Below are 44,558 nucleotides of genomic sequence, written 5' to 3'. Positions count from 1 at the left end.
CCATTTTTTGTTTAAAACAAGCTTTCTAAATCAATTTTTTTAAATTTTAAAGAAAAACTGAACAATATTGTGTAATTATACATGTAGCTACGCTATTTTTTCATATTTACTTTACACAATCATTAAACTTACTAATATATTAACTTAAAAAAGGCATTTTACCAAAAAAACCTTTTTTAGATTTTTTCTGAAGAGATTTCATTTGCTTCATTTGTTTTCTCATCATGTCAAAACCTTTAATAAGTTTGTTAACATCCTGTAATGTTGTACCAGATCCCTTTGCTATTCTCTTTTTCCTTGAAGAAGATCCAGCTATGAGCTTTGGATTTCTTCTCTCTTTAGGTGTCATAGAATAAATAATAGCTCTTATCTTTGCTAATTGTTTTTCACTAGCATCAAAATCTATATTTTTTATTTCCTTAGGAATCCCCGGTATCATGTCAATTATTTTACTCAAAGAACCAAGTTTTTTCATTTGATCCATTGCCACTAAATAATCATCATAAGTAAAATCATTTTCTAGCATTTTGACACTTAGTTCTCTTGCTTCTTTTTCATCAATAGCTTCTTGAGCTTTTTCTATTAATGAAAGAACATCTCCCATTCCTAGAATTCTTGAAGCCATTCTATCTGGATAGAAGACTTCAATATCGCTCATCTTTTCGCCAACACCTATAAATTTTATTGGCTTTTCTATAATATGTCTAATTGATAAAGCTGCTCCACCTCTTGTATCTCCATCAAGTTTTGTAAGTATAACTCCTGAAATATCTAATGCTTCATTGAAACTTTCTGCAACATTTACTGCATCTTGACCTGTCATTGAATCAACTACAAGTAATATTTCATTAGGTTTTACTTCAGCTTTAATATTTTTAAGCTCTTCCATTAGATTATCATCTATATGAAGTCTACCAGCTGTATCAATTATTATTACATTGTTGCCATTTTGTCTTCCATGAGCTATACCTGCTTTGGCTATATCTACAGGGTTTACCTTATCACCCATTTGGAAAACTGGAATATCAATTTGTTTACCAACAACTTCTAATTGCTTAATAGCTGCTGGTCTATAAACGTCACAAGCTACCAATAAAGGTTTCTTATTTTGTTTTCTTAGTTTTAGCGCAAGTTTACCACTCATTGTAGTTTTACCTGCCCCTTGAAGCCCAACCATCATAATTACTGTTGGACCTACTGAGTTAAAATTAATTCCGCTTTCGCTGCTTCCCATAAGAGCTGTAAGTTCGTCGTTAACAATTTTAATAACTTGTTGAGCTGGTGTCAAGCTTTCAAGAACTTCACTACCAACACACTTTTCACTGATATTTGAAATTAACTTTTTAACAACTTTAAAGTTTACATCAGCTTCAAGCAACGCAAGCTTTACTTCTCTCATGACTTCTTTTATATCTTTTTCAGTAAGCTTTCCTTTACCTCTAAGCTTTTTGAAAGCTTCCTGAAGTTTTTCTGATAAACCCTCAAAAGCCATTTATTAACCTCCTATGATTTACAAATCTTTTAGAATTGATCGAAATATTTCATAATCTTCAGAACTAATGAAATATTTTTCTTGTAATCTTTCTAAAAGATTATTAATTATTTTTTCTTTCTTTATACTTTTTTCAAGTAAATTAAGTTTACTTTCATAGGATAGTAGTTGTTTATAACATCTTTTTATTAAATCATGGATAGCTTGACGGCTTGTGTTATTTAATTCAGCAATTTCAGCCAAGGAAAAATCCTCATTATAATAAAGCTCCATAATTTTAAGTTGCTTTTCTGTTAGTAATGAACCATATAGATCTATTAGTAATGAAATTTCAACTCTATCTTCCATTGTTCTCACCTTACCACAGAAAAGATTTTAACAAAACTATCCTGAGGTGTCAAGTATTTTTACTTAACACCATAATATTTTTTATTTATCTTTTTAAAATAATGCTTCAACAAATTCTTCTGCATTAAATTCCTGAAGATCATCAATACCTTCTCCTACTCCAATATATCTTACTGGAATATTTAAAGTATTTTTAATTGAAATAACAACTCCGCCTTTTGCTGTTCCATCAAGTTTTGTTAATATTATCCCATCGATTAGGCAAGCTTCCATAAATTGTTTTGCTTGATTTACAGCATTTTGGCCAGTAGTTCCGTCTAAAACTAATAAAGTTTCCTTTTTAGCTTCTTTATATTCTCTGTCTAAAATTCTGCCTATCTTTGCAAGTTCATCCATTAAATTTTTCTTATTATGAAGCCTTCCAGCTGTATCACAAATTAATAAATCAATATTTCTTGCCTTTGAAGCAGAAATAGCATCAAAAACTACGGCTGCAGGATCTGATCCTTCAGAATGTTTTACAATATCTACTCCCGCTCTTTTGCTCCATACTTCTAGTTGATCAATAGCAGCAGCTCTAAAGGTATCGGCTGCAGCAAGTAGGACCCTCTTGCCATCCTTTTTATTTTTTGCAGCCAATTTACCAATAGAAGTTGTTTTACCAGCACCATTTACTCCTATAATCAACATAACTTTTTTATCGTAATCTTCATTATTTATATTTTCTGTTCCCTCTAGAAGCATTTCTTTAATCACTTCTTTTAAGGCATCATAAACTTTATTAGGATCATTTATTTTTTCTTTTCTTATTTTATTTTTTAATCTCTCAATTATATCAATAGTTGTATCCATACCTATATCTGCCATAACTAAAATTTCTTCTAGTTCTTCATATAAATCATCATCTATTGTAATTGCAAGCTTAAGAGTTTCATTTATCTTATCTGTTAAAGCATTCTTAGTCTTTGTTAATCCAGTTTTTAAATTTTCAAAAAATTTTCCAAACATATTTATCCTCCTAATTTCTACTATTTAAGTCTACCGATACAACTTTAGATACTCCTTTTTCCTCCATGGTAACACCATATAAAATATCACTTGCTTCCATGGTTCCCTTTCTATGAGTTATCACAATAAATTGAATCTTTTCTGAGAATTTCTTTAGAAATTCGGCATATCTTATAACATTGGCATCATCAAGGGCTGCCTCAATTTCATCTAATATACAAAAAGGCGTTGGCTTCATTTTAAGAATAGAAAATAAAAGTGCTATAGCTGATAGAACCTTTTCTCCTCCTGACATCAAGTTAATATTTTGAAGTTTTTTGCCTGGAGGCTGAACATTTATGTCTATACTAGCAGAAAGCTCGTCCCCTTCCCCTAATATAAGCTCAGCATTTCCTCCTTTAAATAATTCCCTAAAGGTTTCATTAAAGTTTTTATTTATAATTTTAAAGTTTTCAACAAATAGTTCCTTCATTTTTTCTGTCATTTCATTAATTACTGTAATTAACTCTTCTTTGGATTTATTTAAATCCTCTTCTTGTTTTGACATAAATTCATATTTTTCACAAACTTCTTCATATTCTGATATAGCTTTTAAGTTAACTACACCTATACTTGCTATTTTATTTTTAAGACTTCTAATACTATCCTTAACTTCTCCTATATTATTAATTTCAACTGCAATTTCACTAGCTTCTGCTAATGTCAGATTTTGTTCTTCATTAAGTTTTTTATAGCAATTTTCCCTTTCATTTTCAAACTTTGCAGATATAATTTCCCTTTTATTTAATTCACTTTCTTTATGTTGAATTTCTTCTACTAACTTATTAATAATTTCACTTTTTATTTTTGACTTATCCTTTAAACTTATTCTATTAATTTCATCCCTTTTAAATACTTCCTCTAATTCCTTTAATCTATTATTAATAATTTCTATTAATTTTAATTTTTCTTCTATCTCTTTATGAAGTTTTTCTATAACTTCTTTTTGTTCCTTTATCTCTCTATTTAATTTATTTATTTTTTCTTTTCTTTCTATTATTTCTTTTTCTTTACGTTTTATTTCACTTTGTGTACCATAAATACTTTCATCTAAAGATGCCTTATTAATTTTTATTTTTACAAGATCTTCTTTCTTTTCTTCATAAATCTTTCTTTTCTCACTAATTGTTTTTTCTAAATCTAAAGCCCTGTTCTTGCTTTCAAGACTATTCTTTTCAAGCTCAATCAATATTCCTTTATTTTTCTCAAGTTCTATTCTTAACTTTTCTAAATTATCTTTATTAATATTAATTTCATTTTCAGCAACTTCTAATGAACTCTTAAGCTTATGCTTTTCTTTATCTAAAACTAATTCTTCACTTTCAAATTTAGCAATATCAATATTTTTAATGTGAAGTTCATCATTATAATTTAGAATTTTTTCATCTAATTCCTTTATTTCTAACTTTAATTTATCTAAGTTTTCTAATTCATTAGCATATTCCCTTTTATTAATCTCAATACTTTCTTCTAGTTCTTGAAGTTCTCTTTTTCTTCCTAAAATACTCGCTTTATTTTTATTATAAATACTTCCACCAGTTAAAGCTCCCCCTGGATTAATTACCTCTCCATCTAGAGTAACAACTTTTACTTTATGACTATAAATTTTTGATATTTTAAAAGCAGCATCCATATCTGATGCGACTATAGTTTTTCCTAAGGCATATTCAATAATTTCTTTATATATTGGATTATAAATTAAAAGATCAGAGGCTAATCCTAAAAAACCTTCTGTCCTTTCGATTTCCTTCGAAATATTCAGCTTATTGCCTCTAATAATATTTAAAGGCAGAAAGGTTGCTCTTCCTAAAGAATTCATCTTTAAATAATTAATTAATTTTTTTGCTACTTCTTCATCTTTTGTAATGATATTAGAAATAGTTCCTCCTAAAGCAATTTCAATTGCAGTTTCATATTTTTTATCAACCTGAAAGATCTCTCCTAAAACCTTTGTATCTTTAGCATCCTTTATTTTTCCTTCTTGTATTCTTTCCATAAGCCTCTTTACAGAAAGATTGTAGCCTTCATAATTTTTTTCTAAATCCTTTAAGGTTCCGAGTTTTCCCTCAAACATATTTATATTTTTTGATATTTCTCTAATCTTACTTTCAATTTTTGTTCTATCTTTAATCAAAGAACTTAACTTCTTTTTATCTATTGATATTTTTTCTTCAAGGATTCGCTTTTCTTCTTTACATTCAGTAATTTTTCTTTTTAATCCTTCAATAGTAGCTAAATTAATCTTTATATTATCTTTTATTATTTGAATAGAGTTTTCAGAATTTAAAGATATTTGTTCTTTATTTGAAATTTCTTTACTTAATAAGGCAATTTTATTCTTAGTTTCAGAAATTTTGCTTAAAAAATCAAATTCTTCATCTTTAATAGCAGATATTTCTTTTTCAAAATCTTCAATAAGTTTTGATATTGATTTAATATTATTTTCCATAATATTAATCTCATTATCTTTTTTTAATTGCTCTTTTATCTTTTCTTGAAGATTTTCAAGTAAAATATTCCTTTCAGTTTCTAAAGAAGCTAAATAATTATTTATCTCATTGATTTCCAATAAACTTTTATTAATTACTCCTTCTAGATTAGATATTCTTTCCTTAAATATTTCAATATTTCTATGATTTTCATTTAGCTTATCTTTCTTGGCATAATATTCTTCTTTTTCACTTTGATTTTTATTTTCTAAAGTTTCTATTTCTTTTTCAAAATTTATATAATCTTTTTTCTCAATTTCTAATTCTTCTCTTTTTTCATTAATTTCTGTAATTCTTTTATCTATATCTCTTTTGACTTCTTCTAAATCCTTTTCTACCCTTTTAATATTTTCTACCAAAAGAGATACTTCTTTCATCTTTAACTCATCAGCTAAAGCTTTATACCTTAAAGCCTTCTCCCTTTCTTCCCTTAAAGGCTCTATTCTTTCTTCATATGTATGTATTATATCTCTTATTCTAATCAAATTATTTTCTGTATTCTCTAATCTACGTTCAGCTTCTTCCTTTCTTGTTTTATATTTAACAATTCCAGCAGCTTCTTCTAAAAGAGCTCTTCTATCTTCAGCCTTTCCACTTAATATAGCTTCAATTTTACCTTGTCCAATAAGAGAGTAACCTTCCTTACCAATACCGGTATCCATAAATAGATTCTGAATATCTTTTAATCTGCACTTTTGATTATTTAATAAATATTCTGTTTCTCCTGATCTAAAAATTCTTCTTGTAACAGTAATCTCAGAATATTCTGTATCTAAAGAGTTGTCAGAATTATCTAAGGTTAATGAAACTTGAGCTAATCCAACAGGCTTTCTATATTGGGTCCCTGCAAAAATAATATCTTCCATCTTTCCGCCTCTTAGAGTTTTAGCACTTTGTTCTCCAAGAACCCATCTTACAGCATCAGAAATATTACTTTTCCCACTTCCATTTGGTCCAACTACAGCAGTTACCCCTTCTTTAAAATTTAATATAGTTTTATCTGCAAAGGATTTAAAACCCCTTATTTCTATGGATTTTAAAAACATAGATACACTCCCCGCCTATATCAATGATACCAGCAAACTAGCGGTAACCATTATTATTAAAATTATAGTTATAATATTAATCATTTTTTGTCTTGTTTTCTTCTTCATAAACATCACTCCTACTCTTATTTAGTTTATATTAAAGAAAAAAAAATATCAATTAGCAAAAAAGAAGATTGATAGCAATCTTCTTTTTTGCAAATCACAGCTCACAATTGAGAATAAAAGGACTGGGCTTAAAAGACTTTTAATCAATCTTCTTATATAAAACAACAATTTTATTTGCACTAAAAAATAATACTAAATTGTTATCTTTTCTAATCTTTTTAGGACAATTATATTTATATTATCTCTTGCTATCTTATCATTAGTTCTAACACTGATTTTTCCTTTATGATTTTCTTTAAGCTTATTAAAATAAAACTTTTTATTAGCATAAAGTTTACTTAAATCTCTAGAATTTAACTCAATAATAATATCTTCTTCAGATTTAATAGAATTTTTTATTTTATCACACATTAAACTGCCTTCTACTAATTCTCTAAAGGAAGGATGAAAAGGGCCGCTTATTACATCTTTACCAAGGGTTATAGTATCCGTTGCTTGAAGGCCAATTCTTATAATATTTACCTTTGCCTCTTTATAAAGTTGATAGATTTTTTTAGAAATTTCAACCGCTTCCTCTAATGTATATGGTTTATAAATTCCTCTATAATACATTTCTTCCATAGGCGTATCCTTTATTACAAGAGAAGGATATATTCTACAAATATCAGGCTTCATTTCAATTGATTTTTTTGCCGTTTCTATATCTCTTTCAAAATTATCTCCTGGCAAACCTGGCATAATTTGATGCCCTAAGATAAAACCATATTCCTTAATTAATTTTGATGATTTTTCTACATCTTCAGCACTATGTCCCCTTCCAGAAAGCCTTAGAATTTCATTATCCAAAGATTGTACACCTAACTCTATTATATCAACCTTATATTCCTTTAAGTAATTTAAAATATAGCTATTAATAGCATCTGGTCTAGTAGACATTCTAATCTTATCAATTAAGCCCTTTTCTTTATAAACCTTTGCTACCCTCAAGAGTTCTTTTTGCTTATTTACAGGTATTGCAGTAAAGGTTCCTCCAAAAAATGAAACTTCCACTATTGCATTATTTTTATCAATAGTATCTAAATACTCTCTTATTGTTTCTTCAACTTCCTCTGCCGTAACTTCCTTTTGCAAAGTTCTTGCAATTTTATCTTGATTGCAAAAAACACATTGATGAGGGCAGCCAACATGAGAAATAAATATTGGAATAATATAATGTTTTTTACTCATTTCTTCCCTCCAAAATTCTTAAGGCTTCCTTTGCTGCATTCTGCTCTGCTTCTTTTTTGCTATATCCTTCTCCTCTTCCTAGTTCTTTATTTTCAATAATAACTGAAGTATAAAATTTTCTCCTATGAGGAGGCCCTTCATATTTTAATAATTCATATACTATTGAAACTTCTCCCGATTTTTGAAGTTCTTCTTGAAGCTTTGTTTTATAATCTAATATAATATCATTTTTTATCGCCTTCTCAATTATTTCTTTAAAATGTCCAATAATATAATCCTTAGTATATTCTATCCCTTTATCTAAATATATTGCTGCAATCAATGCTTCAACAGCATCTGCAGTAATTGAAGCTCTTTCCCTGCCGCCAGTAAGTTCTTCTCCTCTGCTTATTCTTATAAAATATCCTAAATCCAGCTTTTTGCCAATTTCATAAAGAGAATTTTCACAAACTATAAGACTTCTTATTTTAGTTAATTCTCCTTCACTTTTATCTTTATAATTTAAAAATAAATATTCTGTAATACATAATTGTAAAACTGCATCTCCCAAAAATTCTAATCTCTCATTATATTCTTGATCCTTATGCTGATTAGCATAAGAACTATGTGTTAAGGCTGCTTTTAGTAAATTCTTTTCATTAAAAGTAACCCCTACAACCTCCTCAACTTCTTTAATATTAAATTTTCCCATCAGTTACACTCCTTGAAGTTTATTCTTCAACTTGCTTTAATAATCTGAACAAATTCAAGAATAAACTAGTTTTGATATTCTTAATAAAAATCCCGCATATTTGCGGGATTTCACTATTCTTCAACATGATTTCTTAAATATTCTACTACATCTCCAACTGTTTTAAAGCCTTCAGCATCTTCGTCAGGGATTTCAGTATTTAATTCGTCTTCTAAAGCCATCATAAGCTCAACAAGATCTAATGAATCAGCGTTTAAATCATCAACAAAAGAAGATTCCATAGTTATATCATCTTCATTAATACTTAATTTATCTGCTATTATTTCTCTAACCTTCTCAAACATATTATTCACCTCCTAGACACTTCATTTAGATAATATTATATAATATTTATCTAGTCAATATGAATATTTGTATTTATTACATATTATTTTGAAGCTCTATTTTAATCTTTTCTAACACATTGTTATCGTAAAATTTCTTTGTTTGATTAATAGCATTTTTAAATGCTTTTCCATCAGAGCTTCCATGAGCTTTAATACATATTCCATCAACACCTAGGAAAGGCGCCCCGCCTACTTCAGTATAATCAAATTTCTTTTTTATACTAGTAAAAACAGGCTTTAATAATATAGCTCCAAGTTTACCACTTAATCCTGAAGACATAATTTCTTCTTTAATGATTTTTAGCAGATTCATAGCAACACCTTCGTACATTTTTAATAAAGTATTGCCTACAAAACCATCACAAACTAAAACGTCAACATCACCTTTAGAAGTTTCTCTAGGTTCTATGTTTCCCACAAAATTAAGATTTTTTTCTTCCTTGAGTAATTTATATACGTTTTTTGTTAATTCATTTCCCTTTTCTTCTTCTTCTCCAATGTTTACAAGACCAATAGATGGGTTATCTTTTTTCATTACTTCTTTAAAGTAAACCTTTCCCATCTTAGCAAATTGAAGCAGATAGTTTGGTTTGCAATCAACATTAGCTCCAGCATCTATTATCATAAAATGCCCATTTTTTCCAGGCATAATAGGTGCTAAAGCAGGTCGCTCAATACCTTTAATTCTTCCTACAACCAATGTGCAGCCTGCTAAAAATGCTCCTGTACTTCCAGCAGAAATTATAGCATCACATTCCTTATCTTTTACTAATTTCAATGCTTTGTATATGCTCGAATCTTTCTTTTTCTTTAATGCCATTACAGGATGCTCATTAGTAGAAACTACTTCTCTTGCGTCTATAATTTTTACTAAATTTTTATCGTATTCATATTTATTTAGTTCTTCTTCTATTTTTTCTTTAGGACCTGTTATATAGTATTCTATTCCTTTGTATTCTTTTAAAGCGCTTATAACACCCTCTACCACAGCTTGAGGTGCATTATCTCCGCCCATGCCGTCAATAGCTATTTTCATATAAATTCGCCCCTTTGCTTATATATAAAGAAAAGAAAGTCTAATGACTTTCTTTATTCTTCTGATGAAGCAACTACTTCTTTACCATTATAGAAGCCACAATTTTTGCAAACTCTGTGAGCTAATTTCATTTCATGACATTGTGGGCATTCAACTATACCAGGTAAGCTCGCTTTGAAAGTTTGAGCTCTTCTTGAATTTCTCTTTGCTCTATATGTTTTTCTAGCAGGATTTCCCATTACTACACCTCCTTATTAGCAAACAACTCTTGTAACTTTGCCATTCTTAAGTCTACATCATTTGACTCACATTGACAAGAATCTTCGTTAAGATTTTTACCACATTTTTGGCAAAGTCCTTTACAATTGTCTGTACAAAGTCTCTTAATAGGTAAGGTTGAAACAATTATATTTTCAACTACTTCTGCAATATCTAATGTATTGCTGTCTACAAAAATAATTTCGTCTTCTTTTTGAAGTTCCTCATTATTTGTAAACCTTTCTTCTATATCAATATCTATTGGATAGATAAAGGCCTCTAGGCATCTTGAACAATTTAATTGTAATTTTGTTTTTATGGAAGCTTTAAGAGTTAAAACATCACTAACAGAAGTAATTTCTCCAACTACATTTACAGGATCAACAAACTTAATTTCTTCTCCATCAAAAACAAATGATGATAATTCATATGCTAGGTTAATTTCTTTTTTTCTGCTTTTAGCTGAGACTAAATCTGAAAATTCTATAATCATATGTATTAGCTCTAAATTTTGTTTATTATGATTTAACTTTATAAAAAATTAAAACATAATTTAAAGCAGAGCTTTTTTCACTCCTTAGATAAAAATTTGCTGAATAAACACAATTTATTATATAAAGCGCATGATTAAAAGTCAAGCAATTTGTTATAAATTGCTTAAACTAATAAAAATGCACTTTATAATTACTTCTACTTGCTTATTAATTCAACAGTATCTCTTGCTATAACTAATTCTTCATTAGTTGGAATAACAAAAGCTTTTACCTTTGAACCTTCTTTTGATATTTCCCTAACTTTTCCTCTTACCTTATTTTTTTCTGTATCTATTTCAACACCTAAAAATTCTAATCCCTTTAAAATTCCTTCTCTTGTTTCTGGACCATTTTCACCTACACCAGCAGTAAATACAATTGCATCAACACCGCCCATAATAGCTGCATATGCACCAATAGTTTGTTTTACTTTATATTCAAATATATCTAAAGCAAGTTGTGCTCTATGAACTCCTTCTTTAAAGGCAGCATCTTCTATATCCCTAAAGTCTGAGCTGATTCCTGATATACCTAAAACTCCTGACTTCTTATTTAATAAGTTATCAATTTCTTCAATTGATAATCCTTCTTCTTTCATTAAAAATGGTATTATAGCTGGATCTATATTACCAGATCTTGTTCCCATAGCTAACCCTTCAAGAGGTGTGAAGCCCATTGATGTCTCTACAGAAACTCCACCCTTTACAGCTGTTATGCTTGAACCATTTCCTAAATGACAAGTAATTATTTTTAAATCTTTAATGTCTTTTCCCATTAATTCAGCTGCTTTTTGAGAAACATATTTATGAGAAGTTCCATGGAAACCATATTTTCTTATTCCATGCTTAGTATATAATTCATATGGCAATGCATATAAATATGCTTTTTCTGGCATTGTTGAATGAAATGCATTATCGAATACTGCTACCATTGGAGTATTTGGCATTAGCTCTTCACAAGCTTCAATACCAATCATATTTGCTGGATTGTGTAATGGTGCTAATCTAAAGCATTCTCTTATATAGTTTTTAACTTCTTCGTTTATTACAACAGATGATTTGAATTTTTCTCCACCATGAACTACTCTATGTCCAACTGCTGATATTTCGTCCATTGATGATATTACACCATTTTCTTTATCTATTAAAGCTCCTAATACTAATTGAATAGCTGCTTTATGATCCTTCATAGGTTGTTTTATTATGTATTTTTCTCTGCCTTCAACCTTTTGAGTTAATACTGAACCTTCAATTCCAATTCTTTCTACTAATCCTTGAGCAATTGCTTCTTCAGTATTCATATCGATTAATTGATACTTAAGTGATGAACTTCCACAATTAATAACTAATACCTTCATTTATAATCCTCCAAAGCTTATTATTTTATTGATTGTGCTTGAACAGCTGTCAATGCAACTACATTAACTATATCGTCAACACTGCATCCTCTTGATAAATCATTTATCGGCTTAGCAAAACCTTGACACATAGGTCCAATAGCTTCTGCATTTGCAAATCTTTGAACTAATTTATATCCTATATTTCCACTTTGTAAATCAGGGAAAATTAAAACATTAGCTTTACCAGCAACTTTACTGTTTGGTGCTTTTTGTGCCGCTACACTTTCAACAATAGCTGCATCTAATTGTAATTCACCATCAATTAGTAAGTCTGGTCTTAATTCCTTAGCAATTTCTGTTGCCTTTCTTACTTTTTCTACTAATTCTCCATTAGCACTTCCCATTGTTGAGTAAGACAACATTGCTACTCTTGGTTCTATTCCGCATAGATTTTTTGCTGTATCTGCTGTTGCTATTGCAATAGCAGCTAATTGTTCTGCTGTTGGATTTGGATTTACAGCACAGTCTGAGAATAATAACATACCTTCTTCTCCATATTTTGCATTAGGCACCATCATAATGAAGAAACTTGAAACTACTGAAACTCCTGGTGCTGTTTTAACTATTTGTAAGCCTGGTCTTAATAAATCACCAGTAGTATGAACCGCTCCTGAAACCATTCCATCTGCATCATCTAATTTAACCATCATTGTTCCAAAATATAATGGGTCTCTTACTATTTGATTTGCTTTTTCTAGAGTCATTCCCTTATTTTTTCTTAACTCATAGAACTTATTAACATATTCTTCTAGTTTTTCTGAAGTATTAGGATCAATAATTTCAATTCCTTCTATATTCACTCCTAAATTTTCAGCTTTTCTCTTTATCTCATCAATATTTCCAACTAAAACTGGATAAGCTAAACTCAGATTGTTAATTTTTTCCGCTGCTTTTAATGTTCTTTCCTCATCGCCTTCTGGAAGAACTATTCTTTTTTTGTCAGCTTTTGCTGACTCCCATAATTTATTCATAAGTTCCATAATAAAAACTCCTTTCAAAAAGATACGAACTTTACTCCATATACTAATATACTCCTATCTTGCTATACTTTTCAACCTAAAGTTCTCTATTTCTATATTTCTTTATATTTCTAATTTTCAGACAACGTTAAAATTTATACTATTCTTTTGTATATTTTTTCATATTAAATAGATTTTATGCTATAATATTAATAATTCCCTAAAGGAGGTAATTTATGAATATTACTGGAATTATTACTGAATATAATCCTTTTCATAAAGGTCATTTATATCACTTAAAAAGTGCAATAAAAACTACAAATTCAGATGCTATCGTTTGTGTTATGAGCGGCAACTTCGTTCAAAGGGGTGGTCCAGCAATTATAGATAAATATAAGAGGGCTGAAATTGCAATCTTAAACGGAGTTGATTTAGTCCTCGAATTGCCATGTTATTATTCCGTATCTTCCGCAGAATTTTTTGCAAAGGGTTCAGTATCAATACTTCACTCTATTGGCGTAGTTAATAATATTTTCTTTGGTAGTGAATGTGGAGATATAGAAAAGTTGAAATTAATTGCTAATTTTTTAACAAATGAAAGTGAAGAATTTAAGCTTGAAATAAAGAATAACTTAGATTCAGGTCTAACTTATGCAAAAGCAAGAGAACTATCTATCAATAAATTTTTAAAAGAGGATAATTTGAAAGATATATTAAAAAGCTCTAATAATATTTTAGGAATAGAATATATTAAGGCATTGATTAGATTAAATAGTAATATTACTCCTTTAACCTTAAAAAGACAAGGTTCTAACTACAATGACAAAGAGTTAAGTTCTAATTTTTCTTCTGCAACAAGCATCAGAGAATTTCTTAAAAATAATAAAAATCTGGATGAGTTAAATAATTATCTTCCTGCTGCAACTATAAATTATTTGAAAGATTTAAAAAATAGTAATTATAACTTTGTATTTGAAAAAGACATGTATAAATACATAAAATATAGGATATTAAGTAATAATATAAACTTTAATAATCTACAAGAAATAAAAGAAGGATTAGATAATAAAATATTAAAAGAAATATATTCAAGTATTTCTTTTGAGGATTTTATATTAAAAATAAAAAGCAAAAGATATACTTATACTAAAATTTCAAGGTTGTTAACTCAAATTTTTCTTTCTTTTGATTCTTACAATTATAAAGAACTATTAGACGAAAAAAATCTTTATGCCCGAGTTCTTGCCTTTAATGGAAAAGGGAAAAAAATTCTTAAAGAAATGAAAAAGAATTCTCAAATACCAATTATAACAAAGATTTCTAAAAAAAATATCAATCCTCTTTTAAATTTAGATATTAATGCAACAAAGGCATACTCTATTTTAAACAACTCTTTAAATCCGTTGAGTGATTTTTTAAATTCTCCGATTATAAAAGATTAATATAAAAAAGACATGTGCATATAAATACTATATAGGAGGTTGTTTTATGTTTAGTATTTATATTCTCTGTCTTTTTATTTTTTGTCTCATTTTTTTATTACTAAAATTATTAAATGTAAAGAAGAATTATATAATATCTATTTTTATTACTTTTTTTATAATATTATTTGTTATGAATTTAGCTTCAAATATAAAATCAGCAGTTGATGGAGTAAAACTAGTTATAACTGCAATAGTTCCAACAATATTCCCTTTCTCTGTAATATGCAATTTATTAATATATTATGATGGAATAGAACTTTACTCAAAACTGCTAGGTCCACTAATATGCAGACCACTAAAACTTTCAAATAATTGCTCCTTCCCCTTAGCTGCAAGCTTTATTTGTGGATATCCTTTAGGCGCAAAGTATGCCTCTGAAATTTATGAACTTAACTACATAGATAAAAAAGAATATGAAAGATTATTAAATATAGCCTCCAATGCCGGACCTATTTTCATCTTAGGCTCTATCTCAATTGCTATTTTAAATAATATTAAATTTGGATACCTATTACTAATTGCAAACTATTTGTCTGTAATATTAATCGGTTTACTGACAAGAAGAAAATCAACCCATATAAAAAATCGTAAAATCAAAAATATTTTTGCGAATAATAGCTTTGGAACAAATTTAAAAAATGCAGTTGAAAACTCAGTAGCTACTACTATAAACGTAGGTGCCTTTGTAATTATTTTTTCTGTGATTATTAATATTATAAAAAGCAATACCATAGTAAGTATTGCTTTTAGTAGGATTGAAAATTTATTTAATTTACCATCACAGTTTCTCTATAATTTATTTTTAGGAACCATGGAGTTTACTAACGGAGCTAAATTAATTGCTGATTCTGAAATTTCCATTATATTAAAGCTAAGCATGATAAGTGCCATATTATCTTTTTCAGGTTTATCAGTAATTGGACAAGTGTCTTCACTAACAAGTCATTGCAAGCCTAATATTAAAAAATATGTATTCTATAAATTTTTACAAGGAATATTAAGCTTTTTTATTACTTTTATCTTTGCCTCAATTTTTTTAAACTCTATTAATACTTCTTCAATATATTATTCAAGAGGGCAAATACTAGTGAAAATTTATAAACTAAATGGCATTTTATTAGCTTTACTTATTTTTAGTTTAATATATCAAATACTATATAAAAAACATAAAAGATTACATTTCTCTTAACTCGGCTATATTTTCTTTAATTCTTGAACCAGTAGCACTTAAATTTTTATCAATTTCTTTTGCTGCAATTTCAAAAGCTTCCTGCATATTTTTAATTAAAATAGCCCTTTGTTCTTCTATTTCTCTATCTATTTGTGATAGTATTTCTGTTGAATATTCTCTAGAACCTAATCTGATTGCCTTAGCATCTCTTTGAGCTAAGGCAATTATTTCATTTGCTCTAGCTTTGGCTTCTTTAACAATATCATGATTTTCAACATTCCTCTTCATCATTTCTAATGTTTCTCTTCTTATATTGTCATATTCTTTCTGAGCATCTTGCAATATTCTATCTTTTTCATTCATTACCCATTCTGCTTTTTTTAATTGATCCGGTAAAGTATTAATTATTTGATCAATTACTTCTAAAAATTCTTTTTTATCTACTATAGCTTTACCTGTAATAGGTACCTTTGGTGAACTTTCTATTAATTCTCCCAAATATTCTAATAATTCTATTATATTATCCTCTACTTTCTCCATATTTTCCCCCTCGATTTATTCTCCTTTTAAAATTTATTTTTAATTTCATCAATTAATTCTTCAGGAACAAGTCCTTCAATACTTCCACCAAATTTAGCTACCTGCTTTACTGCTGATGAACTAACATAAGAATATGCAGACGAAGTCATCATAAAAACAGTTTCTATATCTGGGTTAAGTTTAGAATTCATAAGGGACATTTGGAATTCATACTCAAAATCTGCTACTGTTCGTAACCCCTTTAGTATCACCTTTGAATTATGCATCTTTGCAAAATCTACTAAAAGACCATCAAATCCTAAGACTTCTACATTTTTTAAATCCTTAGTAACTTTTTTTATTAAATTAACTCTTTCTTCAATAGTAAATAAACATTTCTTATCTACATTTACTAAAACTGCTACTATAAGTTTATCATAAATTTTAGCTGCTCTAGTTATTATATCTAAATGTCCATTTGTTATTGGATCAAAACTTCCCGGATAAACTGCTATGTTCATTTCTTTCTCCTTGATTACCCTTCATATTTATACAAACACACTGTTGTATTTCCATATTTTCTACTTTTTAATAGTCTTATTTTATTGTATCCTTCGAATATTTCTTCTATAGAATCTATTTTAGTAACTATTATTCCATTTTCATCTAACATATTGTTTTCTTCTATTATTTTCATTGCCTCAGGAATCATATCTTTACAATAAGGAGGATCAATAAATATGATATTAAATACCTTACCTAACTTATTTAATTTCCTAAGGGCTTCATAGGCATCCATATTTAAGGCTGTACAAAAGTCTTGAAACTTTAAGCTTTCTATATTTTTTTTAAGGATAGGAAAAGTTGTGCTGCTCTTATCAACCAAATACACTTCCTTAGCCCCTCTGCTTGCAGCTTCTAATCCAAGGCTGCCAGTTCCTGCAAAAACATCAACTACTAATGCATCCGGTATATAGCCTTGAATCATGCTAAACATAGCTTCCTTAACCCTATCTAAAGTTGGTCTAGTTTCTAAAGTTTCAGGAGAAAGTAATTTTTTTCCTCTTGCTTTACCTGCTATTATTCTCATTTGCTTTCCTCCTAGTATTGCATTTTGATTTTACCACAATAAACAATTATATACAATTTTTTAATTAAAACAAATATATCGACTATATCTTTCAATTGATTTCGATATATTCTTGCATAAGTTTACATCTTCTCTTTCTTCTGATTTTATTAAATTATTCGCCTCAAATCTAGCACATTTTAAGATATCTATATCCTCATAGATATCTGCAAGAATCAATCCTAAATCACCGCTTTGCCTTAAACCAAACATTTCCCCAGCACCTCTTATTTTTAAGTCCTGCTCAGAAATATAAAAACCGTCAGTTGATTCAGTCATGATCTTCATTCTTTTCTTAGTCTTATCATTTTTAGCTTTTCCAATTAATATGCAATAGGAATCATAACTTCCCCTTCCAACTCTTCCTCTTAATTGGTGCAATTGAGCTAAACCAAATCTTTCTGAATTTTCTATTATCATAAGAGAAGCATTTGGCACATTTACACCTACTTCAATTACCGTTGTTGATATTAATACCTTAGTTTCATTTAACTTAAAAGAATTTATTATTTCATCCTTTTCCTTTGCTCTCATTTTGCCATGTAAAATTTGAATAGGAATATCTTTAAATATACCACTTTTTAATTCCTCAAAAAGTTTTTCGACAGAATTTAAAGTTAATTTTTCATCTTCTTCAATCAAAGGACAAACTATGTAAACCTGTCTTCCCTTTTTTATTTCTTCCCTTGCAAAACTATAGGCTAACATTCTATCTTCTTCACTATAGAATTTTGTTTTTATCGCCTTTCTTCCTGGTGGTAACTCATCAATTATTGATACGTCCAAATCTGAATACATGCATAAGGCCAAGGTTCTAGGAATAGGTGTAGCACTCATAACTAAAACATCAGGCCTTTTTCCTTTAGTTATAAGCTTATTTCTTTGTTCAACTCCAAACCTATGCTGCTCATCTGTTATAGCTAATCCTAAATTTTTAAATTCTACATCTTCTTGAATTAAGGCATGAGTTCCTATTACTATAATATTATCCCCATTTTGCAGTCTTTCTTTTATCCTTCTCTTCTCTTTTTTACTCGTACTTCCTGTTAAAAGTTCAATATCAATATTAAAAGGCCTTAATAATTTTAAAGCTTCTTCATAATGCTGATTAGCCAATATTTCTGTAGGTACCATTAAAGTAGCTTGATAGCCGTTTTTAACTACATTAAACATTGCTATTAATGCAACAATTGTTTTTCCGCTTCCCACATCTCCCTGTAGCAGTCTATTCATAGGATATGGACTTTTTTGGTCTATTAAAATTTCTCTAACAACTCTGGTCTGAGCATTTGTTAAACTATAAGGTAAGGCTTCCTTTAAGTCAGTTAGTTCTTTATGCCAACTAAAAGATATGCCATTTCTTTGCTTAATTTTATTTTTTAATAATAACAATTTCATAGAATAAGTAAATAATTCTTGAAACTTAAGTCTTTCTATCGCTCTAAACAAATCGCCTCTGCCTTTTGGAAAGTGTATTTCTCTTATTGCAGTGTCTAAATCCATTAAATTGTATTTTAACAATATTTTTTTTGGAATATTATCAGATATGATAGTATTATCTAATACTTGATTTACTAATTTTGGAATTATTTTTTCTGACATATCTCCCTTTAAAGAATATTTAGGAATGATTTCACTTTCAATAGCATCTTTACATCCAATTATAGGATTTACTACTTCTAAGTTATTTCCATTTTTTTTATACTTTCCTACTAGATCATAAGTCTCGTTAAGTTTATATTGGTTTTTTATGTATTTTTGATTAAACCATTTCGCTAAGACAATATGTTTTTTATAGGCAAACTTTATTGTAGAAATAACTTTACCGCTTTTTGTTCTTATATCTCTATCAAATCCAATTACTCTACAGGACAATATATATTTTTTATTTTCGTCAATTTCTTCAAATTCACAATTTGATATTATATATTCATAATCCCTCGGAAAATATAAAAGCAAATCATAAATTGTAAATATTCCACATTTATTAAGCTTTTCACAAAGCTTTGGCCCTACTCCCTTTAAAGTAGAAATTTCCATTGATATATTCATTTATTCACCTCAAATTTAAGTGACTTAATAATTTATTAATAAAAGCACAAGCTATAACTTATGTAAATAAATTAGTAACTTGTGCTTGTTATTATTATTCTACTGATATTAAGAAATAATAAAGAGGTTGTGCTCCTCTGTAACATTGTACATCTAAATCTTCATATTTATCTTCTATTTTCTTAGTGAAATCTTCTGCTTCCTTTTCTGAAACATCTGCCCCATAGAATATAGTGATAAGCTCACTGTCTTCATCAATCATTTCTGAAAGCACTTCCTCAGCAACATCACAGTAAGAAGTTCCTACCTTCTTTATTTTACCTTCTATAAGACCTAAAATATTTCCTTCTTCTATTTTAATTCCATCTACTTCAGTATCTCTTACAGCATAAGTAATAGATCCTGTTTTAACCATTTCTATAGCTTCTTTTAAATTTTCTACATTCTCTTCTAGCTCTGCTTCAGGATTAAACATTGTTAAACATGTTATTCCCTGAGGTATTGTTGTTGTTGGAATTACCCTAATATCTTTATCTGAAATTTCTGCAGCTTGATTTGCAGACATTATTATATTCTTATTATTTGGAAGTACAAAAATATGTTCAGCATTTAATTTGGAAACAGCATCTAATATGTCTTGAGTAGAAGGATTCATTGTTTGACCACCTTCAATTACATGATCTACACCTAAGTCCTTGAATATATTACTGATACCATCTCCCATTGCTACTGATACAAAGGCATATTTTTTCTTTTCTACATCTAAAACTACTTCTTCAGTAAAAATATCATCTTGTTCTACATTAGCCTTTTTATATTCTTCCTTAGTCAAAAGCACTTCTCTATGTTCTTCTCTCATATTATCAATTTTAATTTTTGACAGCTCGCCAAGCTTTACAGCTTTTGATAAAACTAAACCTGGATCATTTGTATGAATATGAACTTTTATTACATCCTCATATCCAACAACTATTTGTGAATCTCCTAGCGGAGTTATTTCATCTCTAAATTGGTTAGCCTTTTCTGCATTTCCCATAATGATGAATTCTGTACAGTATCCAAATTTAATATCTATATCTTCTGTTCCCGATGCTCCAGCAGCTTTAGCACTTGCAGGTTTAACATCTTTAATTTCAGCTTTTATGTCATCTCTCAACGCCTCATACATAGCATTAAATATTATATATAAGCCCATTCCACCAGAGTCAACTACATTTGCCTTCTTAAGAGCTGGTAATAACTCAGGAGTTTTGTCTAACATTTTCTTAGCTTCATCTACAACAAGCTTCATTAAATCTACAATATCTTTTTCATCACTATCAATTGCTCCATCAGCAGCAGCTCTAACAACTGATAAAATTGTACCTTCAGTTGGTCTCATAACTGCTTTATAAGCTGAATTGCTACCTTCTTTTAAAGCTATTGCAAATCCTACCGAATCTACTTCATCTTTATCTGCAAGACCTTTTGAAATACCTCTTAGAATTTGTGAAAGGATTACTCCTGAATTACCTCTTGCTCCCATTAAAGCACCTTTAGCAAGTTTCTTAGAAGTTTCACCAATAGATTTAGAATTTAATCCCTCTATTTCTTTTACCGCAGCCTTAAAAGTTGCAGACATATTAGTGCCTGTATCTCCATCTGGAACAGGGAAAACATTTAAGGAATTCACATATTCACTTTCCTCTAATAATTTATTACTAGCATGAACAACCATATTATAAAAATCATGGCCATTTATTTTATGATATTTCATCTTTTAACCTCCTAGACTCTAACTGCTTGAACATTTACTGTAACAGATGAAACCTTTAATCCAGTAAAGTTTTCCACACTATAACGTACCTTTTGTATAATATTACTTGCTATAACAGAAATTTTTGTTCCGTATTCCACCATAACAAATAATTCTATTACTAATTTATTATCATTAACCTTCAATTTTACGCCCTTACTTAAATTTTCAATTCTCATCAATTCCCATAAACCTTCTGTCGCATTCTTAGAAACCATACCAACTACTCCATAGCATTCCATAGTTGATAATCCAACTATCTTAGCAAGAACCTCTTCAGAGTATTGTATATTTCCAATTTCATTTGAATATCCTACCATACAGAATCCTCCTTTACATTTCCTTACACTATATTTTATATTACTTATTTCCATTATTCAAGTAATATTATACATAAGTATTATATGATAATATTTATTAGTATATAAAATTTTCTATAATCTAAAAGTTTTATCTTTTTTCTTCTTTTCTATTGCTTTTAATATGGTAGTTATGTTAAAATTTAATCTGTCCTATTGAAGAGTATTTATCTTCGAAAATAAGGAGGTGTTTTCAAGTGGCAAGAAGATGCGAAGTTTGTGATAAAGGAGTTATTTCAGGATCTCAATACTCCCATTCACATCGTCAATCAAAGAGAACTTGGGCTCCTAACATAAAGAGAGTAAAAGCTTTAGTTAATGGAACACCAAAAACAGTTCATGTATGTACAAGATGCCTTAGATCTGGAAAGGTTCAAAGAGCAATATAGTTCAAATAAAAAATGCAATTGATAGCAATTGCATTTTTTATTTTGCATAAATTTTTATGTCCTATTTTTCATATGTAAGATTACTTTTTCCTTCTAAAAAATTTTATAAAGTTTGATATGAATTTAGGCAGTTTTATTGCAACTATTTTCATTTTTACCTCCTAAAAAAACACTTATCTCTTTATATACATTTTATGCGAATAAAAGAAATAAGTGCCTTTTTATTTAATCTTTTGAATATAATATCATTAAAATTCCACTATCAAAAATTAATTCAATATTTTTATCCAGAAATTCATTTGAAGTTGTAATTCCATCTTCTATATTCAAATTATAATTATTAAGTTCATATTTAGCTCCTTTAATTGTTAGATTTTTTACTAATCCTGAATAAGCCTTAAAGGAAACTATTTGCCCTTTTTCACCTTTTATCTTAATATTTTCCTTTGTTAAAAACACCTTATTATACTCATCTTCAATAATTACTAATATTCCCTTTTCTAATCCTTGAAACATTAACCCTAAATTACTTAAGGTATGATCCAATCTTGTTCCTATAGCACCTAAAAAAGTTATGTACTTAGCTCCCTTACTAATTGCAAAATCTAAAGCCACCTTACTATCTGTATCATCTTTCTCTCTTTTTAATTTTATTTTGTCTACCCCTAGTTTATCAAAATAATTTAGACTTGAAAGATTTGCAGAATCAAAATCCCCCAGTATATAATCCGGCCTTATTTTGTATTTATATAATACATCACAGCCTCTATCTACACCAATTATTAAATCAGAATTCTCTAATTTATCTTTTAAAAGCTCATAACTTGGGGGATTACCTCCGCTTACTATTAAAGCTTTCATTTTATTCTCCTCTTATAGCTTTTATATTTTCTTCAATTTTACCATCTTTAAAAATAGCTGAACCAGCAACTAAAACATTAGCTCCAGCATTAATAATATCTCTTGAATTATTTTTATCTACCCCACCATCAACTTCAATTAATAAATTAGGATTTGCCTTACTACTCATTTCTTTAACTTCTTTTATTTTATTTATTGTATATGGAATAAACTTTTGTCCTCCAAAACCTGGATTTACTGACATTATTAATACTAAGTCTAATTTACTTAATATATCTTTTAACACAAAAGTTGGTGTTCCCGGATTAATAGAAACTCCTGCCATCTTTCCTTTTGATTTTATATAATCAATTGCTCTATCAATATGTTTTTCTGCTTCATAATGTATAGTTATTATATCTGCACCTGCATCTATAAAATCATCTAAATATCTTGAAGGATTTTCTATCATTAAATGCACATCAAAAACCTTAGTTGTTTTATTTCTTATTGACTTTATTACAGGTAGTCCAAGGCTAATATTGGGCACAAAGTTTCCATCCATAACATCAATATGAATAAAATCTGCCCCTGCCTTGTCTAATCGTATTACATCATCACCTAATTTTGAAAAGTCTGCTGATAATATTGATGGTGAAATTTTTACCATTTGTTCTTCCTCCTATCTTTTATTTCTTCTAAAACTCTTATATAAAAATTATACCTATATTCATTAATTTTTTCATCCTCTAAGGCCTTTTTTAACTCACAGCCAGGTTCTTTATAATGGAGACATCCCCTATACTTACATTCATTATTATATTCTTTAAATTCAGGAAAACAATATTTTAATTCCTCTTCCTCAATAAAATCAATAGTTATATTTGAAAAGCCAGGACTATCTACTAAAAATCCTTCCTCAATTTCAATTAACTCACTATGTCTAGTTGTATGCTTACCTCTTCCAATTTTTTCAGAAACTTCACCAGTCTTCATATGTGTCCTGTTTAATAGTGTATTTATTAAAGTTGATTTACCTGCTCCAGAAGGACCACATAAGACTGTTACATTGTTCTTTAATCGCTTTTTAAGTAGTTCTATTCCTTCTCCTTTTTTAGCATTAATAAAAAGTACATCATAACCGATAGCCTTTATCTTACTTTCAACTTCTTTCTTTTCCTCTTCACTAGCTAAATCTATTTTATTTAAACATACTACTGCTTTAATATTATTGTATTCACAAATGATTAAAAATCTATTTAACAAATCATAATTTAGATCTGGATTTTTTATTGCAAAAACAACAAAAGCCTGAGTAACATTAGAAACTGTTGGTCTTTCAAGATAAGATTTCCTTTCTTTTATGTCATTTATTACTCCCTTGCCATTAGAAATTTCTATTGTAACATCATCTCCAACTACAGGCTTTAAATCTTTATGTCTAAATATTCCTCTCGCTTTACATTCAATTATACCTTCATTAGTTTTTACATAGTAAAATCCACCAATTCCTTTTACTATTTTTCCTTCCATATTACCTCCAAGATTATATTTTTCTTTTCTATTTATAATAACCAAATTATATAAAAAATTGCAAATAATTTTTATAAAAAAATCAGCCATTGGCTGATTTTTTTATTGTTGTGGTTTATTTTCTTCTTGTTGATTTGTTTCTTTTTGCGTATTAAGTGTTACAGTTCCACCTTCTTTAACTGTTTCTGTGAAAGATACTACTATTGCATCATCATCTTTTGGGCCTTTAATGTCTATTCCTAAACCTGCAACTTCAAGTCTTGCCTTTGCAACTGAAAGAGTCTGTCCTTCGCTTAAACCTATTTCTTTTCTAACATCAATTATTCTCTCTTCAAATTTACCAACAATTATAGTAATTGGAGTTCCTTCTTCAACTTTATTACCTGAAATTGACTGAGACAAAATTATACCGTCTTCTGATTTATTATGAGTTGTTTTTGTCTCTACTGTTACAACTAATTTTAAAGCTTGTAACTGACCTTTACCATCATTTTCAGTTTTTCCTACAACATTTGGTACCTCAACTAATTTAATTTCCGGTCCCTTGCTAACAACTATTTGAATTGCAGTATCTTTCTTAATCTTAGTTTTGGCTGCTGGATTTTGACTTATTAAATAACCATATTCAACATCATCACTAAATTCCTCTGTAATAGTATAATTAGTAAATCCTTGGCTCTCTAAAATTTGCTTAATATTAGTTACTTCATAATTCCTAAAGTCTGGCATATTATATGTTTCTTCTCCACCAGAAACTACCGCTTTTATACTTGTATTCTTTTTAACTTTAGTACCTTCTTTAGGATCTATGCTCAATATTGTATTTTCTTCCTCATCACTTATTTCTGTTTTTATTATTTCTAATCTTAAGCCAAGCTTTTCTAACTCTTTGGCAGCCTCTTCTGCCTTTAATCCAACAAGATTAGGTACCTCTATTTCAGAATTCCCTCCTCCAACAGCTAAATAATATCCTATAAATAATAGAAGAAATACTGTTATTAAAGAACCTATTGTTATAAAAACTTTCTTCTTAATATTTTTCTTCTTTTTTGGCTTTTCTTCTAAATCTTCATCTTCATATTCATATTCATCTTCATATTCATCATCATAATCTTCATCATCATAATAATCATTGTCTTCATTTATATTATCTTCAATTATACTATCTTCTTTTGCTTTACTTTGATTCTTTCCTAATATTGGTGACATAACTATTGTTCTTTCATTATTTTCTTCTTTGTTATCACCAATTAATACATCTGGATTTTCTTTTATTTTATTTAAATCTTGAATTAATTCCCTTACATTCTCATATCTTCTAATTGGCTCTTTTTGAATAGCCTTTAAAATTAAATTATTTAAACTTGACGGAATTGATGAATTTAAATTCTTTGGAGGTATAGGTTCTTCTTGGATATGTTTTAAAGCTACTGTAACAGGTGAATCTCCTTGAAAAGGTAAAACTCCAGTTACCATTTCATATAAAACTACTCCAAGAGAGTAAATATCGGTTCTAAAATCTATATATGTTCCTCTGGCTTGCTCTGGTGAAAGATAATGTGCGGAACCAATGACACTAGTAGTATTAGTTATTGTTTGTGAATCTACAGATTTCGCTATTCCAAAATCAGTAACCTTTATTTCCCCTGATTCTGTAACCAAGATATTTTGTGGTTTTATATCCCTATGAATTATATTATTTCTATGGGCACAATCTAAAGCCTTAGCAATTTGCAAAGCAATATTTATAGCTGTTGTATATGAAAGTTTACCTTTAAATTTAATAAGATCTTTCAAAGTTTTTCCATTAACATATTCCATTACTAAATAATCTATATCATCTTGTGTTCCAACATCCAAAATGTTCACTATATTAGTATCTGATAAATTTGCAATAGCAGTAGCTTCTTTCTTAAACTTCTGTGAAATTTCCTCATTATTTGCAAATTGCTTCTTAAGAACCTTTATTGCTACATGTCTATTTAATTTATTACACTTAGCCTTATATACTTCTGACATACCTCCTTCTCCAATTTTTTCAAGGATTTCATATCTTCCGCCAAGAATTACTCCTATCATATTACACCTCTCCTCCAACTAACATTACAGTTATATTATCTCTTCCACCATTTTTCTTTGCTAAGCCTACAAGATTTTCACATATATTTTGTAAGTCTCTATCCTGCACTATTTCATTAGATATTTCTTCCAAAGAAACTTCATTAGTTAATCCATCAGTACATAATATAAATAGGTTATATTGCGATTTATCAATATCAAAAATGTCTATTTCTACATTTTTATATGTTCCAATAGCTCTTGTTATTATATTTTTATTGGGATGATTTTCTGCCTCTTCCTTCGAAATACTTCCTGCATCAAGAAGTTCCTGTACTAATGAATGATCCTTTGTTATTTTAATAATTTCCTTATCCTTTACTCCAAAACAAGCACTGTCTCCAACATTAGCAATCTGAATAAAATCCCTTGTAATATAACATGCGACAATTGTAGTTCCCATGCCATTGTAAGTTTCATCCTCATTTGCTAATTCATAAACTTGTTTATTAGCATATTCTATTGCAGCCTTTAAAAGTTCTTTATTTTCTTCATCTTGATAATTATTTTTTATATATTCAACTAAAGCCCTGGCAGCTGTTTTACTGGCAACTTCACCAGCATTGTGTCCACCCATTCCATCAGCAACAACATAAATTTTATAATTATCACTTTCATAAAATTCAAAATAATCTTCATTTAAGCTTCTTATGTTACCTAAATCCGTTTTTACACCAACCATATATCCCACTCCCTTAATTTTCACCTTTTAAGTATTTTCTCCTTAACTGACCGCAAGCAGCATCAATGTCACTACCCATTTCTCTTCTTACTGTTACTTCTATTTTATATTTATTAAGGGTTCTCTCAAATTCTTCTATAGTTTTCTTTGAAGGTCTTTTTAATGTATTTTCTTTAATTTCATTCACGGGAATAAGATTCACATGACATAACCTTCCTTTTAATAATTGTGACAATTCAATAGCATCTTCTACACTGTCATTTATTCCTGAAACTAGAGAATACTCAAAGGTTATACGTCTTTTAGTTTTTTCTACATAATAGTCACAGGCTTTTAATATTTCAGCTATTGAATATTTTCTTGCAATTGGCATTATTTCTTTTCTTCTTTCATCATTTGATGCATGTAATGAAATAGCAAGGGTAATACTATATCCTTTATCAGCCAGCTCATATATTTTAGGAACCAATCCACAGGTTGATAAGGTTATATGCCTTTGTCCAATATTCAAGCCATAATCAGAATTTACTAATTCTATGAATTTTGTAACATTATCAAAATTATCAAGAGGTTCTCCACTTCCCATTAAAACTATATTTGATATTCTTTCTCCTATAGTTTCTTGTGCTAGAATAACTTCCGAAAGCATCTCTCCTGCTGTTAAATTTCTTATTCTTCCTTCTAAAGTTGACGCACAAAATTTGCATCCCATTCTGCATCCTATTTGAGTAGATATACAAATAGAATTTCCATGTTTATATTTCATTACTACACTTTCGATAACATTACCATCACTAAAAGCAAATAAAAATTTAGTGGTTTTATCTAATTTAGATTCATATTTATGAACAATTTTAGGCATTTCTATAGAGAAACTATTATTAAGCTTCTCTATAGTAGCCTTTGGTAAATTCTTCATATCTTCAAATTTATAAATGCCCTTGTATATCCAGGAAAATACCTGCTTTGCCCTAAATGTACTTTCCTTATTTTCTTTCATCCAATTTGAAAGTTCTTCTAAGCTATAATTCAAAATATTTTCCATTTGTTTCACCTATTTTTTCTTCTTTAATTTTGCTATAAAGAAACCATCCATCGACTCATTCGGTAATATTGTTAAACATCCTTCCTTGCTATATATAAAGTTATTATTTTTACCAACAAATAACTTTTCTATTTCAGCATCCTTATGTTTAGATAAAAACCATTCAATATTCTCTTCATTTTCTTCCTTATTTAAGGTACATGTAGAATATAAAAGAATTCCTTCTGGCTTCAAATATTGCCATGCATTTTCCATTATATCTCTTTGTATTTGGACTAAATCTTTTAATTGCTGTCTAGTTTTATTCCACTTAATTTCTGGTTTCTTTCTTATAATTCCGAGACCTGAACAAGGTACGTCAATTAACACCTTATCAGCGAAACTAATATAATTTGTATTTAATTTTGCAGCATCCATTTGATGACATTCAATATTATTTAAGCCTAATCTTTCTGCATTTTCCCTTATAAGAGATAATTTATTTTCATGTAGATCAAAGGCCAACACTCTACCTGTATTATTTAATAATTCTCCAATATGAGTAGTTTTTCCACCTGGTGCTGCACATAAATCTAATACTGTATCTCCTTCATTTAAATCAAGCAAAGGGGCTACTAGCATTGCACTTTCATCTTGAACAGTAATATACCCCTGTTGAAATAATTCATTATTTTCAATGCCCTTTCCACCTTTTATGGAAATAGCTTCTGGACAAGCATATCCATCCTCTATGTTATATCCTAGTTCTTCAAGCTTTTCATAAACTTCTTCGTAATCAGCTTTTAATTCATTAACTCTTACAGTAACTTTTGGAGTTTCATTTAATCCAGCCATTATTCTCTTTGTTCTATCTTCACCATACTGCTTTATAAAAAGTCTTATCATCCAAGGCTGAAATGAAAACTTATAAGCTAATTCATTAATTCTATTACCCGGAACTACTATTTCCTTATCATCTTTTATATAATTTCTTAATATGGCATTTACAAGTTTTGAATCTTCTTCTGATACAGTTTTAGCATCCTCTACAGCTTCATTACAAACAGCATATTCAGGTATTTTATCTAAAAAGTACAATTGATATATTGCAATTCTTAATATATTTAATGTAGTAGTATTAAGCAATTTTATATCCTTAACAAAATTACTTATAATTACGTCTAAAGTACCCTTTCTTCTTAAAGTACCATAAACTATTTCTGTAATAAGCCCTTTATCTTTATCATTTATTTCATTGCTATTAAGTTCATTAGATAGGATTAAATTTGAATATGCTCCTTCTTCTAAAACTCTTTGCACAATTTGTCTTGCAATTCTTCTACTGTTCATTATTTATACCTCTTTATTCAGAAATTAGGCATAGCTATCATATAAATAACAGCTATTTATGCCCTAAATTTAAACTAAACAAGTTTTTCATTTACTTCTATTTTATTACCATTAATATATTGTTCAACTGTCAATGGTTTTCCATTTGGAAATTGTATTTTCTTTATTAATAATATTCCCTCTGATGTAGCTACTTTAATACCAGCTTTAGAAACATCTATTATTGTACCAGGTTCTTTACTAGAATGCTCATTTAGTAAAACACTTGCAAAAATCTTCATGTTTTGCTCTTTATAGGTTGTATGAGCAATTGGCCATGGATTAAGTCCTCTAATTAAATTATGAATATCTTTAGCAGAATTATTCCATTCAATTTTTCCTATTTCTTTATTTAACATTTTCGCATAAAAATTTGTTTCCTCAGGCTGTTTAATAGCTTTTATGCTATTATTTAATAATCCTTCTATTGTTTTAACTACAAGATCCGCTCCTCTATCACTCAAAATATCATGAAGCTCCCCTGCAGTCATATTTTCTGTTATTTCTACTTCATCCTTTAAAAGCATATCTCCAGTATCTAATCCTACATCCATTAACATTGTTGTATTCCCTGATACTTTTTCTCCATTAATTATTGCCCAATTAATTGGAGCTGCTCCTCTATACTTTGGAAGCAATGAAGCATGTAAATTTATACAACCATATTTAGGTATATCTAATACTTCTTTTGTTAATATTTGCCCATAGGCAACTACTATAATAAAATCTGGCTTTAAACTTTTTAAATATTCAATTGCTTCTAAATCTTGCTTTAATTTAACAGGCTGAAAAATTTTAATATTGTTTTCTAATGCAACTTCCTTAACAGGGGAAAAGGACATCTTTTTTCCTCTTCCCTTAGGTTTATCAGGTTGAGTAAATACACTTTCAACGCCATAGTTAGATATTAATTTTTTTAAAGTTGGTACTGCAAAATCAGGAGTTCCCATAAATACTATCTTCATAATACTTCATCCCTTACTATTTTAAATAATCAATATATAGCTTTCCATCTAAATGGTCATTTTCATGAAGAATTGCCCTTGCTAATAATTCTGTAGCTTCTAAGACAAACTCTTCTCCTTTTTCATTTAAAGCTTTTACTTTAACATAGTTTGGTCTTTCAATTTCTGCTTCTTCATTTGGGATACTAAGACATCCCTCTGGCCCTACTTGAGAACCTGAAACTTCTAATATCTCTGGATTTATAAACACCCTTAATCCATTATCATCATATACATCTATAACAAATATCCTTTGTAGGATACCAACTTGCGGTGCTGCTAAACCAACTCCATCAGCTTCATACATTGTATCAGCCATATCTTGAATTAATTTTAATGTTCTATTTGTAATTTCCTTTACAGGTTTACATTTTTTTCTTAACACTTCGTCTCCATTTATTCTAATATTTCTAATAGCCATCTTTTACCTCCTAGCTTAAACTATTTGGATTTATATCCAAACTAATTTTAATATCATTATATACATTCTTATTCAATTGATAAACTCTATCTTTTATTTTATTACAAAATTCTAAAGACAAATCTCCTTTTAACAATATTTGCCATCTATAATTTTCTTTAATTTTTGATATTATACATGGCACTGGTCCAAGCATTTCAATATTTAAATAATTCCCTATAATCTTAGGAAACTCCGCCTCTAATTTCCTCATAAAATCTATTAATAATCTTTCATTTTTTGATGAAACGTTAACTAATAATATTTTAGCAAAAGGGGGATAATTCATCAAACCTCTCATGGTAAATTCCTCTTTGTAAAATCCCTCATAGTCATATTTTTTAGCATATTCTATGCTATAGTGCTCTGGATTATAGGTCTGTACAATAACTTTTCCTTCCTTATCCCCTCTTCCTGCCCTTCCTGATACTTGAGTTATTAACTGATAAGTTTTTTCGGAAGATCTATAGTCTGGTATATTTAAAGACATATCTGCAGCTAAAACTCCAACTAATGTTACATTTTGAAAATCCAATCCTTTAGATATCATTTGAGTTCCAATTAGTATATCAGCCTCTCCCTTTTTAAAGGCATCATAAATATATTCATAAGAATTTTTATTTCTTGTTGTATCAATATCCATTCTTAATACTTTAACACTAGAGAAATATTTTTTTATTTCTTCTTCTACTCTTTCTGTACCTGCTCCAAAATACTTGACATATTTACTCTTACATTTTGGACAAAGTTTTTCCTGCCTTGTAGAATAACCACAGTAATGACAATTTAATAAACCATTTTTATGATATGTTAAAGATATATCACAATGAGGACATTTAAAAACATAACCACAACTTCTGCAGGATACAAAGGTTGAAAAGCCTCTTCTATTTAAAAATAAAATTACCTGCTCTTTTTTACTTAATGTATCCCTTATCTCCTTCATCAATTTTCTACTAAACATAGATATGTTTCCGCTCTTTAATTCTTCTCTCATATCTATTATTTCCATTTTAGGCATTGCTTTATTATAAACTCTATTTTTTAATTCTATTAATTCTATCTCACCAGAAAGAGCTCTATAGTAGGTCTCTATTGAGGGGGTTGCCGAACCTAAAATAACTTTACATCCCTTTATTTTAGAAATAAATTCTGCTACTTCCCTTGTATGATATTTAGGGTTTTGTTCTGATTTATAAGTATTTTCATGTTCCTCATCTAAAATTATTATTCCTAAATCTTTTGCAGGTAAAAACAAGGCACTTCTTGCTCCAATTATAAGCCTTGCCTTTCCCTCCTTTACTCTATACCATTCATCATATCTCTCCCCATCTGAAAGCTTACTATGAAATACAGCAACTTCCCTTCCAAATCTTCCTTTAAATCTCTCAATCATTTGTGGTGTTAAAGATATTTCTGGTACTAATATTACAGCTGACTTTCCTTCCTTTAAAACATCACTTACTGCATTCATATAAACTTCAGTTTTTCCTGAACCTGTAACTCCCTTTAACAAAAAGACTTTACGATTTGATTTATTAATAACATTTACAGCATTTATCTGTTCGGAATTTAAAGTTTTTTCACCATATGTTTTGTATTCCTTTATATTATATCTATAAATTGTTTCTTCTTCGACTTTTAAATATTCCTCTTTTATTAATTTATTAATTTTATATAAAGATAAGGAAAAATTTTTTGATAATTCGCTTTTAGTAAATTTCCCATCATTTTTTTCTATAATTGAGAGTATATCTTTATACTTTTCATAAATATCAGCATTATATTTCTCTCTATTTATAGAAATAACCATCTTCTGTTTATTTTTTATTCCTTTTAATATCCCTTGAGGAATAAATAATCTTATAGCATCTATATATTTACATAAGTAATTATCTTTTAAGAAATTTACTATTTTTAAATCATCTTCTGTTAATAATGGCTCTATATTTTCAATTTTATTTATTTCCTTTATTTCAAATTCCTTTATTTCTTCTTGTTCTATTAACTTTATTATAAAAGCATCCATTGAATTTCTATATCCAAAGGGAACCTTCACCCATTGCCCAATCTTTACAAGCTTAATATAATTCTCTGGAATTTCATAGGTAAAGGGTTTATCTATTTCTAAAGCATCACTATTTATTATAACTTCTGCATACAATTTCAATTATATCACCCTTTTACTAGGTTATTTCTCTTATAGAAGAAGAAAGCGCCTTAGCGCTTTCTTAATATAATATCGAAGATTCTTGATGCCACTTCTCTTTTACTCATCTTATCTAAATATATTTCTTCTCCATCTTTAGAAATAATAATAACTTTATTATTATCACTTCCAAATCCAGTATCAGCACTTGTAATATCATTTGCTACTATATAATCTAAATTTTTACCTTTGATTTTTCTTTTTGCATTTTCTACTACATTACTACTTTCAGCAGCAAATCCTACTAATATTTGATTAGCCTTCTTTTCGCCTAGGATTTTTAAAATATCGTTATCCCTAACAAAGGACAAATTTAAATCTCCTTCAGTTTTTTTAATTTTTTCATTACTATAATTTTTTATCTTGTAATCAGTAACTGCAGCTGCTTTAATCACTATATCACTATTAGTAAAATTATCTAATATTGCATTTTTCATTTCTTCGTTAGTGAGCACATCAATAACTTTTACTCCATCAGGTTTCTCTAAATTTGTAGGACCTGAAACTAAAATTACATCTGCTCCTCTTGCCGCAGCTTCCTCAGCAATAGCATATCCCATTTTCCCTGAAGATCTATTTGTTATATATCTTACTGGATCAATAGGAGCTATTGTTGGTCCAGCACTAATTAAAACTTTTTTCCCAGCTAAATCTTTATTAATTTCAAGTTTATCTATTACCTCTAATACCTTACTTACAATAATATCAACATCAGCCAGCTTTCCTTCTCCAACATCTCCACAAGCCAATCTTCCTGAATCAGGCTGAACAAAGTAATAACCATAAGCTTTTAATTTTTTTATATTTTCCTGAACTATTTTATTTTGATACATATTCGTATTCATTGCAGGTGCAAAAATAACTTTTGCCTTGGTAGCCATTATTGTTGTTGATAACATATCATCAGCTATTCCATTTGCTACCTTTCCTATAATGTTTGCAGTAGCAGGAACCACTAAGAAAATATCTGCCTTTTTTGCCAATGAAATATGCTGTATTTCAAAAGCCTTCGGCTCTGCAAACATATCTGTTACAACCATATTTTGACTAAGAGATTGAAAAGATAAAGGTGTAACAAATTTTGTAGCTGAATTCGTCATAATAACATTAACATCTAAATCATGCTTTTTTAACTTACTTACTACTTCTAAAGCCTTATAAGCAGCTATTCCTCCAGTTACTCCTACGCATACACATTTTTTATTGTTCATTTGATTCTATTACCTCTTTTTTATCTTTATTATTTAGAATATAGTAATCAATTTTACCTTCATTAACTTCATTAATTGAAATTGTTAAAGCTTTCTTTAGTTTTGTATCAATATAAGGCTTGCTGCCATCTATTATTTGTCTTGCTCTTTTAGAAGTAATTATTACTAGTGAATATCTATCATCTACTTTTTTTAATAAATCCATTATTGATGGATTAATCATAGAGTTGTTCATGAATTAAGCCCTCCTTAGATTCTAAAATTGTATTATCTTTTATTCTATCAACTCTGCATTTTTCTGCTGCTATAATAGCCTCCACCTTAGAAACAGCAAGCTCTAAAGTATCGTTAACTACAGCATAATTATATTTAGAAACATAGTTTATCTCTTTATATGCATTTTTAAATCTTGTCATTAGAGATTCCTCTGTTTCACTGCCTCTTTTAATAATTCTCCTTTTTAATTCTTCCATTGATGGAGGAAGAATAAAAATAAATACGCCTTCTTTAAAATTTTCTTTAACTTGTAAGGCTCCTTGTATGTCAATTTCTAAAATAACATCTTTTCCTTCTTCTAACATTTTATTTACATTAACTCTTGGTGTTCCATAGAAGTTACCATGAACTTCAGCATATTCTATAAAACCATTTTCCTTAACTTTTCTTTCAAATTCTTCTTTTGTTAAAAAATAATAGTTAACTCCATCAATTTCTCCTTCTCTTGGATTTCTAGTAGTAGCAGAAACTGATAAATATATATTTTTATTTTTTTCAATAAGTTTTTTACATATAGTTCCTTTTCCTGCGCCAGAAGGTCCAGATATAACTATTAGAACTCCCTTATTCTTCTTCATTATTCAACAACCTCATCTACTACTTCATCTTTATCAACTAATCTATGAGCTACAGTTTCTGGTTGAACTGCTGATAAAATTATGTGATCGCTGTCTGTAATTATTACAGCTCTTGTTCTTCTTCCATAGGTTGCATCTATAAGCATACCTCTGTCCCTTGCTTCTTGTATTATTCTTTTTATTGGAGCAGATTCAGGACTAACTATTGCTACAAGCCTATTAGCAGAAACTATATTGCCAAATCCAATATTAATTAATTTTATACTCATTTCTTTCCTCCTAATTATTCAATATTTTGTACTTGTTCTCTAATTTTTTCTATTAAATTTTTTATATTAATGACATAATTTGTCATATTTATATCAGTTGACTTTGAAGCAATTGTATTAGCTTCTCTGTTCATTTCTTGAATTATAAAGTCTAATTTTCTACCTATTGGCTCTGTTTCTTTAAAGGTCTTTCTAACTTGATCTATATGGCTCTTTAATCTAATAATTTCTTCATCTACTGCAGCCTTATCTGCAATTATAGCAGCTTCTTGCGCAATTCTTGCTTCATCAATATCAAGCTTATCTAAAAGTTCTTTAATTCTAGCTTCTAATTTTGATTTATATGTAATTTCTATTGAAGAAGCTAATTCTTCAATATTATTTACAAAAATTTCTATATCGCTTAATTTGACTAATATATCTTCTTTTAATTTTTCTCCTTCTGCTACTCTCATCTTTTCCATTTTTTCTAAAGCTTCTTCAATTAAAGGCTTTAAAAATTCAAATTTTTTCTCAATATTATCTTCTTCTTCAACAATTTCTATTACATCGGTAAATCTAGCAATATGAGAGACAGTAATATCATTTTTTACATTGAATTTTTCTTCTATTTCTAATAAACACTTGTAATAGCTTTCTGCAAGATTTAGATTTAATCTTGCTAGTCCTTCTCCACTAGAATAGGATTTCTGATTAATATAAACATCTACTTTTCCCCTATTTAATTTTTCATTTATTAATTTTCTAATTTGCTCTTCTAATGGAATTAAATTTTTAGGTAATTTAATATTAATATCTAAATATCTACTATTAACACTTTTCATTTCAATAGAAAATAAATATTTACTTCCCTCATCATTACTAGCTCTGCCGAAACTAGTCATACTTTTTACCATATCTGCCTCCAAAAATTAATTAACTACTTTTTTTAATATTAAAATTTTAGAGATTATAAGTCAACTGTTTGTTAACAATTTATTCATATTTTATTTTTTCTCATTTTATTTACTTATAAATTGTGAACTGTAAATTATAAAAAAAGAAGAGTTCTCACACTCTTCCTTTTAAAACAACTTCTTATACTTCATTAAAAGCTTCATTTAAATTAAGATTTTCTTTACTTGACAGTACAACTAATAATTTAATTCTTGCTTTTTGACCTGGCATATCTTCTTCAAAAAATACACCTAAATCCTTTAGCATTTTTCCACCGCCTTCATAACCATAAGCCTCTCGAACTCGTCCCTCAAAACATCTTGAAACAACAATTACTGGTATCTCCTTCTTTAAGGCTTTTTTTATTCCTGGCAGCATCAGAGGAGGCACATTTCCTCTTCCTAACGCTTCTATTACTATTCCCTTATAACCTTTATCTATTGCAAATTCAACAAAATCCGAATTCATTCCAGAAACACATTTAATTAATGCAACATCACCAATTATTTTATCTAATTTATAAGTTTTGTGCTTTCGAGTTTTTCTATGAAATATTACTTGATTGTTATCTACTATACCAATAGGGCCAAAATTAGGCGTTCTAAAAGCATTTAGTGCCATGGAATTAGCTTTAGTGACCTCTGATGCACAATGTAATTCTCCATTAAAGCAAACTAATACCCCTCTTCCTTTTGCTTCTTCAGATATAGCTGTACAAATTGATGTTGCTAAATTAAAAGGACCATCATAACCAAGTTCTGAACTGCTTCTCATTGCACCAGTTACCACAATAACTTTTTCAGTGTTAATTGTAAGATCTAAAAAATAAGCAGTTTCTTCTAAAGTATCTGTGCCATGAGTTAATACAACTCCATCTATATCTTCTCTATTAACTAGCTCATTAATAAAATTACTTAGCCTAAACATGTCCTCTATTGAAATATGAGGTGAAGGTTTTTCTGAGAAACTATAGCTTTCTATATCTGCAAATTCATCTGCTCCAGTTACCATTGAAAGAATTTCTTCTCCACTTAAACCAGGTACCGCAGCATTTATTTTTTCATCTATTTTCATTGATATTGTACCACCATTAAAAACCAAAGCTACCTTTTTCATAATTTTCTCCTAAATAGTATAAAATTTTAAAGATTATTATTTCATTACAATAATTTATTATATAACTATATTTATTTATATTCTATATTTATTTTATCCACATTTTTTTATTTTTCCCTTATATAATTTTGAATATATTTTTCTTTCTGTTATTGGATACATGGTTGAAACATTAATATAGTCTTTACCATCATCTATTTCTATCCCCATTAATATATACTCATTAAATTTTTTTATTAATTCTATTTTTATAACCTTATCAGTCGACTTATAAACTCCTATATAATTAGGTGCATCAATAATTTTTCTCATATATTCAATAAGATTATTTATTATTTTTTTATTTAAATGCCTTCCATGCCTTTTCTTTATATGCTTTATTACTTTATTAGATGCATAAATGGTACCAGAAAATTTTACCCCTATAATCATTGCCGTTTTTTCTTTGAAATAGCCTACTCTTTTATAGGTATAAATTTTTTCTTCCACAATATCCCTCTATTCTTTATGGTATTAGAAGTGCAATTTATATTTTATTATAATATATATTATTCAAAACTTTTTATAATTTTACTTTAAATATACAATAAAAAAGGAGGCTGTCACAGCCTCCAAGGAAAAAGTATTATCAATGTTTATATTATTCTTTTTTATAAAATTATGCAGATTAATCCACCACTGCCCTCATTAATAATCTTTTGAAGTGTCTTTTGAATTTTAACTTGTACATCTTCTGGCATTTTATATAGTTTATTTTGTAATCCTTCTTTGATTAATACTTCTAATGGTTTACCAAACATATTGCTTTGCCACAAAGCTGAAGGATCTTCTTCAAACTGTTCCATTAGGGATTTAATTAACTCTTCACTTTCTTTTTCTGAACCCATTATTGGACTTATTTCAGTCTTTATATTAGCCTTAATAAAATGTAAAGATGGTGCTGAAGCTTTTAATTTCACTCCAAACTTAGAGCCATGTTTTACCAACTCAGGTTCTTCGAATTTCATTTCAGAAAGTTGAGGTGCAACTAAACCATAACCAGTTTCACGAACATCTATTAAAGCATCCTTTACCTTATCATATTCTTTCTTTGCAAAATTAAGCTCTTTAATTAAAGATAATAAATCACTTTCCGATTTAACATCTAAGTCACAAATTTCACTTAATATGTTATAGAATATTCCTTCCTTAGGCTTCATAAATATAGTTGCCTTACCCATACCTAAGTCTACCGAATTCATTTCTGTTGGTGCTAAATTTTCTTCTTGATTTAATAAATTGATTGTGGACTTAATATCCCTAACCTTGCTTATGTTTTCAGCCATTCCCTTTATAAGCTTAAAGAAATCTTTCTTTAACCAATGCTCTGGTTCTAATTGTTCAACCCAGCTTGGCATTTCTATGTTTATTTCCTTAACAGGGAATTCTTTAAGTATATGTTGTAATACTTCTTCTATATCCTCTTCATCCATATTTGCCACATCCATAACATGAACAGTTACATTATATTTTTCTTCTAATTCTTTTTGTATTTTTTTAACTTCTGATGAGTTCGGATATTTTGTATTAAGTACAACTATAAATGGTTTGTTTATAGATTTTAGCTCTTCAATTACCCTTTCTTCTGGCTCTAAGTAATCATCTCTCTCTATTCCAGTTATACTACCATCAGTAGTTATAACTAACCCTATTGTAGAATGGTCTGTAATAACTTTTCTTGTTCCAATTTCAGCTGCATCTTCAAAAGGTATTTCATATTCATACCATGGAGTATTTACCATTTTTGGTTCTTCTCCATCCATATAACCCATTGCTCCTTTTACAATATATCCTACACAATCTACCATTCTAACTTTAAATTTAATATCCTCTTCAAGGGTAATTTCTACCGCCTCGTTTGGAATAAATTTAGGTTCTGTTGTATGGATACTTTTTCCTGACCCACTTTGAGGTAATTCATCCTTTGCTCTTTCTTTCTTATATGCATTTTCAATCTTTGGTATTACCATTAGGTCCATAAACTTTTTTATAAATGTTGATTTACCTGTTCTTACAGGACCAACAACACCTATATATATGTCCCCTTGTGTCCTCTCTGCTATATTCTTGTATATGTTAAAGCTGTCCACGGTGTCCCCTCCCATTTATTTTTAACAATATATATATATTCGTTTTTTTTTAAAAGTATACAGTATTGTTAAATTTTTATATTTTAATTTATATAAAATATTATTAATATAAATACAAAAAAATACATGAAAAATAAAAATTCACAGTAAGAAGATTTTGGTTTATCTTAAAATCTTCTTAACTGTGAATTATAAACAGTTGGTTCCTAATAAATTAATATATTTCGCTCTTTTTTTCTCTTTCCATTAAATGACTTACAGCTTCTTTTACATCTACATCTTTAAATAATATCTTATAAAGAATATCTGTTATTGGCATTTCTACATCTAATTTTTCTTTTAATTCATAAAAGGCTCTGCATGCTTTAATCCCTTCAACTACCATTCCAACTTCTTTTATAGCTTCATCAGTAGTCTTTCCAGTTCCAATTAAATAGCCAGCACGCCTGTTTCTGGAATAAATACTAGTACATGTAACAATTAAATCTCCCATTCCTGTTAAACCAAGAAAGGTCTCTGCTTTTCCTCCTAATCTTAAGCCTATTCTAACAATCTCTGCCATACCTCTTGTCATTAAAGCTGCTTTTGTATTATCTCCATATCCTAGTCCATCACATACTCCAGCCGCTAAAGCAATTATATTTTTTACAGCTCCTCCAATTTCAACTCCAACCAGATCTTCATTTGTATAAACTCTAAAGGCTGGATTCATAAACAGATCCTGAACTATTTTTGCTTTATCCATATTTTCTGAAGATACTACAACAGTAGTAGGTATATTAAGAGAAACTTCTTCAGCATGACTTGGTCCTGATAAAATAACTATATCATTTTGTGGTAATTCTTCTTTAATTACCTCTGATAGTCTCAAATTAGTTCCTTCTTCTATCCCTTTTGCAATACTTATTATAATAACTTCTTTACTAATCTTATTCTTTAGCTGCCTGCTTATATCTCTAATAACATGAGAAGGAACAGATAAAACAATAAATTCTGCATCTTTTATTGCTAAATCTATATTATTATAAGCAGTTACATCATGAGGAATTAATAGATTTTTAATATATTTATCATTTCTTCTATTTTCATTAATATCTTTTACAACGTTAATATCTCTATCGTAAATAGATACTTTATTGCCGTTATTAGCTAATAATATTGCTAAGGATGTACCAAAACTTCCTCCACCTAAAAAAGCAACCTTCTTCAAAACTACTCTTTCCTTTCTCTATATTCTATTTGTATTCCAGTACCACTGAAATCAAAGCTTTCACGTAACTGGTTTTCTAAATATCTTTCATAGGAAAAATGTCTTGCACTTGCATCATTAACAAATAAAACAAATTTAGGTGGTTTAGTAGCAACTTGTGTTGCATAATATATCTTCATCCTTTTAACCCCTACTAATGGAGGTTCATTCATTAATACCGCTTTACTAACAACATCATTTAAAATTCCAGTTGGAATTCTCTTACTATAATTATCATAGCATTCTTTGGCCATCTCTAAAACTTTATGAGTTCTCTGACCAGTTTTAGCAGATATAAATAGGTATTTTGCATATTTTAAAAACTTAAGATTTGTTTGTAAATCTTCTAAGTATTTTTGCATTGTTTTATCATCTTTTTCAATTAAGTCCCACTTATTTACTATTACCATTATGGCTTTATTCATTTCATGGGCATAACCTACTATTTTTTCATCTTGCTCTGTTATCCCTTCAGTTGCATCTATCATAAGAATACAAACATCAGCTCTTTCAATAGCAGCATAGGTCCTAATAACAGAATATCTCTCAACCTCTTCTTTAACTTTGCTCTTTCTTCTAATACCTGCAGTATCAACTAATATAAATTTACCTTCCTCAGTTTCTAAAACGCTATCTATTGAATCCCTTGTAGTTCCAGGAACATCTGAAACTATAAGTCTCTCTTCTCCAAGAAGTCTATTAATAAGAGAGGATTTTCCTACGTTAGGTTTGCCTATCATAGCAATTCTTATATACTCATCTTCCTCTTCTTCCTCATTAAACTTATCAAAATATTCTACTACCCTATCTAGCATATCGCCGATATTTAATCCTTGAGAGGCAGATATAGCAATAGGATCACCTATTCCTAAATTATAAAATTCCCAGGCATTTTCGACTTCTTTCATAGAATCAACCTTATTAACTACTAGAACTACATCTTTTTTGCTTTTTCTAAGCATATTTGCAACTTCTTCATCAGCAGCTGTAAGCCCTTCTTTTCCATCTACAACAAATATAATAACATCTGCAGTTTCTATTGCTATGTTTGCTTGTCTTCTCATTTGTTTTGCAATAATATCATCTCTTTCTGGTTCAATACCACCTGTATCAATAATAGTAAAATTATAATTTAACCAATCAGCCTTAGCGTAAACTCTATCTCTTGTTACACCAGGTGTATCTTGAACTATTGAAATTCTTTGTCCTGCTAATCTATTAAACAATGTAGATTTTCCTACATTTGGTCTTCCAACTATCGCAACTATTGGTTTAGCCATTAATTTTCCTCCTAACCTTTGAGTTTATTAATTAAGAACCATTATTTATTATTATATTGTTTACCCCAAATTTATTTCTTTTTTTCTGTAATCATATTATTAATTATGAAAAGTTTGAGGACTAAAATATATAATAGATATCTTTAGTAATATTACCATTATTAATTAAATTTAGTCAACATAAAACATCCCTAAAAATTAGGGATGTTTTGTAATTACTCATTTAAATCAACATATTTACCTTTTTTGTGGAATATTATCCATTCGCAAATATTAGTTACATGGTCTCCTATTCTTTCTAAATACTTTGATACAAAAAGAATTTGAGTTCCTTGATTTATCATTACTTCATTTGACACCATTTTCTTCAAAACAAGTGAGAAAATTCCCTGATATAAAGCATCTACTTTATCATCCATATCGCATATTTCATATGCATAATCAACATCGCCATTTATATATGCTTCTATAGCACCTCTTATCATTTTTGTAAGTATATCTACCATTTCCCAAACTGGTGATATTTCTTCAGAAAAATTCACTCCTACAACTCTAGAAACTGCTTTTGAAATATCTACTGCATAATCGGCCATTCTTTCTAAATCTGTTACTATTTTAGAAGTTGTATATAAACTACGTAGGTCTTTTGCAACTGGCTGCTCTGTTGCAATTATTTTTATACATTTTTCCTCTATTTCTTTTTGAAAATTATCTACCTTATCATCATTATTAATAACTTCCTGAGCTAAATCATTATCTTGATTTTTTAGAGCCGTAATACTATCATATATTTGCTTTTCAACTAAAGCAGCCATTTCCATCAGCTCTGAATTGAGGGATTTTATTTTATTTCTCATTACATCTCTCATGCTCTTCAACTCCTCTTATTAATAGTCTCTAACCAAATCTGCCAGTTATATAGTCTTCAGTTCTTTTATCCTTTGGCTTATAGAAAATATCTTCAGTATCACCATATTCAACTATTTCTCCATTTAAAAAGAAGGCTGTTTTATCAGCTATTCTTCCTGCTTGTTGCATATTATGAGTTACTATTACAACAGTATAATTCTTTTTTAATTCTTCCATTAAATCTTCCATTTTACTAGTTGAAATTGGATCCAAAGCAGAAGTAGGTTCATCCATTAATATTATTTCTGGTGATACTGCAATTGTTCTAGCAATACATAATCTTTGCTGCTGACCTCCAGATAATCCTAATGCACTTGTCTTTAGCCTATCTTTTACTTCATCCCAAAGAGCTGCACCTTTTAAACTTCTTTCTACTATTCCATCCAATACCTTCTTATCTTTAACTCCATGTAATCTTGGACCATATGCTATATTATCATATATTGACATAGGAAAAGGATTCGGCTTTTGGAATACCATTCCTACTTTTGTTCTTAGAGCAATAACATCTTTACTCTTATATATATCTTCGCCATCTACTAAGATATCTCCTTCTATTCTTACCCCTTCAATTAAATCATTCATTCTATTTAAGCTACGAAGAAATGTAGATTTTCCACAACCAGAAGGCCCTATAAAAGCAGTTACCTTATTCGCTTCTAAATCTAAATTAATATTCTTTAACGCTTGTTTTTCTCCATAATATAAATTTAAATTTCTTACCTTTATTTTAGTATTATTACTCATTTTCACACCTCATATAACTAAAATTAGTAATTTGCTTTACTAAATTTTTTTGTTATTAATTTTGCTATTATATTTATTACAAATATTATTAACTTGAATTCGGCAAGTAAATTTTAAAAAAGTTTCTACTTGCCATTTTTGTTTTCTTTATGAATAAATTTACATTTATTATGATATTTTATACCGTTAGGTCTTTTTTTGAGTATACTTAATAAACCCAAATAACATTTGGATTTTTAAGGTAATTTATTTTTTTATTTTACTATTAAGTGTATACTGCTATCATCTTTCTACTAAAAACATGTATTTGCTTTTGAATATAAGTAATGATTTTTTCTAATAAGCAGTTGTTTGAAAAACTTAAATATCTATAATATTTGCTACCACAAACATTACCACAAACTCTATAAAATATTCTCCTTAATGTACTAATTTCATGATGTTGTATTTCCTTAGGCATAATTGCCTGTTTAAACCAGTTATGAATATTGTATGCTATCATTTTTATTAAAAGATACAATTCATTGCATTTATGATTTACTAAACTATTTTCGCTAAAGGCATAGCCTTCTTTTATTTCATCTATGTTATTTTCAACATCACATCGTTGATTATAATCTTGAAATATTTCTTCAGGTGTTAAATAATCTATATTTGTTACTATTGCTTGATATTTATATTT

General features: G+C 28.7%; 44 protein-coding genes. 3 read left to right on the top strand and 41 right to left on the bottom strand.

Going from position 1 to position 44,558, the window contains the following annotated elements:
• Positions 1 to 139 precede the first annotated feature (139 nt).
• The 12 genes from ffh to pta form a co-directional block, all read right to left on the bottom strand.
• Positions 140 to 1,492, bottom strand: coding sequence for a signal recognition particle protein (gene ffh / locus KQI16_RS01215; RefSeq protein ID WP_216431609.1), 1,353 nt, complete (start codon positions 1,490 to 1,492; stop codon positions 140 to 142).
• Between the two features lie 18 nt (positions 1,493 to 1,510).
• Complete coding sequence (locus KQI16_RS01210) at positions 1,511 to 1,840, bottom strand: putative DNA-binding protein (protein WP_216431608.1); 330 nt, start codon at positions 1,838 to 1,840, stop codon at positions 1,511 to 1,513.
• A 93-nt stretch (positions 1,841 to 1,933) separates the two neighbouring features.
• On the bottom strand, positions 1,934 to 2,848 hold the full coding sequence (gene ftsY, locus KQI16_RS01205) for a signal recognition particle-docking protein FtsY (RefSeq protein ID WP_216431607.1): 915 nt from the start codon (positions 2,846 to 2,848) through the stop codon (positions 1,934 to 1,936).
• Between the two features lie 10 nt (positions 2,849 to 2,858).
• Positions 2,859 to 6,422 (bottom strand): chromosome segregation protein SMC, encoded by a 3,564-nt coding sequence (gene smc, locus KQI16_RS01200; RefSeq protein ID WP_216431606.1) that lies wholly within the window; start codon positions 6,420 to 6,422, stop codon positions 2,859 to 2,861.
• A 300-nt stretch (positions 6,423 to 6,722) separates the two neighbouring features.
• On the bottom strand, positions 6,723 to 7,757 hold the full coding sequence (locus KQI16_RS01195; protein WP_216431605.1) for an elongator complex protein 3: 1,035 nt from the start codon (positions 7,755 to 7,757) through the stop codon (positions 6,723 to 6,725).
• Positions 7,750 to 8,448 (bottom strand): ribonuclease III, encoded by a 699-nt coding sequence (gene rnc, locus KQI16_RS01190; protein ID WP_216431604.1) that lies wholly within the window; start codon positions 8,446 to 8,448, stop codon positions 7,750 to 7,752. Before rnc ends, KQI16_RS01195 begins: the two co-directional genes overlap by 8 nt.
• A 113-nt stretch (positions 8,449 to 8,561) precedes the next feature.
• A complete protein-coding gene (gene acpP, locus KQI16_RS01185; protein WP_216431603.1) occupies positions 8,562 to 8,792 on the bottom strand; it encodes an acyl carrier protein in 231 nt (76 codons plus the stop codon).
• 76 nt (positions 8,793 to 8,868) lie between these two features.
• Positions 8,869 to 9,870, bottom strand: coding sequence for a phosphate acyltransferase PlsX (plsX, locus tag KQI16_RS01180; protein ID WP_216431602.1), 1,002 nt, complete (start codon positions 9,868 to 9,870; stop codon positions 8,869 to 8,871).
• A gap of 53 nt (positions 9,871 to 9,923) precedes the next feature.
• Complete coding sequence (rpmF, locus tag KQI16_RS01175) at positions 9,924 to 10,109, bottom strand: 50S ribosomal protein L32 (RefSeq protein ID WP_119865090.1); 186 nt, start codon at positions 10,107 to 10,109, stop codon at positions 9,924 to 9,926.
• A 2-nt stretch (positions 10,110 to 10,111) separates the two neighbouring features.
• Entirely contained in the window at positions 10,112 to 10,621 is a 510-nt protein-coding gene (locus tag KQI16_RS01170) for a YceD family protein (protein ID WP_216431601.1), read from the bottom strand.
• 197 nt (positions 10,622 to 10,818) lie between these two features.
• Positions 10,819 to 12,018 carry an acetate/propionate family kinase gene (locus KQI16_RS01165; protein ID WP_216431600.1) on the bottom strand — a complete coding sequence of 400 codons (1,200 nt, stop codon included), beginning with the start codon at positions 12,016 to 12,018 and terminating at the stop codon, positions 10,819 to 10,821.
• A gap of 20 nt (positions 12,019 to 12,038) precedes the next feature.
• Positions 12,039 to 13,040: a phosphate acetyltransferase gene (gene pta, locus KQI16_RS01160; RefSeq protein ID WP_216431599.1), complete on the bottom strand. Its 1,002-nt coding sequence runs from the start codon at positions 13,038 to 13,040 to the stop codon at positions 12,039 to 12,041.
• A 215-nt stretch (positions 13,041 to 13,255) separates the two neighbouring features.
• Between pta and KQI16_RS01155 the strand changes: the two genes are divergently transcribed.
• Complete coding sequence (locus KQI16_RS01155) at positions 13,256 to 14,461, top strand: nucleotidyltransferase (protein ID WP_216431598.1); 1,206 nt, start codon at positions 13,256 to 13,258, stop codon at positions 14,459 to 14,461.
• 46 nt (positions 14,462 to 14,507) lie between these two features.
• Positions 14,508 to 15,692, top strand: coding sequence for a sporulation integral membrane protein YlbJ (gene ylbJ / locus KQI16_RS01150; RefSeq protein WP_216431597.1), 1,185 nt, complete (start codon positions 14,508 to 14,510; stop codon positions 15,690 to 15,692).
• Here ylbJ and KQI16_RS01145 read toward each other — a convergent pair.
• The 6 genes from KQI16_RS01145 to KQI16_RS01120 all read right to left on the bottom strand — a co-directional run bounded on the left by KQI16_RS01145 (position 15,678) and on the right by KQI16_RS01120 (position 21,489).
• Positions 15,678 to 16,214 carry an ATPase gene (locus KQI16_RS01145; RefSeq protein WP_216431596.1) on the bottom strand — a complete coding sequence of 179 codons (537 nt, stop codon included), beginning with the start codon at positions 16,212 to 16,214 and terminating at the stop codon, positions 15,678 to 15,680. The genes ylbJ and KQI16_RS01145 overlap by 15 nt on opposite strands.
• A gap of 26 nt (positions 16,215 to 16,240) precedes the next feature.
• Positions 16,241 to 16,714: a pantetheine-phosphate adenylyltransferase gene (coaD, locus tag KQI16_RS01140; protein ID WP_216431595.1), complete on the bottom strand. Its 474-nt coding sequence runs from the start codon at positions 16,712 to 16,714 to the stop codon at positions 16,241 to 16,243.
• Positions 16,715 to 16,728: 14 nt separating this feature from the next.
• Complete coding sequence (rsmD, locus tag KQI16_RS01135; protein ID WP_216431594.1) at positions 16,729 to 17,283, bottom strand: 16S rRNA (guanine(966)-N(2))-methyltransferase RsmD; 555 nt, start codon at positions 17,281 to 17,283, stop codon at positions 16,729 to 16,731.
• Between the two features lie 60 nt (positions 17,284 to 17,343).
• Positions 17,344 to 19,374: an ATP-dependent DNA helicase RecG gene (gene recG / locus KQI16_RS01130; protein WP_216431593.1), complete on the bottom strand. Its 2,031-nt coding sequence runs from the start codon at positions 19,372 to 19,374 to the stop codon at positions 17,344 to 17,346.
• A gap of 94 nt (positions 19,375 to 19,468) precedes the next feature.
• On the bottom strand, positions 19,469 to 21,130 hold the full coding sequence (locus KQI16_RS01125) for a DAK2 domain-containing protein (protein ID WP_216431592.1): 1,662 nt from the start codon (positions 21,128 to 21,130) through the stop codon (positions 19,469 to 19,471).
• Positions 21,131 to 21,141: 11 nt separating this feature from the next.
• On the bottom strand, positions 21,142 to 21,489 hold the full coding sequence (locus tag KQI16_RS01120) for an Asp23/Gls24 family envelope stress response protein (protein WP_216431591.1): 348 nt from the start codon (positions 21,487 to 21,489) through the stop codon (positions 21,142 to 21,144).
• A gap of 236 nt (positions 21,490 to 21,725) precedes the next feature.
• Between KQI16_RS01120 and rpmB the strand changes: the two genes are divergently transcribed.
• Complete coding sequence (rpmB, locus tag KQI16_RS01115; RefSeq protein WP_119865102.1) at positions 21,726 to 21,917, top strand: 50S ribosomal protein L28; 192 nt, start codon at positions 21,726 to 21,728, stop codon at positions 21,915 to 21,917.
• Positions 21,918 to 22,142: 225 nt separating this feature from the next.
• On the opposite strand, the gene KQI16_RS01110 is transcribed toward rpmB, so the two are convergent.
• From KQI16_RS01110 to KQI16_RS01000, 23 genes are all read right to left on the bottom strand, one after another.
• On the bottom strand, positions 22,143 to 22,778 hold the full coding sequence (locus tag KQI16_RS01110) for a thiamine diphosphokinase (protein WP_216431590.1): 636 nt from the start codon (positions 22,776 to 22,778) through the stop codon (positions 22,143 to 22,145).
• A 1-nt stretch (position 22,779) separates the two neighbouring features.
• Complete coding sequence (gene rpe / locus KQI16_RS01105; protein WP_216431589.1) at positions 22,780 to 23,427, bottom strand: ribulose-phosphate 3-epimerase; 648 nt, start codon at positions 23,425 to 23,427, stop codon at positions 22,780 to 22,782.
• Positions 23,421 to 24,290: a ribosome small subunit-dependent GTPase A gene (gene rsgA, locus KQI16_RS01100; RefSeq protein WP_119865105.1), complete on the bottom strand. Its 870-nt coding sequence runs from the start codon at positions 24,288 to 24,290 to the stop codon at positions 23,421 to 23,423. The genes rpe and rsgA overlap by 7 nt, the downstream gene beginning before the upstream one ends.
• 102 nt (positions 24,291 to 24,392) lie before the next feature.
• Entirely contained in the window at positions 24,393 to 26,369 is a 1,977-nt protein-coding gene (gene pknB, locus KQI16_RS01095) for a Stk1 family PASTA domain-containing Ser/Thr kinase (protein ID WP_216431588.1), read from the bottom strand.
• 1 nt (position 26,370) lies between these two features.
• Positions 26,371 to 27,090 carry a Stp1/IreP family PP2C-type Ser/Thr phosphatase gene (locus KQI16_RS01090; RefSeq protein WP_216431587.1) on the bottom strand — a complete coding sequence of 240 codons (720 nt, stop codon included), beginning with the start codon at positions 27,088 to 27,090 and terminating at the stop codon, positions 26,371 to 26,373.
• A 13-nt stretch (positions 27,091 to 27,103) separates the two neighbouring features.
• The gene (gene rlmN / locus KQI16_RS01085) at positions 27,104 to 28,135 is read right to left on the bottom strand and encodes a 23S rRNA (adenine(2503)-C(2))-methyltransferase RlmN (RefSeq protein ID WP_216431586.1); all 1,032 of its coding nucleotides are present in this window, start codon (positions 28,133 to 28,135) and stop codon (positions 27,104 to 27,106) included.
• Between the two features lie 9 nt (positions 28,136 to 28,144).
• A complete protein-coding gene (gene rsmB / locus KQI16_RS01080; RefSeq protein ID WP_216431585.1) occupies positions 28,145 to 29,464 on the bottom strand; it encodes a 16S rRNA (cytosine(967)-C(5))-methyltransferase RsmB in 1,320 nt (439 codons plus the stop codon).
• A 74-nt stretch (positions 29,465 to 29,538) separates the two neighbouring features.
• A complete protein-coding gene (gene fmt / locus KQI16_RS01075) occupies positions 29,539 to 30,468 on the bottom strand; it encodes a methionyl-tRNA formyltransferase (protein WP_216431584.1) in 930 nt (309 codons plus the stop codon).
• A gap of 16 nt (positions 30,469 to 30,484) precedes the next feature.
• Positions 30,485 to 30,928: a peptide deformylase gene (gene def / locus KQI16_RS01070; protein WP_216431583.1), complete on the bottom strand. Its 444-nt coding sequence runs from the start codon at positions 30,926 to 30,928 to the stop codon at positions 30,485 to 30,487.
• Positions 30,929 to 30,938: 10 nt separating this feature from the next.
• Positions 30,939 to 33,137 (bottom strand): primosomal protein N', encoded by a 2,199-nt coding sequence (gene priA / locus KQI16_RS01065; RefSeq protein ID WP_216431582.1) that lies wholly within the window; start codon positions 33,135 to 33,137, stop codon positions 30,939 to 30,941.
• A 50-nt stretch (positions 33,138 to 33,187) separates the two neighbouring features.
• Positions 33,188 to 34,387 carry a bifunctional phosphopantothenoylcysteine decarboxylase/phosphopantothenate--cysteine ligase CoaBC gene (coaBC, locus tag KQI16_RS01060; RefSeq protein ID WP_216431581.1) on the bottom strand — a complete coding sequence of 400 codons (1,200 nt, stop codon included), beginning with the start codon at positions 34,385 to 34,387 and terminating at the stop codon, positions 33,188 to 33,190.
• Positions 34,377 to 34,622, bottom strand: coding sequence for a DNA-directed RNA polymerase subunit omega (rpoZ, locus tag KQI16_RS01055; RefSeq protein WP_119865114.1), 246 nt, complete (start codon positions 34,620 to 34,622; stop codon positions 34,377 to 34,379). Before rpoZ ends, coaBC begins: the two co-directional genes overlap by 11 nt.
• On the bottom strand, positions 34,603 to 35,241 hold the full coding sequence (gmk, locus tag KQI16_RS01050; protein WP_216431580.1) for a guanylate kinase: 639 nt from the start codon (positions 35,239 to 35,241) through the stop codon (positions 34,603 to 34,605). Before gmk ends, rpoZ begins: the two co-directional genes overlap by 20 nt.
• A complete protein-coding gene (gene remA / locus KQI16_RS01045; RefSeq protein ID WP_119865116.1) occupies positions 35,241 to 35,510 on the bottom strand; it encodes an extracellular matrix/biofilm regulator RemA in 270 nt (89 codons plus the stop codon). The genes gmk and remA overlap by 1 nt, the downstream gene beginning before the upstream one ends.
• A gap of 14 nt (positions 35,511 to 35,524) precedes the next feature.
• On the bottom strand, positions 35,525 to 36,406 hold the full coding sequence (locus tag KQI16_RS01040; RefSeq protein ID WP_216431579.1) for a YicC/YloC family endoribonuclease: 882 nt from the start codon (positions 36,404 to 36,406) through the stop codon (positions 35,525 to 35,527).
• Between the two features lie 181 nt (positions 36,407 to 36,587).
• Positions 36,588 to 37,562, bottom strand: a complete 975-nt coding sequence (locus KQI16_RS01035; protein ID WP_216431578.1) for an asparaginase — start codon at positions 37,560 to 37,562, stop codon at positions 36,588 to 36,590.
• Positions 37,563 to 37,655: 93 nt separating this feature from the next.
• On the bottom strand, positions 37,656 to 38,051 hold the full coding sequence (locus KQI16_RS01030) for a PBECR3 domain-containing polyvalent protein (protein ID WP_216431577.1): 396 nt from the start codon (positions 38,049 to 38,051) through the stop codon (positions 37,656 to 37,658).
• 161 nt (positions 38,052 to 38,212) lie between these two features.
• Positions 38,213 to 39,691, bottom strand: coding sequence for a stage IV sporulation protein A (gene spoIVA / locus KQI16_RS01025; protein WP_216431576.1), 1,479 nt, complete (start codon positions 39,689 to 39,691; stop codon positions 38,213 to 38,215).
• A gap of 214 nt (positions 39,692 to 39,905) precedes the next feature.
• Positions 39,906 to 40,901 (bottom strand): NAD(P)H-dependent glycerol-3-phosphate dehydrogenase, encoded by a 996-nt coding sequence (locus KQI16_RS01020; RefSeq protein ID WP_216431575.1) that lies wholly within the window; start codon positions 40,899 to 40,901, stop codon positions 39,906 to 39,908.
• 2 nt (positions 40,902 to 40,903) lie between these two features.
• A complete protein-coding gene (gene der, locus KQI16_RS01015) occupies positions 40,904 to 42,220 on the bottom strand; it encodes a ribosome biogenesis GTPase Der (RefSeq protein ID WP_216431574.1) in 1,317 nt (438 codons plus the stop codon).
• Positions 42,221 to 42,435: 215 nt separating this feature from the next.
• Positions 42,436 to 43,089 (bottom strand): phosphate signaling complex protein PhoU, encoded by a 654-nt coding sequence (gene phoU / locus KQI16_RS01010; protein ID WP_216431573.1) that lies wholly within the window; start codon positions 43,087 to 43,089, stop codon positions 42,436 to 42,438.
• Between the two features lie 28 nt (positions 43,090 to 43,117).
• Positions 43,118 to 43,876, bottom strand: a complete 759-nt coding sequence (gene pstB / locus KQI16_RS01005) for a phosphate ABC transporter ATP-binding protein PstB (RefSeq protein ID WP_119865124.1) — start codon at positions 43,874 to 43,876, stop codon at positions 43,118 to 43,120.
• A 265-nt stretch (positions 43,877 to 44,141) separates the two neighbouring features.
• The coding region (locus tag KQI16_RS01000; RefSeq protein ID WP_216431572.1) for a transposase at positions 44,142 to 44,558 on the bottom strand (417 nt) is incomplete at its 5' end.

The sequence above is a fragment of the Caproiciproducens sp. MSJ-32 genome (assembly GCF_018918055.1).
Classification (GTDB): domain Bacteria; phylum Bacillota; class Clostridia; order Clostridiales; family Clostridiaceae; genus Clostridium.
This window is presented reverse-complemented; position numbering and strand designations above follow the sequence as displayed.

Excerpts from the sequence above, each read along its gene's own strand:
- ffh (WP_216431609.1), bottom strand. The coding sequence starts at position 1,492 with ATGGCTTTTGAGGGTTTATCAGAAAAACTTCAGGAAGCTTTCAAAAAG.
- KQI16_RS01210 (WP_216431608.1), bottom strand. The coding sequence starts at position 1,840 with ATGGAAGATAGAGTTGAAATTTCATTACTAATAGATCTATATGGTTCA.
- ftsY (WP_216431607.1), bottom strand. The coding sequence starts at position 2,848 with ATGTTTGGAAAATTTTTTGAAAATTTAAAAACTGGATTAACAAAGACT.
- smc (WP_216431606.1), bottom strand. The coding sequence starts at position 6,422 with ATGTTTTTAAAATCCATAGAAATAAGGGGTTTTAAATCCTTTGCAGAT.
- KQI16_RS01195 (WP_216431605.1), bottom strand. The coding sequence starts at position 7,757 with ATGAGTAAAAAACATTATATTATTCCAATATTTATTTCTCATGTTGGC.
- rnc (WP_216431604.1), bottom strand. The coding sequence starts at position 8,448 with ATGGGAAAATTTAATATTAAAGAAGTTGAGGAGGTTGTAGGGGTTACT.
- acpP (WP_216431603.1), bottom strand. The coding sequence starts at position 8,792 with ATGTTTGAGAAGGTTAGAGAAATAATAGCAGATAAATTAAGTATTAAT.
- plsX (WP_216431602.1), bottom strand. The coding sequence starts at position 9,870 with ATGAAAATAGCTATTGACGGCATGGGCGGAGATAATGCACCTCAAGCT.
- rpmF (WP_119865090.1), bottom strand. The coding sequence starts at position 10,109 with ATGGGAAATCCTGCTAGAAAAACATATAGAGCAAAGAGAAATTCAAGA.
- KQI16_RS01170 (WP_216431601.1), bottom strand. The coding sequence starts at position 10,621 with ATGATTATAGAATTTTCAGATTTAGTCTCAGCTAAAAGCAGAAAAAAA.
- KQI16_RS01165 (WP_216431600.1), bottom strand. The coding sequence starts at position 12,018 with ATGAAGGTATTAGTTATTAATTGTGGAAGTTCATCACTTAAGTATCAA.
- pta (WP_216431599.1), bottom strand. The coding sequence starts at position 13,040 with ATGGAACTTATGAATAAATTATGGGAGTCAGCAAAAGCTGACAAAAAA.
- KQI16_RS01155 (WP_216431598.1), top strand. The coding sequence starts at position 13,256 with ATGAATATTACTGGAATTATTACTGAATATAATCCTTTTCATAAAGGT.
- ylbJ (WP_216431597.1), top strand. The coding sequence starts at position 14,508 with ATGTTTAGTATTTATATTCTCTGTCTTTTTATTTTTTGTCTCATTTTT.
- KQI16_RS01145 (WP_216431596.1), bottom strand. The coding sequence starts at position 16,214 with ATGGAGAAAGTAGAGGATAATATAATAGAATTATTAGAATATTTGGGA.
- coaD (WP_216431595.1), bottom strand. The coding sequence starts at position 16,714 with ATGAACATAGCAGTTTATCCGGGAAGTTTTGATCCAATAACAAATGGA.
- rsmD (WP_216431594.1), bottom strand. The coding sequence starts at position 17,283 with ATGAGAATAATAGCAGGTAAAGCAAGAGGAAAAAAATTACTTTCTCCT.
- recG (WP_216431593.1), bottom strand. The coding sequence starts at position 19,374 with ATGAATATATCAATGGAAATTTCTACTTTAAAGGGAGTAGGGCCAAAG.
- KQI16_RS01125 (WP_216431592.1), bottom strand. The coding sequence starts at position 21,130 with ATGAAATATCATAAAATAAATGGCCATGATTTTTATAATATGGTTGTT.
- KQI16_RS01120 (WP_216431591.1), bottom strand. The coding sequence starts at position 21,489 with ATGGTAGGATATTCAAATGAAATTGGAAATATACAATACTCTGAAGAG.
- KQI16_RS01110 (WP_216431590.1), bottom strand. The coding sequence starts at position 22,778 with ATGAAAGCTTTAATAGTAAGCGGAGGTAATCCCCCAAGTTATGAGCTT.
- rpe (WP_216431589.1), bottom strand. The coding sequence starts at position 23,427 with ATGGTAAAAATTTCACCATCAATATTATCAGCAGACTTTTCAAAATTA.
- rsgA (WP_119865105.1), bottom strand. The coding sequence starts at position 24,290 with ATGGAAGGAAAAATAGTAAAAGGAATTGGTGGATTTTACTATGTAAAA.
- pknB (WP_216431588.1), bottom strand. The coding sequence starts at position 26,369 with ATGATAGGAGTAATTCTTGGCGGAAGATATGAAATCCTTGAAAAAATT.
- KQI16_RS01090 (WP_216431587.1), bottom strand. The coding sequence starts at position 27,090 with ATGGTTGGTGTAAAAACGGATTTAGGTAACATAAGAAGCTTAAATGAA.
- rlmN (WP_216431586.1), bottom strand. The coding sequence starts at position 28,135 with ATGGAAAATATTTTGAATTATAGCTTAGAAGAACTTTCAAATTGGATG.
- rsmB (WP_216431585.1), bottom strand. The coding sequence starts at position 29,464 with ATGAACAGTAGAAGAATTGCAAGACAAATTGTGCAAAGAGTTTTAGAA.
- fmt (WP_216431584.1), bottom strand. The coding sequence starts at position 30,468 with ATGAAGATAGTATTTATGGGAACTCCTGATTTTGCAGTACCAACTTTA.
- def (WP_216431583.1), bottom strand. The coding sequence starts at position 30,928 with ATGGCTATTAGAAATATTAGAATAAATGGAGACGAAGTGTTAAGAAAA.
- coaBC (WP_216431581.1), bottom strand. The coding sequence starts at position 34,387 with ATGAACAATAAAAAATGTGTATGCGTAGGAGTAACTGGAGGAATAGCT.
- rpoZ (WP_119865114.1), bottom strand. The coding sequence starts at position 34,622 with ATGAACAACTCTATGATTAATCCATCAATAATGGATTTATTAAAAAAA.
- gmk (WP_216431580.1), bottom strand. The coding sequence starts at position 35,241 with ATGAAGAAGAATAAGGGAGTTCTAATAGTTATATCTGGACCTTCTGGC.
- remA (WP_119865116.1), bottom strand. The coding sequence starts at position 35,510 with ATGAGTATAAAATTAATTAATATTGGATTTGGCAATATAGTTTCTGCT.
- KQI16_RS01040 (WP_216431579.1), bottom strand. The coding sequence starts at position 36,406 with ATGGTAAAAAGTATGACTAGTTTCGGCAGAGCTAGTAATGATGAGGGA.
- KQI16_RS01035 (WP_216431578.1), bottom strand. The coding sequence starts at position 37,562 with ATGAAAAAGGTAGCTTTGGTTTTTAATGGTGGTACAATATCAATGAAA.
- der (WP_216431574.1), bottom strand. The coding sequence starts at position 42,220 with ATGGCTAAACCAATAGTTGCGATAGTTGGAAGACCAAATGTAGGAAAA.
- phoU (WP_216431573.1), bottom strand. The coding sequence starts at position 43,089 with ATGAGAGATGTAATGAGAAATAAAATAAAATCCCTCAATTCAGAGCTG.
- pstB (WP_119865124.1), bottom strand. The coding sequence starts at position 43,876 with ATGAGTAATAATACTAAAATAAAGGTAAGAAATTTAAATTTATATTAT.